The organism is Kitasatospora purpeofusca (assembly GCF_034043715.1).
Taxonomy (GTDB): domain Bacteria; phylum Actinomycetota; class Actinomycetes; order Streptomycetales; family Streptomycetaceae; genus Kitasatospora; species Kitasatospora purpeofusca_A.
The window spans coordinates 55,937-112,232 of the sequence record NZ_JAXCLC010000016.1; the positions used below are offsets into that span (position 1 = coordinate 55,937).

52 protein-coding genes, 1 tRNA gene and 2 pseudogenes (1 of these 55 only partly in view) are annotated in these 56,296 nt (G+C 73.2%); 35 read left to right on the top strand and 20 right to left on the bottom strand.

Going from position 1 to position 56,296, the window contains the following annotated elements; all coding sequences use genetic code 11:
- Positions 1–357: 357 nt before the first annotated feature.
- Positions 358–1,041: a phosphate signaling complex protein PhoU gene (gene phoU / locus SM793_RS11295; protein WP_320437971.1), complete on the bottom strand. Its 684-nt coding sequence runs from the start codon at positions 1,039–1,041 to the stop codon at positions 358–360.
- Between the two features lie 307 nt (positions 1,042–1,348).
- On the opposite strand from phoU, the gene SM793_RS11300 reads away from it, so the two are divergent.
- Both SM793_RS11300 and SM793_RS11305 read left to right on the top strand, forming a co-directional pair.
- The gene (locus SM793_RS11300; protein ID WP_320437972.1) at positions 1,349–2,620 is read left to right on the top strand and encodes a sensor histidine kinase; all 1,272 of its coding nucleotides are present in this window, start codon (positions 1,349–1,351) and stop codon (positions 2,618–2,620) included.
- A 2-nt stretch (positions 2,621–2,622) separates the two neighbouring features.
- A complete protein-coding gene (locus SM793_RS11305; RefSeq protein WP_030305055.1) occupies positions 2,623–3,315 on the top strand; it encodes a response regulator transcription factor in 693 nt (230 codons plus the stop codon).
- A 143-nt stretch (positions 3,316–3,458) separates the two neighbouring features.
- Here SM793_RS11305 and SM793_RS11310 read toward each other — a convergent pair whose 3' ends face one another.
- Positions 3,459–4,073 (bottom strand): DUF461 domain-containing protein, encoded by a 615-nt coding sequence (locus SM793_RS11310; protein WP_320437973.1) that lies wholly within the window; start codon positions 4,071–4,073, stop codon positions 3,459–3,461.
- Between the two features lie 413 nt (positions 4,074–4,486).
- Between SM793_RS11310 and SM793_RS11315 the strand changes: the two genes are divergently transcribed.
- The 7 genes from SM793_RS11315 to SM793_RS11345 all read left to right on the top strand — a co-directional run bounded on the left by SM793_RS11315 (position 4,487) and on the right by SM793_RS11345 (position 11,775).
- A complete protein-coding gene (locus SM793_RS11315; protein ID WP_030244332.1) occupies positions 4,487–4,969 on the top strand; it encodes a CarD family transcriptional regulator in 483 nt (160 codons plus the stop codon).
- A 258-nt stretch (positions 4,970–5,227) separates the two neighbouring features.
- Complete coding sequence (gene ispD, locus SM793_RS11320; protein ID WP_234325942.1) at positions 5,228–5,986, top strand: 2-C-methyl-D-erythritol 4-phosphate cytidylyltransferase; 759 nt, start codon at positions 5,228–5,230, stop codon at positions 5,984–5,986.
- Positions 5,976–6,476 (top strand): 2-C-methyl-D-erythritol 2,4-cyclodiphosphate synthase, encoded by a 501-nt coding sequence (gene ispF / locus SM793_RS11325; RefSeq protein ID WP_320437974.1) that lies wholly within the window; start codon positions 5,976–5,978, stop codon positions 6,474–6,476. Before ispD ends, ispF begins: the two co-directional genes overlap by 11 nt.
- 198 nt (positions 6,477–6,674) lie before the next feature.
- A complete protein-coding gene (locus tag SM793_RS11330; RefSeq protein ID WP_320437975.1) occupies positions 6,675–7,070 on the top strand; it encodes a PPOX class F420-dependent oxidoreductase in 396 nt (131 codons plus the stop codon).
- A gap of 198 nt (positions 7,071–7,268) precedes the next feature.
- Positions 7,269–8,663 carry a cysteine--tRNA ligase gene (cysS, locus tag SM793_RS11335; RefSeq protein WP_320437976.1) on the top strand — a complete coding sequence of 465 codons (1,395 nt, stop codon included), beginning with the start codon at positions 7,269–7,271 and terminating at the stop codon, positions 8,661–8,663.
- 140 nt (positions 8,664–8,803) lie between these two features.
- Complete coding sequence (gene rlmB, locus SM793_RS11340; protein WP_320437977.1) at positions 8,804–9,799, top strand: 23S rRNA (guanosine(2251)-2'-O)-methyltransferase RlmB; 996 nt, start codon at positions 8,804–8,806, stop codon at positions 9,797–9,799.
- A 203-nt stretch (positions 9,800–10,002) separates the two neighbouring features.
- Positions 10,003–11,775, top strand: a complete 1,773-nt coding sequence (locus SM793_RS11345) for a DoxX family membrane protein (RefSeq protein ID WP_320437978.1) — start codon at positions 10,003–10,005, stop codon at positions 11,773–11,775.
- Between the two features lie 201 nt (positions 11,776–11,976).
- On the opposite strand, the gene SM793_RS11350 is transcribed toward SM793_RS11345, so the two are convergent.
- From SM793_RS11350 to SM793_RS11360, 3 genes are all read right to left on the bottom strand, one after another.
- Entirely contained in the window at positions 11,977–12,756 is a 780-nt protein-coding gene (locus SM793_RS11350) for a nucleotidyltransferase family protein (RefSeq protein ID WP_320437979.1), read from the bottom strand.
- Positions 12,757–12,897: 141 nt separating this feature from the next.
- Positions 12,898–13,341: a hypothetical protein gene (locus SM793_RS11355; RefSeq protein ID WP_320437980.1), complete on the bottom strand. Its 444-nt coding sequence runs from the start codon at positions 13,339–13,341 to the stop codon at positions 12,898–12,900.
- A 199-nt stretch (positions 13,342–13,540) separates the two neighbouring features.
- Positions 13,541–14,632 (bottom strand): sn-glycerol-3-phosphate ABC transporter ATP-binding protein UgpC, encoded by a 1,092-nt coding sequence (locus tag SM793_RS11360; protein WP_320437981.1) that lies wholly within the window; start codon positions 14,630–14,632, stop codon positions 13,541–13,543.
- A 320-nt stretch (positions 14,633–14,952) separates the two neighbouring features.
- Between SM793_RS11360 and SM793_RS11365 the strand changes: the two genes are divergently transcribed.
- Positions 14,953–15,026, top strand: a tRNA-Thr gene (locus SM793_RS11365).
- Positions 15,027–15,111: 85 nt separating this feature from the next.
- Here the strand turns inward: SM793_RS11365 and SM793_RS11370 are convergent.
- Entirely contained in the window at positions 15,112–15,909 is a 798-nt protein-coding gene (locus SM793_RS11370) for a hypothetical protein (protein ID WP_320437982.1), read from the bottom strand.
- A 205-nt stretch (positions 15,910–16,114) separates the two neighbouring features.
- Between SM793_RS11370 and SM793_RS11375 the strand changes: the two genes are divergently transcribed.
- The 3 genes from SM793_RS11375 to SM793_RS11385 all read left to right on the top strand — a co-directional run bounded on the left by SM793_RS11375 (position 16,115) and on the right by SM793_RS11385 (position 18,453).
- Positions 16,115–17,482, top strand: coding sequence for an MFS transporter (locus SM793_RS11375; RefSeq protein WP_320437983.1), 1,368 nt, complete (start codon positions 16,115–16,117; stop codon positions 17,480–17,482).
- Between the two features lie 51 nt (positions 17,483–17,533).
- On the top strand, positions 17,534–17,770 hold the full coding sequence (locus tag SM793_RS11380) for a hypothetical protein (RefSeq protein ID WP_320437984.1): 237 nt from the start codon (positions 17,534–17,536) through the stop codon (positions 17,768–17,770).
- Positions 17,771–17,901: 131 nt separating this feature from the next.
- On the top strand, positions 17,902–18,453 hold the full coding sequence (locus tag SM793_RS11385) for a methylated-DNA--[protein]-cysteine S-methyltransferase (protein ID WP_320437985.1): 552 nt from the start codon (positions 17,902–17,904) through the stop codon (positions 18,451–18,453).
- A 19-nt stretch (positions 18,454–18,472) separates the two neighbouring features.
- Here SM793_RS11385 and SM793_RS11390 read toward each other — a convergent pair whose 3' ends face one another.
- Positions 18,473–19,558 carry an ATP-grasp domain-containing protein gene (locus tag SM793_RS11390; RefSeq protein WP_320437986.1) on the bottom strand — a complete coding sequence of 362 codons (1,086 nt, stop codon included), beginning with the start codon at positions 19,556–19,558 and terminating at the stop codon, positions 18,473–18,475.
- Between the two features lie 380 nt (positions 19,559–19,938).
- On the opposite strand from SM793_RS11390, the gene SM793_RS11395 reads away from it, so the two are divergent.
- From SM793_RS11395 to SM793_RS11450, 12 genes are all read left to right on the top strand, one after another.
- Positions 19,939–21,366: a family 2B encapsulin nanocompartment shell protein gene (locus SM793_RS11395; RefSeq protein WP_320437987.1), complete on the top strand. Its 1,428-nt coding sequence runs from the start codon at positions 19,939–19,941 to the stop codon at positions 21,364–21,366.
- 93 nt (positions 21,367–21,459) lie between these two features.
- Positions 21,460–22,128: a hypothetical protein gene (locus SM793_RS11400; protein ID WP_413815927.1), complete on the top strand. Its 669-nt coding sequence runs from the start codon at positions 21,460–21,462 to the stop codon at positions 22,126–22,128.
- The gene (locus SM793_RS11405) at positions 22,128–22,970 is read left to right on the top strand and encodes a carbon-nitrogen hydrolase family protein (RefSeq protein ID WP_320437989.1); all 843 of its coding nucleotides are present in this window, start codon (positions 22,128–22,130) and stop codon (positions 22,968–22,970) included. The genes SM793_RS11400 and SM793_RS11405 overlap by 1 nt, the downstream gene beginning before the upstream one ends.
- Positions 22,967–23,905 (top strand): TIGR03621 family F420-dependent LLM class oxidoreductase, encoded by a 939-nt coding sequence (locus SM793_RS11410; RefSeq protein WP_320437990.1) that lies wholly within the window; start codon positions 22,967–22,969, stop codon positions 23,903–23,905. The genes SM793_RS11405 and SM793_RS11410 overlap by 4 nt, the downstream gene beginning before the upstream one ends.
- 32 nt (positions 23,906–23,937) lie before the next feature.
- On the top strand, positions 23,938–25,587 hold the full coding sequence (locus SM793_RS11415) for a carbamoyltransferase (protein WP_320437991.1): 1,650 nt from the start codon (positions 23,938–23,940) through the stop codon (positions 25,585–25,587).
- Positions 25,584–26,648, top strand: a complete 1,065-nt coding sequence (locus SM793_RS11420) for a nicotinate-nucleotide--dimethylbenzimidazole phosphoribosyltransferase (protein ID WP_320437992.1) — start codon at positions 25,584–25,586, stop codon at positions 26,646–26,648. The genes SM793_RS11415 and SM793_RS11420 overlap by 4 nt, the downstream gene beginning before the upstream one ends.
- A complete protein-coding gene (locus SM793_RS11425) occupies positions 26,645–27,310 on the top strand; it encodes an HAD family hydrolase (RefSeq protein WP_320437993.1) in 666 nt (221 codons plus the stop codon). Before SM793_RS11420 ends, SM793_RS11425 begins: the two co-directional genes overlap by 4 nt.
- A 9-nt stretch (positions 27,311–27,319) precedes the next feature.
- The gene (locus tag SM793_RS11430; RefSeq protein ID WP_320437994.1) at positions 27,320–28,339 is read left to right on the top strand and encodes an isopenicillin N synthase family dioxygenase; all 1,020 of its coding nucleotides are present in this window, start codon (positions 27,320–27,322) and stop codon (positions 28,337–28,339) included.
- On the top strand, positions 28,336–29,271 hold the full coding sequence (locus SM793_RS11435; RefSeq protein ID WP_320437995.1) for an NAD-dependent epimerase/dehydratase family protein: 936 nt from the start codon (positions 28,336–28,338) through the stop codon (positions 29,269–29,271). Before SM793_RS11430 ends, SM793_RS11435 begins: the two co-directional genes overlap by 4 nt.
- Positions 29,268–30,488 carry a cytochrome P450 gene (locus SM793_RS11440; protein ID WP_320437996.1) on the top strand — a complete coding sequence of 407 codons (1,221 nt, stop codon included), beginning with the start codon at positions 29,268–29,270 and terminating at the stop codon, positions 30,486–30,488. The genes SM793_RS11435 and SM793_RS11440 overlap by 4 nt, the downstream gene beginning before the upstream one ends.
- 59 nt (positions 30,489–30,547) lie before the next feature.
- Complete coding sequence (locus SM793_RS11445) at positions 30,548–32,155, top strand: condensation domain-containing protein (RefSeq protein ID WP_320437997.1); 1,608 nt, start codon at positions 30,548–30,550, stop codon at positions 32,153–32,155.
- Entirely contained in the window at positions 32,145–33,110 is a 966-nt protein-coding gene (locus SM793_RS11450) for a hypothetical protein (protein ID WP_320437998.1), read from the top strand. The genes SM793_RS11445 and SM793_RS11450 overlap by 11 nt, the downstream gene beginning before the upstream one ends.
- Here SM793_RS11450 and SM793_RS11455 read toward each other — a convergent pair.
- The gene (locus tag SM793_RS11455; RefSeq protein ID WP_320437999.1) at positions 33,070–34,152 is read right to left on the bottom strand and encodes a LacI family DNA-binding transcriptional regulator; all 1,083 of its coding nucleotides are present in this window, start codon (positions 34,150–34,152) and stop codon (positions 33,070–33,072) included. The genes SM793_RS11450 and SM793_RS11455 overlap by 41 nt on opposite strands.
- Before the next feature lie 258 nt (positions 34,153–34,410).
- Between SM793_RS11455 and SM793_RS11460 the strand changes: the two genes are divergently transcribed.
- Together SM793_RS11460 and SM793_RS11465 are read left to right on the top strand one after the other, a co-directional pair.
- Complete coding sequence (locus SM793_RS11460) at positions 34,411–34,683, top strand: phosphopantetheine-binding protein (protein WP_320438000.1); 273 nt, start codon at positions 34,411–34,413, stop codon at positions 34,681–34,683.
- A 5-nt stretch (positions 34,684–34,688) separates the two neighbouring features.
- The gene (locus SM793_RS11465) at positions 34,689–36,365 is read left to right on the top strand and encodes an amino acid adenylation domain-containing protein (protein WP_320438001.1); all 1,677 of its coding nucleotides are present in this window, start codon (positions 34,689–34,691) and stop codon (positions 36,363–36,365) included.
- 62 nt (positions 36,366–36,427) lie between these two features.
- Here the strand turns inward: SM793_RS11465 and SM793_RS11470 are convergent, their stop codons facing one another.
- Positions 36,428–36,553 carry a hypothetical protein gene (locus tag SM793_RS11470; RefSeq protein ID WP_320438002.1) on the bottom strand — a complete coding sequence of 42 codons (126 nt, stop codon included), beginning with the start codon at positions 36,551–36,553 and terminating at the stop codon, positions 36,428–36,430.
- Positions 36,554–36,915: 362 nt separating this feature from the next.
- Between SM793_RS11470 and SM793_RS11475 the strand changes: the two genes are divergently transcribed.
- From SM793_RS11475 to SM793_RS11490, 4 genes are read left to right on the top strand one after another with little or no spacing between them, the layout of a single operon-like run.
- The gene (locus tag SM793_RS11475; RefSeq protein WP_320438003.1) at positions 36,916–37,719 is read left to right on the top strand and encodes an SDR family oxidoreductase; all 804 of its coding nucleotides are present in this window, start codon (positions 36,916–36,918) and stop codon (positions 37,717–37,719) included.
- Positions 37,719–38,747, top strand: a complete 1,029-nt coding sequence (locus SM793_RS11480) for a MupA/Atu3671 family FMN-dependent luciferase-like monooxygenase (RefSeq protein ID WP_320438004.1) — start codon at positions 37,719–37,721, stop codon at positions 38,745–38,747. The genes SM793_RS11475 and SM793_RS11480 overlap by 1 nt, the downstream gene beginning before the upstream one ends.
- A gap of 58 nt (positions 38,748–38,805) precedes the next feature.
- The gene (locus tag SM793_RS11485) at positions 38,806–41,433 is read left to right on the top strand and encodes a beta-ketoacyl synthase N-terminal-like domain-containing protein (RefSeq protein ID WP_320438005.1); all 2,628 of its coding nucleotides are present in this window, start codon (positions 38,806–38,808) and stop codon (positions 41,431–41,433) included.
- Positions 41,430–41,972 (top strand): hypothetical protein, encoded by a 543-nt coding sequence (locus SM793_RS11490; RefSeq protein ID WP_320438006.1) that lies wholly within the window; start codon positions 41,430–41,432, stop codon positions 41,970–41,972. Before SM793_RS11485 ends, SM793_RS11490 begins: the two co-directional genes overlap by 4 nt.
- A 1,016-nt stretch (positions 41,973–42,988) precedes the next feature.
- Here the strand turns inward: SM793_RS11490 and SM793_RS11495 are convergent.
- Entirely contained in the window at positions 42,989–43,285 is a 297-nt protein-coding gene (locus tag SM793_RS11495) for a hypothetical protein (protein WP_320438007.1), read from the bottom strand.
- A 63-nt stretch (positions 43,286–43,348) separates the two neighbouring features.
- Between SM793_RS11495 and SM793_RS11500 the strand changes: the two genes are divergently transcribed.
- Positions 43,349–43,861 (top strand): DUF6584 family protein, encoded by a 513-nt coding sequence (locus tag SM793_RS11500; RefSeq protein WP_320438028.1) that lies wholly within the window; start codon positions 43,349–43,351, stop codon positions 43,859–43,861.
- 438 nt (positions 43,862–44,299) lie between these two features.
- A pseudogene (locus tag SM793_RS36390) lies at positions 44,300–44,593 on the top strand (lantibiotic dehydratase); the annotation flags it as partial.
- A gap of 129 nt (positions 44,594–44,722) precedes the next feature.
- Here the strand turns inward: SM793_RS36390 and SM793_RS11510 are convergent.
- Positions 44,723–45,412 (bottom strand): response regulator transcription factor, encoded by a 690-nt coding sequence (locus SM793_RS11510; RefSeq protein WP_320438009.1) that lies wholly within the window; start codon positions 45,410–45,412, stop codon positions 44,723–44,725.
- A complete protein-coding gene (locus SM793_RS11515) occupies positions 45,409–46,536 on the bottom strand; it encodes a sensor histidine kinase (protein WP_320438010.1) in 1,128 nt (375 codons plus the stop codon). The genes SM793_RS11510 and SM793_RS11515 overlap by 4 nt, the downstream gene beginning before the upstream one ends.
- 387 nt (positions 46,537–46,923) lie before the next feature.
- On the opposite strand from SM793_RS11515, the gene SM793_RS11520 reads away from it, so the two are divergent.
- Positions 46,924–47,892, top strand: coding sequence for a lipase (locus SM793_RS11520; RefSeq protein WP_320438011.1), 969 nt, complete (start codon positions 46,924–46,926; stop codon positions 47,890–47,892).
- An 882-nt stretch (positions 47,893–48,774) separates the two neighbouring features.
- Positions 48,775–48,864: pseudogene (locus SM793_RS36395) on the top strand (short-chain dehydrogenase/reductase); the annotation flags it as partial.
- Positions 48,865–49,221: 357 nt separating this feature from the next.
- On the opposite strand, the gene SM793_RS11530 reads toward SM793_RS36395, so the two are convergent.
- From SM793_RS11530 to cas7i, 8 genes are all read right to left on the bottom strand, one after another.
- Positions 49,222–49,770: a PASTA domain-containing protein gene (locus SM793_RS11530; RefSeq protein WP_320438013.1), complete on the bottom strand. Its 549-nt coding sequence runs from the start codon at positions 49,768–49,770 to the stop codon at positions 49,222–49,224.
- 189 nt (positions 49,771–49,959) lie between these two features.
- Entirely contained in the window at positions 49,960–50,472 is a 513-nt protein-coding gene (locus SM793_RS11535; RefSeq protein WP_320438014.1) for a hypothetical protein, read from the bottom strand.
- A 791-nt stretch (positions 50,473–51,263) separates the two neighbouring features.
- Positions 51,264–51,527: a CRISPR-associated endonuclease Cas2 gene (gene cas2 / locus SM793_RS11540; protein ID WP_320438015.1), complete on the bottom strand. Its 264-nt coding sequence runs from the start codon at positions 51,525–51,527 to the stop codon at positions 51,264–51,266.
- Positions 51,528–51,533: 6 nt separating this feature from the next.
- Positions 51,534–52,514, bottom strand: coding sequence for a type I-B CRISPR-associated endonuclease Cas1b (gene cas1b / locus SM793_RS11545; protein ID WP_320438016.1), 981 nt, complete (start codon positions 52,512–52,514; stop codon positions 51,534–51,536).
- Positions 52,514–53,035 carry a CRISPR-associated protein Cas4 gene (locus SM793_RS11550; protein WP_320438017.1) on the bottom strand — a complete coding sequence of 174 codons (522 nt, stop codon included), beginning with the start codon at positions 53,033–53,035 and terminating at the stop codon, positions 52,514–52,516. Before SM793_RS11550 ends, cas1b begins: the two co-directional genes overlap by 1 nt.
- Positions 53,032–55,434 (bottom strand): CRISPR-associated helicase Cas3', encoded by a 2,403-nt coding sequence (cas3, locus tag SM793_RS11555; protein ID WP_320438018.1) that lies wholly within the window; start codon positions 55,432–55,434, stop codon positions 53,032–53,034. The genes SM793_RS11550 and cas3 overlap by 4 nt, the downstream gene beginning before the upstream one ends.
- Positions 55,416–56,135, bottom strand: coding sequence for a CRISPR-associated protein Cas5 (gene cas5, locus SM793_RS11560; protein ID WP_320438019.1), 720 nt, complete (start codon positions 56,133–56,135; stop codon positions 55,416–55,418). Before cas5 ends, cas3 begins: the two co-directional genes overlap by 19 nt.
- A protein-coding gene (cas7i, locus tag SM793_RS11565; protein WP_320438020.1) for a type I-B CRISPR-associated protein Cas7/Cst2/DevR crosses the window boundary here: on the bottom strand, positions 56,132–56,296 show its 3' end. It continues 897 nt past the right edge of the window; only the last 165 of its 1,062 coding nucleotides appear in the window; the start codon falls outside the window, past its right edge; the stop codon is at positions 56,132–56,134. Before cas7i ends, cas5 begins: the two co-directional genes overlap by 4 nt.

The window sequence follows — 56,296 nt, forward strand, 5'->3', positions numbered from 1 at the left end:
CAGCAGCCGCCGTCGACCCCGCCGCACTGGCAGGGCGCGCCGGACTGGCAGCCGCAGCCGCAGCCCGGACCGCAGCCGCACCCGGCGGCGAGGACGGGAAGCAGCCCGGGGGTGGGCGGTTCTACGGTGTCGGGAGCCGATGCCGGGCCGGTCGGGTTTGCCTTCATCGCGCGGACCCCTCCTTCTGACGGGCACGCTTCGGTGCCCACGGGATCGAGTGAAACCGCCGACCGGAGGAGGCGTCAACGGGCGCGCGGTGGTGGGGAGTCCACGCAGGTGTGCTTCCCCACCACCCTCGGTCGGGGTTTAGCCGTTCCCGGGGCCGGGCGCCGACCGCAACGGGCGTCCGCCGGAAGGTCAGTCGAGCTGGGCCGCTGCCTCGGAGGCGGCGACGAACTCGGCCACGTGCTCGCCGGTCACCAGGTACACCACGCGCTTGGCCACCGAGACGGCGTGGTCGGCGAAGCGCTCGTAGTAGCGGCCGACCAGGGTGACGTCCACCGCGGTCTCGATGCCGTGGTGCCAGCGGTCGTCGATGAGGTGCGCGAACAGCTCGCGGTGCAGCGCGTCGATCGCGTCGTCGTCCTGCTCCAGCTCCAGCGCCTTGTCGACGTCCTTGGTGGCGATCACCAGGCCGGCCTTGGCCACCAGCCGCTGGGCGAGCTGGCCCAGCTCCAGGACGGTCGAGTGCAGGTCGGCCGGGACGGCGCACTCGGGGTAGCGCAGCCGCGCGACCTTGGCGACATGGCGGGCGAGGTCACCGCAGCGCTCCAGGTCGGCGCTCATCCGCAGCGAGGTCACGACGATCCGCAGGTCCGTGGCGACCGGCTGCTGGCGGGCGAGCAGGTCGATCGCCCGGTTCTCCAGGTCGTGGTGCAGGTCGTTGACCTTGCCGTCGGCGGCGATCACGCTCTCCGCCAGCGCCAGGTCCGCGTCGAGGAGCGCGGTGGTGGCGCGCCCGAGAGCGGAGCCGACCAGCCGGGCCATCTCGACCAGGCTGTCGCCGATCGAGTCGAGTTCCTCGTGGTACGCGTCGCGCATTGTTCTCTCCTCAGTAGCTGTGTCGGTGGCGGTGCCGACCGGTCCTCGGTACGACCGTCCGAACGGCGCACCAATGACCGCTGCTGGTGGCGCGCATCGTACGCGCGCACCCGGGGTGGCGGACGGCTGTTCGGCCGGGCCACCCGTCCCACACGGGCTCCGCTGCCCACTCTGGGCCGTCCGGGCGACCGCCCACGGCCTGTCCGGTGAATCAGCAGCTACTTGAAGGTGAATTCTCGGCAACGCGCGGTCGATCCCTTGACCCGGCCCTGGGGGAGCGGCCGCATCGTGCGCTTAGGCTGGCGCTATGGACGTGAACGTGGCCGCCGCCGCTGCCTGCGCCATAGCCGGGCTCGGCGTCGGCCTCACGGCCTCGATCGCTTTCCGTTGGAGCGAACGCGAGCAGGCGAAGGGCAGGCGCGGCGGCACCAATCGGAATCAGGGCCTCGGCCCCGTGCAGGAACCCCCGCTCCCGCCGGGCGTCGACACGGTCCTCTCCGTGCTGCGCTCCTGCGCGATCGTGCTCGGCGAGGGCGACGAGGTGGTCAAGGCCAGCTCGGCGGCGTACGCGATGGGCCTGGTCCGCGGTGGCGCGGTCGCCGTGGACCAACTGCTCGCGCTGGCCAGGGGCACCCGCCGGGACGGCGAGATCCGGCAGATCGAGCTGGAGCTGCCCCGCCCGGGCGCGGCACGGGCCGCCGACCCGCTGGCGGTCTCGGTCCGGGTCGCCCCGCTGGGCTCCCGGCTGGTCCTGGTGCTGGTCGAGGACCAGACCGAGCGCCGCCGGGTGGAGGCCGTCCGCCGGGACTTCGTGGCCAATGTCAGCCACGAGCTCAAGACCCCGGTCGGCGCGCTCTCGCTGCTCTCCGAGGCGGTCGCCGACGCGGCCGACGACCCGGAGGCGGTGCAGCGCTTCGCCGGCCGGATGCAGATCGAGGCGACCAGGCTGGCCAGCCTGGTCCAGGAGATCATCGACCTCTCCCGGGTGCAGGACGACCGGCTGATGGTCGACCCGGAACCGGTCGCGGTGGACGAGCTGATCGCCGAGGCGATCGACCGCTGCCGCCAGCAGGCCGCCGCCAAGCAGATCCTGATCGCGGCCGGCGGCATCGCCGGCCTCTACCTGCACGGCAACCGGGGCCAGCTGGCCGCCGCACTCGGCAACCTGGTCGAGAACGCGGTCAACTACAGCCCGCCCCGGACCAGGGTCGCGATCGCCACCCGCAGGATCTCCAGCGCCGCCGCCCTGGGCGAGGCCGACGGCGAACTCATCGAGATCTCCGTGACCGACCAGGGCATCGGCATCTCGGAGAAGGACCGCGAGCGGGTCTTCGAACGGTTCTACCGGGTGGACCCGGCGCGCTCCCGGCAGACCGGCGGCACCGGTCTCGGTCTGTCGATCGTCAAGCACGTGGCCGCCTCCCACGGCGGCACCGTCTCGGTGTGGAGCGTCGAGGGCCAGGGCTCCACCTTCACCGTCCGCCTGCCCGCAGGGCAGGCCCCCGTGGACCGGCCCCTGGTGGGCGGGTTCCCGCAGTCCTTGTCAGAAACAACCCCACAGCTTGCCCCGGAGGCCTGATCGTGACCCGAGTACTGGTGGTCGAGGACGAGGAGTCGTTCAGCGACGCTCTCTCGTACATGCTCCGCAAGGAAGGCTTCGAGGTGGCCATCGCCGCCACCGGCCCCGACGCCCTGGAGCAGTTCGAACGGAACGGCGCCGACCTCGTCCTGCTCGACCTGATGCTGCCGGGGCTGCCCGGCACCGAGGTCTGCCGCCAGCTTCGGGTCCGCTCCAATGTGCCGGTGATCATGGTCACCGCCAAGGACAGCGAGATCGACAAGGTGGTCGGGCTGGAGATAGGCGCGGACGACTATGTCACCAAGCCCTACTCCACCCGTGAGCTGGTCGCCCGGATCCGCGCGGTGCTGCGCCGCCGCGGCGAGAACGAGGGCCCCGGCGACGGCGGCGGCCCCGGCGCCCTGGAGGCGGGGCCGGTCCGGATGGACGTCGACCGGCACGTGGTGACCGTGGACGGCGCCAAGGTCGACCTCCCGCTCAAGGAGTTCGACCTGCTGGAGATGCTGCTGCGCAACGCCGGCCGGGTGCTCACCCGGATGCAGCTGATCGACCGGGTCTGGGGCGCGGACTACGTCGGCGACACCAAGACGCTGGACGTCCACGTCAAGCGCCTGCGGGCGAAGATCGAGCCGGACCCGGGCGCGCCGCGCTACCTGGTCACGGTGCGTGGCCTCGGCTACAAGTTCGAGCCGTAAACCGACCGGTTCGTGCCGTGAGCCGGCAGTGCCGGCCCCGAACCCAGGCGAACGCCCCCTCCGGATCCCTCCGGAGGGGGCGTTCCCCTTGTGCGGCCCTGTGGGTGCGGCTCGCGGTGCGGCCCTGTGGGTGCGGCCGTGACTCAGTGGGCGGCCGGAGCGGTCGTGCCCGCGGCCGGAGCGGCCGGGGTGGTGGCGCCGGTGGCGGGGGCGGTGGCCTTCGGCGGCACGGCCGCCGGGGCGGCGGTCGGGCCGAAGCCCTTGTAGAGGCCCTTGTTCGGGCTGACCTGGGCCTCGGCCTCGAGCTTCTCGTGGTTCCTGAACCCGAACGACGCGGGCACGTAGCCGCCGACGCTCACGGTGGTGGAGGCGATCCTGGCGGTCGGGCCGCCCGGGCCGCCGAGCAGCACCGCGCCGCCGGCCGGGACGACGATGGCGGGCAGGGCGGCGCCCTTGTCGTCGGCGAAGGTGGCGGTCGCCCCGTCGCCGACGGTGACGGACTGCAGCTCGAGCGCCTCGGTCCCGCTGTTGCTGATGTTCACCGTCACGTTGGCGGGACCGGTGTGCTCACCCGAGGACTCGTCCGCGGTGACCACGACGATGTTGTTCAGGCGGATGTCGGTGCCCAGGGTCGCCGACGCGTTGTCGGGCTTGACCTCCAGGGTCTCCGGGGTGTTCCCGGCGGCACAGGAGGACAGCGAGGCGATGGCGAGGGCGGCGATGGCGGCGATGCCGCCGCGTCGAAGGCTGCGGCTCACGGCGGCGGCTTCTCCTAGGTCACGTGTCGATAGGTCAGGTTCAGATTATCGACCACGCTTATGCCGTCCTCACGGGGTGGTCCCTTCGGGTCACGATCCACCCGCCCGGACCTCCGGACGGCGGCATGTCCGCGTGTTCAGGTCAATCAACGACCAAGATCGGATCACGATCGGGAAACGGCCCGATAAACGGTGAAAACCCAAGATCAAATCATGGTTTCGGGAGCGTTGCCAGAGGTTTCGGCAGGCAGTGGAACCGCCTCCGACCTGCGGGAAGCTCTCCTCGAACACCGGTCGCAGCACGTCATGGGGGTCCTTGTCAAGCCCCGAGACCGGCCCTGACCTGCGAAAACGCCCTTCGGGTGCGCCGAAAAGCGTGTTATTCTGGAAAGCCACGGAAGGGGTCCTGTCACATGACGTTCAAGGTTGGCGACACGGTGGTCTACCCCCATCACGGGGCCGCACTGATCGAGGCCATCGAAATTCGCCAGATCAAAGGTGTGGACAAGACCTACCTGGTGCTCAAGGTGCAGCAGGGAGACCTGACGCTCCGCGTGCCCGCCGAGAACGCTGAGTTCGTCGGCGTGCGCGATGTGGTCGGCCAGGAGGGTCTGGACCGGGTCTTCGAGGTGCTTCGCGCACCGTACACCGAAGAGCCGACCAACTGGTCCCGTCGCTACAAGGCTAATCTCGAGAAGCTCGCCTCGGGTGACGTTATCAAGGTCGCCGAGGTTGTGCGCGACCTGTGGCGTCGCGAGCGCGAGCGCGGCCTCTCCGCCGGAGAGAAGCGCATGCTCGCCAAGGCGCGCCAGATCCTCGTCAGCGAGCTCGCGCTGGCGGAGAACACCAACGAGGACAAGGCGGAGACGCTGCTCGACGAGGTGCTCGCCTCGTAGCGGCCGTCCGCTCCACAACGCTCACAGCGCCCGATGCCGGCGCGCCGCCCACCGGACCGACGGTCCGTGGGTGGTGCAGTGGCACTTCGGGCGCTGAGGCGTGTCCGGACGACGCCCCCGCACCCGACGGCCTGGCCGGCCTCGGGTCTGCATGACCGTTTCTGCTGATCTTGCGGGCGGAAGACGGTGGTGCTTCGGAAGGGGTCCGCGCCCGTCGTGCACGCCATGGCCATACCCACTTCGCCGAAGGAGTGAAACCTGAACGCCACAGGAGCAATCGCAGCAGCAGTGGTGCCCGCCGCCGGCCGCGGTGAGCGGCTCGGACCCGGCGCCCCCAAGGCCCTGCGTGACCTGGGCGGCGTGCCGCTCCTGGTGCACGCGGTCCGGGCACTGACCCGCAGCCGGGCGGTCGGCCTGGTCGTGGTCGCGGCGCCCGCCGACGGTGTGGCCGAGGTGGTCGCCCTGCTCGACAGCCACGGTCTCGAGGGCAAGGACATCAGGGTGGTGGCCGGCGGGGACACCCGGCAGGAGTCGGTCCGCCTGGGGCTGGCCGCCATCCCGGCCGAGGTCGGGATCGTGCTGGTGCACGACGCGGCCCGGCCGCTCGTCCCGGTGGAGGTGGTGGACGCGGTCGCGTCCGCCGTCCGGGCCGGGGCCGAGGCGGTGGTGCCGGCGGTGCCGCTGGCCGACACCGTGAAGCGGGTCGAGCCCGTCCGGGGCGGGCCCGAGCCGGTGCTCGACACACCCGACCGGGCCACTCTGCGCGCGGTGCAGACCCCGCAGGGCTTCCGCCGGGACACCCTGGCCGAGGTGCACGCCAAGGCGCTGGCGGAGGAGTCGGCGGGGGCCGAGGGCGGTCTGCCGCCGGTCACCGACGACGCCGGACTGGTGGAGCGCTTCGGCGGCCGGGTGGTCGTGGTGCCCGGTCACGAGGAGGCCTTCAAGGTGACCCGTCCGCTGGACCTCGTCCTCGCCGAGGCCGTGCTCGCCCGCCGGAGGGCCGCCGATGCCTACTGAGCCGCACACCCCCGTACTGCCCCGGGTGGGCGTCGGCACCGATGTGCACGCCTTCGAGTCCGGCCGCCCGCTGTGGGTGGCCGGGCTGGAGTGGCCGGACGCCGAGGTGGGCCTGGCCGGGCACTCGGACGCCGACGTGGCCGCGCACGCGGCCTGCGACGCGCTGTTCTCGGCCGCCGGGATCGGCGACCTGGGCGCCCACTTCGGCACCGACCGCCCGGAGTGGGCCGGCGCGTCCGGGGTGAAGCTGCTCGGCGAGGCGGCCCGGCTGGTGCGCGAGGCCGGGTTCGAGATCGGCAATGTGGCGATCCAGGTGATCGGGATCCGGCCGAAGATCGGCAAGCGCCGGGCGGAGGCGCAGGCCGCGCTCGGTGCCGCGGTCGGCGCTCCGGTCTCGGTCTCCGGCACCACCACCGACGGGCTCGGCCTCACCGGCCGGGCCGAGGGCCTCGCCGCGATCGCCACCGCCCTGGTGTACGAACGGCGTTGACCCGCCCCGTTGCTCGTCGGCGGCGGTGGCCCGGCGCCGGACCGGGGCGCCCGCAGCGGAAATAGACCGGGGGTGACGGGTGTTCAACACCCTTTGCCGGAGCCCGAATCGCTACTCTTCGATGCGGGTTCGACCCGATGCGGGTTCGCCCCAGCAGTCGCCTTTCCACCGCCGCTCGACGAGAAGAACGAGGTCCCGATGGCCGCACACCTCTCCGACCAGGCCAAGGCCCTGGTCGACGACAAGAGCTTCGCCGTGATCACCACCCTCCAGCCGGACGGCAGCCCGCAGTCCTCCGTGGTCTGGGTGAAGCGCGACGGCGAGGACATCCTGTTCTCCACGGTCGAGGGGCGCCGCAAGCACCTCAACCTGTTGAAGGACCCGCGGGTCTCGCTGCTGATCAACCCGCCGGAGAACCCGTACACCTACCTGGAGGTCCGCGGCGAGGTCTCGCTGACCCGGGAGGGCGGCCGGGAGCTGATCGACGAGCTGTCGCTCAAGTACCGCGGCGAGGCGGCGTACGGCTTCGACGGCCCGGAGGACGTGCGGGTGGTCGTGCGGCTCACCCCGCGGAAGGTCGTCGGCTCGATCTGAGCCCACCGCGCCCACCGGGAGCGGAGCGGCGTCCCGGGGAGGCCCCTCGGGACGTCACCCGGGACACTGCCCGGGACACTGCTCGGGACGGCACCCAGGGCGTCACCCGGGACGTCACGCGGCGGAAAAGCATCCGCCGCGGTCTTGACATTTCGGAATGTCGCGAGGCACCCCCCGCTGCCCACTACGCTTGACGCTGTGAGCATTCGCCTGTACGACACCAGCACCCGCCAGGTACGCGACTTCGTCCCGCTTGTACCGGGTTGTGTCTCGATCTACCTGTGCGGCGCTACCGTCCAGTCGGCGCCACACATCGGGCACATCCGGTCCTACCTCAACTTCGACGTGATGCAGCGGTGGTTCGCCTACCGCGGCTACCAGGTCACCTTCGCCCGGAACGTCACCGACATCGATGACAAGATCATCGCCAAGGAGCGCGAGCTCGGCACGCCGTGGTGGCAGATCGCCTACGAGAACGAGCGTGCCTTCAACGACGGTTACGACGCGCTGGGCTGCCTGCGGCCGACCGTCGAGCCCCGGGCCACCGGACACATCCCCGAGATGGTCGCGATGATGCGCGGACTCATCGAGAAGGGCCACGCCTACGCGGCGGAGGGCAACGTCTACTTCGACGTGAAGTCCTACCCCGACTACCTCGCGCTCTCCAACCAGAAGCTGGAGAACCTCCAGCAGCCCAGCGGCGACGGCGAGACCGGCAAGCGCGACCCGCGCGACTTCGCGATGTGGAAGGCGGTCAAGCCGGGTGAGCCCAGCTGGGACACCCCGTGGGGCAGAGGCCGTCCGGGCTGGCACCTGGAGTGCTCGGCGATGGCCCACAAGTACCTGGGCGAGGCCTTCGACATCCACGGCGGCGGTCTCGACCTGATCTTCCCGCACCACGAGAACGAGATCGCCCAGTCCAGGGCCTTCGGTGACGACTTCGCCGGCTTCTGGGTGCACAACGCCTGGGTCACCATGGCCGGCGAGAAGATGAGCAAGTCCCTCGGCAACTCGGTGCTGGTCTCCGAGATGGTCCGCCGCTGGCGGCCGATCGTGCTCCGCTACTACCTGGCCGCCCCGCACTACCGCTCGATGATCGAGTACAGCGAGGAGTCGCTGCGCGAGGCCGAGGCGGGATTCGGCCGGATCGAGGGCTTCATCCAGCGCGCCGTGGAGCGCTGCGGCACGGTCGACGCGGCGCCCGAGGTACCGCCGGCCTTCGCCGAGGCGATGGACGACGATCTGGGCGTGCCGCAGGCACTCGCGGTCGTGCACACCGCCGTCCGCCAGGGCAACAGCGCCCTCACCGCGGACGACAAGGAGAACGCGGTGGCGCGATTGGCCGAGGTCCGTGCGATGCTCGGAGTACTGGGACTCGACCCGCTCGACCCGCAGTGGGCCGGGGCGGAGCGCGGTGAGGACCTGCACGGCGTCGTCGACTCGCTGGTCCACCTGGTGCTGGAGCAGCGCCAGGCGGCGCGGGCCCGCAAGGATTTCGCGACCGCGGACGCCATCCGCGACCAGCTCGGCCTGGCCGGGCTGGCGATCGAGGACACCCCGTCCGGCCCGCGCTGGACGATCAACAGCCAGTAACCCCCGGGTGACCGAGGGGTGAGCGGTGGGCCGTACCGGACCGGTGCGGCCCTCCCGCATGACGGAACGCATGCCGTCGACCGCACCGGCCCGAGCCGGCGCGGTCGGCCATGCCGGACAGACAGACAGGAAGTACAGCCATGGCCGGCAACAGCCAGCGCAGGAACCGCCGCAACCCCGGGTCGAAGAAGGGCGCGAGTGTCGGTACCGGCGGCCACAGCCGGAAGGCACTCCAGGGCAAGGGCCCGACGCCGCCCGGAACGGAGCGCAAGGGTCACCCGAAGCAGCGGGCCGCCAACGCCGCGGTCAAGCGTGAGCGGGACGCCAAGGCCCGCGCCGGCATGCGCCGGGCCGGCGGCGGCGGCCGGGGCGGCCGCGGCGGCGCCGGCTCCGCCGAGCTGGTCTTCGGCCGCAACTCGGTGGTGGAGGCCCTGCAGGGCGGCGTGCCGGCCAACGCGCTCTACGTCCAGCAGTTCGTCGACACCGACGACCGGGTCCGCGACGCCTTCCAGGCCGCCAACGACCGGGGCATCCCGCTGATGGAGGCCCCGCGCCCGCAGCTGGACCAGATGACCGGTGGGATGAACCACCAGGGCCTGGTGCTCCAGGTCCCGCCGTACGAGTACGCCCACCCCGACGACCTGCTGGCCGGGGCCGCGGACTCCGGCGACGACGCGCTGATCGTGGCGCTGGACGGGGTGACCGACTCCCGCAACCTGGGCGCCGTGGTCCGTTCCGCCGCCGCGTTCGGCGCGCACGGCGTGGTGATCCCGGAGCGCCGGGCGGCCGGTATGACCGCCGGTGCCTGGAAGACCTCCTCGGGCGCTGCGGCCCGGCTGCCCGTCGCCCGGGCCACCAACCTGACCCGCGCCCTGGAGGCGTACCAGAAGGCCGGTCTGACCGTGGTCGGCCTGGCCGCCGACGGCGCGGCCGAGATCGGCGACCTGGAGGTGCTGACCGGGCCGGTGGTGATCGTCGCGGGCAGCGAGGGCAAGGGCCTGTCCCGGCTCGTCGCGGAGACCTGCGACGTGCTGGTGCGGATCCCGATGTCCGGGCTCACCGAGTCGCTGAACGCCGGTGTCGCGGCGGGCGTCGTCCTGTACGAGGCGGCCCGGCTGCGCCGCAAGGTCGGCTGACCCTCCGGTCCGGCCGGCGGTAGCCGCACACCGCGGGGGCTCGGCGCAAGGCGTTCTCCGGAACCGCCCACCGTCCGCCCGCAATCAATGGAAAGCGATCGGATCCGCCCGGATCCGATCGCTTTTCTCATGATCACTTCAAGGGGACTCCCGATATCCACTCGGGAGAGTGTCCTATCCGGGTGTCACCCGGTTAGACGGGCGTGGACACCAGAACACCTCGGCGCCCGCTCCTGGGCGGTGGCAGCACCGCGATAGACGCGGGCCCCGGCCTCAACACCGTCAAGGTGCCGTCGGACCCCTCACGGCTCAGCAGCACCCAGGCGAGCTTCCGGCTCCGGCTCGGCACCCCGGTGGCGCCGCTGATCGACGCCCCGGCCGGACTGCTGTCCACCGGCGCCGCGTTCGGCGACCCGTACGGCACCCAGGGCCTGATCCGCCGCCCGTCGGTCACCCCGCAGGTGGTCGTCCCGGCCGGCGACGTCTCGGCGCTCGCCGGGGCGCCGCCGCGCCGCAAGGGCCGGGTCACCCCGGTCACCTGGACCGGCGAGGCGCGGCCGGACGACGTCGCGGCCACCCGGCTGCTGGAGGCCGTCCGGCTGGGCGGCGTCCCGGCCGGGGTCGGCGGACGCGGGGGAGGCCGCTCCGGCGGCTCCCTGGCGGACGCGGACACCCAGCTGGTCCCGACGTACGGCGGGGCCCGGACGGTGCCGCGCCAGCCGCGCGAGGGCGACGGCACCGCCACCGAGGGCGGCGTCGGCCCGGTCGGCGCGCCGCAGGGCTGGACGCCCAGCGGTGAGCTGCCCGAGGTCTCGGCCGCCGGGGCCGAGGGCAAGCAGCCCTGGTACCCCGGCCGCCGGGTGGACCTCGGCCTGGTGCTGCTGCCGCTGCGCGCGGTGCTCGGCTCGCTCTCCGTCTACGCCGGGTTCAGCAAGCTCTGCGACCCGGTGTACTTCGACGGCGGCGAGCGCGGCTCGATGATGCGCTGGCTGTCCTCGCTGCACCCCTGGAAGGTCGCCGAGCCGCTGCTGTCCTTCGCCATGGCGCACCCGGTCGGCTCCGGACTGGTGGTGTCGTTCACCGAGATCGTGGTCGGTGTGCTCACCGTCCTCGGGCTCTGGCAGCGGCTCGCGGCCGGGGCGGCGATGGCGCTGTCCGCCGTACTGCTGTTCACGGTGAGCTGGCGGGCCGTGCCGGTGTACGACACGCCCGACCTGATCTTCCTGGCCGCGTGGAGTCCGCTGCTGATCGCCGGGGCGCCGTTCGCCTCGCTGGACGGGCGGCTCAACCTGGAGGCCTGGCGGCGGTACGGCGCGGGCGCGCCGGCCGCGCTGCGGCGCCGGGTGCTGCGGCGCGGCGCCGTGGTCACCGCGGCGGTGGTCGGTCTGACCCTGCTGCTCGGCTCGATGCTGGGCGGGGCGGTCCGTACCGGCGCCCGGCCGCACCCGGCGCCGTCCCGGCCCGCCACCGACTTCGGCACACCGGTCTGGCCGAGCGGCGGGCCGTCGGTGACCCCCGGTGGCAGGAGCCCGGCCGGTTCGGCGCCCTCGCCCGCGCCGTCCCGGCCGGCCCCGCCGAGCGCCGCGGCCACCACCCCCGCGCCGTCCGGCCCCCCGACCTCGCCGAAGGCGGCCCAGGCCACCCCGAGCGGCAAGGCGAAGCCGTCGGCCAAGCCGGAGACCGGCGCGGCCCCCTCGGCCGCTCCGGCGGCCTCCGCGCCGCCGGCCGCACCGGCCCCGGCCGGGTCGACGCCCGCGCAGCGCGCCACTCCCGCCGCCCCGGCGGCCGGGACCGGGACGGCGCCCAAGCCGGCCCCGAGTACCGGGACCGGGACGGGCGGTACCCCGACCGGGACCGGCGGGGCGTCACCGGGCGGCTCGGGACTGCTGGGCGGGGTGCTGGGCAGCGCGCCGCTGGCCGAGCTGTCCGGCGGCGGCGCCCGCGGTTCCCGTCCGGAGCCGGCCACGGCGACCTGACGGGCGGGCCGGGCGAACCGGTCCGGGAACGGCGACCGGCCGGGTGCTCCGTGGGGGAGCACCCGGCCGGTCGCCGTTGTGCGCGGAGCACGTCGGTGGAGCAGGCCGGTGGAGCAGTCGCGCCGGAGCACCGCGGCGCGGAGCACTCGCATCCGGAGCACCGCGGCGCGGAGCACGTCGGGGCCGCTCCGCCGGGCCGCCCTACTGCGGGGCGCGGCCGGCGCCCCCGGCGAGCTCCTTGGCGGCCTCGGTGAGGTCCTTCGCGGTGTCGATGGCCCGCCAGTAGACGCCCTGCGGCAGCTGGTAGCCGGCCAGCCGCTTGCCGCGGGCCAGCTGCGGGAAGGTGGTCCGCTCGTGGTCGCCGACGTCCGGCAGCAGCTCGGCGAAGTCCGGGCCGAAGACGTAGAGGCCGGCGTTGATGAGGAACGGCGAGGGCGGGGCCTCGATGAAGTCGAGGACATTGCCGAACTGGTCGGTCTCCACCGCGCCCCACGGGATCCGCGGCCGGGCCAGCGCGAGCGTCGCGACGGCGCCCCGCTCGTGGTGGAAGGCGGCCATGTCGCGCAGGCTGAACCTGGTCCAGATGTCGCCGTTGGTGGCATACCAGGGCTCGTCGGGGCGGGGCAGCGCCTTGGCGGCGTACTTGAGGCCGCCGCCACGGCCGAGCGGCTCGGCCTCGACCACCGTGCGGACCCGCAGCGGCAGGTCCGCCTTGTCGAGCCAGTCCTCCAGCACGTCGGCCAGGTGCCCGCAGGAGACGACCGCGTCGGTGACGCCCTCGGCGGCCAGCCAGGCGAGCTGGTGGCCCAGGATCGGGGTGCCCGTGCCCGGGATCTCGACCAGCGGCTTGGGGCGGTCGTCCGTGTAGGGGCGCAGCCGGGAGCCCTGGCCGCCGGCCAGGATGACGGCCTGGGTCACCGGCACCGGGCCGATGGCGGGAGCTGGCGGGGGAGTGGCCGTGGGGCCGGAGTCAGCGGTCATGGCTGAACAATAGGCGCGCCGGGGCCGGACGAGCGGTCGTCCGATGGCCCGGTGGCCGTCGTGGGACGGTCCGCCGACGGGTCCCGGGGCCCGGGTGGCTGTCGGGTTCCCGGGGCGGCTCCCGGGCGGCTCCCGGCTCGGTCAGCCCGCCGCGCCGGCGGCGAACGAGCCGTCGCAGACCGGGCGGGCGAAGGTCCGGGCCCGCTGGACGTCGCCCTGGTACTTGCGCACCGCCGCCTTGCCGAGCTCACCGGCGAGCGAGCTGCAGTAGGGCGTGAGCCCGGGCTGCTCGCGCATCGCGCGCTCCAGCAGGTCGAGCGCGCTGCCGGGGTTGTGGGCCCGCAGCTCGTCCATGAGCGCGACGCGCAGCGCGTCCTGCGGGGGGAGCCCGTCGGACGTCCGGGGGGTGGTGGCGGCCCGGCCGATCCCCGCGCCGTCCCCGCTGGACGCCGCCACGACCTGCTGGTCCAGCGACGTGGGCGGGGCCCACGGGACCCTGGTCACGGCGAGGGTGCCGGTGGTCACGAGGACGACGGGGAGGGTGAGGGCGACGGTCTGGCCGATACGGCGAACTAGCTGCTTCACGCACAGGAGAGTAGCGGTGGGTAGGGCCCGGATCGCCCTCCGTTACACCATCGAGTGACACGGTGTCCTGGTTCGTCCCGTCACCGGGTTGACGCCGTCATCCGTCGGAGTGGCCCGGAACGGCGGGAGCCCCGCCGGACCGTGACGGTCGGACGGGGCTCCGCGCGGCGGGCGGTGGCCCGGCTGGGCTCAGCTGGGCTCAGCTGGAGAGGCGGGCGCCGGTGCTGCTGGAGAACACGTGGGTCTCGTTGGCGACGGGCACGACGTGGATCGTCTCGCCGCGGGCCGGGATCTGGCGGCCGTGCACGCGGACGACCAGGTCCTTGTCCTCGCCGCCGATCTTGGTGGTGCCGTAGACGAAGCCGTCCGAGCCGAGCTCCTCGACCACGTTGACGGTGACCGCGACGCCCTCGATGCCGCCGCCGGGGACGATCTCGAAGTGCTCGGGACGGATGCCGACGGTCACGTTCTTGTCGGTGCCGGCGCCGGCCAGGTCCTCGCGGGAGATGTTGACGACCGAGCCGCCGAACTTCACGCCGCCGTCCACCAGCGGCACCTCGACCAGGTTCATCGCGGGCGAGCCGATGAAGCCGGCCACGAAGAGGTTGGAGGGCCGGTCGTACATGTTGCGCGGGGTGTCGACCTGCTGCAGGACGCCGCCCTTGAGGACCGCGACGCGGTCGCCCATGGTGAGCGCCTCGGTCTGGTCGTGGGTCACGTAGACGGTGGTGATGCCCAGCCGGCGCTGCAGGCCGGCGATCTGGGTGCGGGTCGAGACCCGGAGCTTGGCGTCCAGGTTGGACAGCGGCTCGTCCATCAGGAAGACCTGGGGCTCGCGGACGATCGCGCGGCCCATGGCGACGCGCTGGCGCTGGCCGCCGGAGAGCGCCTTCGGCTTGCGCTCCAGGTAGTCGGTCAGGTCGAGGATCTTGGCGGCCTCTTCGACCTTGGTGCGGATCTCGGACTTGTTGACGCCCGCGATCTTGAGCGCGAAGCCCATGTTCTCCGCGACGGTCATGTGCGGGTACAGCGCGTAGTTCTGGAACACCATCGCGATGTCCCGGTCCTTCGGCGGCAGGTGGGTCACGTCGCGGTCGCCGATGCGGATGGCGCCGCTGTTGACGTCCTCCAGACCGGCCAGCATGCGGAGGCTGGTGGACTTGCCACAGCCGGAGGGGCCGACCAGGACGAGGAACTCGCCGTGCTCGATCTGGAGGTCCAGCGCGTCGACCGAGGGCGCGGTCGCCCCGGGGTAGACACGGGTCGCCTGGTCGAACGTCACAGAAGCCATGGCTGTGCTCTCCTTCACCGGCAGGAACGTGCCGGACGGTCCGAGTAAAGGGTGGGGGATTGCCAGTCGGCCGGTTCCCAGAGTGGTCTGAACCTCTGTACGAACCGGCTCCGGGCGACGCTACCTGCGTGTACGCCGCTTGTCAGCCCCTCGACAGCCGGATTTCGGCATCGGTTCCATCACGCCGGCCTCCTCCGCCGGCCTGCTCCGGCCCGCCACCGCGCCCGCTGCCGCCCGACCCCGGATATCCCCCCACCGCCCGCTCCCCGCCCGGTAGACTGCCCCCGGTGCCGCCGTGATCCGTCGCGGACGGTCACCATGCCTCCTTAGCTCAGCTGGCCAGAGCACCGCTCTTGTAAAGCGAAGGTCGTCGGTTCGAATCCGACAGGGGGCTCCGCAGGCCCTCGACGAGGCCCCCCGGCACGCGGCCGGGGGGCCTTCGTCGTTCCCCGGCGCGCGGTCGTCGGGCCCCTGGGCCGTCAGGGCAGGCGGCGGCGGGCGGGGCGGAGCTGACGGAGGGTGTGGTCCGGGGTGTGGGTGGTGAACAGCTCGGCGGCGCGGCGGTAGGAGAGCCGGGCGCGGTGGGTGTGGGGGCAGCGGTCGGCGGCGGGGGTGGTGGCCGGGGCGCGGCGGTCGGTGAGCAGGAGCGGGCCGGCGGTGCGGCCGGCGAGGTGGAGCGGAAGCAGTCGGGCGGTGCCGGCCTGCCAGGTCAGGGGAGGGGCGGTGGGGTGGGTGCGCCGGTGCGGGAGGTCGAGGTCGTCGACGTCCAGGGCGAGCACGGTCTCGACGGGGGCGCCGCTCTCGTGGAGGAGGCGCCAGAGGAGTTGTTCGCGGAGCGGGACGCGGAGGGCGAACAGGGCGCGCAGCTGCTCGGCGGTGAGCGGGGCTGGGCCGGTCCCGGGAGCGGGGAGCGGGAGGGGGCGCAGGCCGTCGGCGGGGTCGGTGAGGATCCAGCCCCGGGCCCGCCACCAGCTGAGGGCGGCGCGCAGGGTGGACAGTTCGCGGTTGAGGGTGCGCGGGTCCGTCCCGGCGCTGCGGCGGTGGACGGCGGTCCGCAGCCGGTCGGCGGCCGAGGGGTGGTCGAGCAGGGCGAGCGGCAGGACGGGCGGCCGGGCGCGGCGCCGTGCCGGTCCGGCCGGGACGGGGCGGTCGGCGAGCGCCCAGGCCCAGGTGTCCAGGGCGATCCGGTAGACGCGGCGGGAGCCGTCGCCGAGTCCGGCGGCGGCCAGGTAGCGCTCGACGGCGACCGCGTACTCGACCGGGGGCGGGGCGTCCATGCGGATACCTGCCTTCCGCAGTAAATGATGGTGCGGGGTCCTCGGGCGAGCATAGTGGCAAGCGCAGTAAATGGCAGGTGAAAGCTGTTTTCGGCACGGTTTACTGCGGTAGTCGGCTCGCGGTCGGAAATTGATATCTCAAGGCTCAATCTTTTCTCCGGAAAGCCTTGTCGGCCGCTTCCGCGAGTGGGCAGACTGGGCGCCCATGACAGGGGAGACGGACCGAGTCCCGGCCCGCCGTCGACGGCTTCCGGGCCGTCCGGCCGCGCTGGGCGAACGCGACTTCAGGTGGTTCTTCGTCGGCTACGCGACCTCGCTGGTCGGCTCCTCCATGGCGCCCGTGGCGGTGGCCTTCGCCGTGCTCGGCGACGGGGGCGGCGGGACGGAGCTGGGCTGGGTGATGGCCGCCCGGATCCTGCCGATCGTGCTGGTGATGCTGCTCGGCGGGGTGGTCGCCGACCGGCTGGGCAGCCGCCGGGTGATGCTCGCCGCGGACGTGCTGCGCTGTGCGGTGCAGGGCGTCTTCGCGGCGCTGCTGCTCACCGGGCACGCGCGGCTCTGGGCGATGGTGGCGCTGGTCGCCGTCTGGGGCCTGGGCGAGGGGGTGTTCCTGCCCTCGCTGGGCGCGCTGGTGCCCACGCTGGTCCGTCGGGAGGAGCAGCTGTCGGACGCCAACACCTTGTTGGGGCTGGCGCGTTCGGTGTCGACGGTGGCCGGTCCGGCGCTCGCCGGCGTGATCACGGCGGGTTACGGGCCGGGGGCGGTGCTGGTGATCGACGCGGTGACCTACGGGGTCGGCGCGCTCGCGCTGGCCCGGTTGTCCGTCGCCCCGCCGGGCGCGGCGGGTGCGAAGGCGGGCGCGGCGAGGGCGAAGGCAGGTGCGGAGGCCGGGTCCGACGACCGCGAGGGCTCGATGCTGACCGATCTGCGCAACGGCTGGGGCGCGTTCCGCTCCCGGCGCTGGCTCTGGGTGACCACCGTGCAGATGGGGCTGTTCAACCTGCTGGTCTGGGCGCCGTTCCTGGTGCTCGGCCCCCTGACCGCGCAGCGGGAGTTGGGCGGGGCGCGGGCCTGGGGCCTGGTGATGGGCGTGTACGGGGTCGGGGCGGTGCTGGGCGGGCTGCTGATGCTCGGGCGCCGGCCCGGGCGGCCGCTCGCGGTGGCGACGCTGGCGACCCTCGGCTGGGCGCTGCCCTCGGCCTCGCTCGCGGCGGGGCTGCCGCTGGGCTGGACGGTCGCGGCGGCGTTGGCGGCGGGCTCCGGCTCGGCGGTCTGCGGCTCGCTGTACGAGTCCACGCTGCAGCGCTGGGTGCCGGCCGAGGTGCTGGCGCGGGTGACGGCGTTCGGCGGGCTGGGCGCGTTCGTGCTGGGGCCGCTGGGCCTGGCGGCGGCCGGTCCGCTGGCCGACCGGGTGGGGGTACCGGCCGTGCTGGCCTTCGGCGCGGGGTGGCAGCTGCTGGCCGCGGCGGCGGTGCTGGCGGTGCGCGCCGTGCGCTGCCGGGGCTGGGAGGGGGAGCCGGCGGCCGACGCGGGGGTGGCGGGACCGGCCCGGTCCGCGGCGGGTGCCGGGTGAGGCGGGCGGTCGTACCGTGGGGGGTGTGGGGGCGAACGGAGGAGGCAGACCATGCCCGGTTCTCTCACCATCGGCCACCACGAGGCGGCCGCGTCGCTGGACCACACGGACGCCGTGCGGCTCGCGACCGTTCTGGACGAGTTCGCGTACCTGCTGGAGATCCCGGGGCCGAACCGGATCAACGACGCCCAGGTCGCCGCCCTGTGCGAGGGCGGGCCCGCCGACCGGGCCGAACTCGCGCGCTGGTCGCGGACGGTCGCCGCGGAGCTGAGGGGGCGGCGCCCCTGACCGCGGCCGCGCCGGGGCCTGCGCCCGGTCCGCCGTACGATGGCGCGCGGGCCGGGTGGCCGGTGCGTGTCCGGACGGACCCGGGCGGCACCACCGGCGCGGTGGACAGGGTGGACAGCAGGGGGGAAGGCATGGCGGGGAGTACGACGGCGCCGTTGTCCTGGCTGACGGTGGAGACGCCGCTGCCGAGCGGACCGCTGCACATCGCGGTCACCGCGCGGGGCGTGGCGGCGGTCGGCTACCTCGGGCGGGAGGGCGAACTGCCCCGCTGCACCGACGAGTCGAAGATCGCGGCGGTCACCGACCGGGTCGGCGAGTACCTGGCGGGCCGGCGGCGGGAGCTGGAGCTGCCGATCGACTGGAGCCTGAGCACCGGCCCGCACCGGGAGGTGCTGCGGACCCTGTTCCACGAGGTGCCGTACGGGCGGACCATCACCTACGGCGAACTCGCGGCCCGCAGCGGGGTGTTCGCCGGGGTGGAGGAGCCCGGCCTGGCGGCCAGGACGGTCGGGCAGATGATGGCCGCCAACCCCGTCGCCCTGCTGGTGCCCTGCCACCGGGTGGTGGCGGCGGACGGGATCGGCGGCTTCGGCGGCGGCCGGGTCGGGATCGACGTGAAGCGCTGGCTGCTGACCCTGGAAGGGGTGCTGGAGCCGACGCTGGACTGGAACGGGCCGCTGTAGCCGGTCTGGTGACGGTGGGTCAGTGCACCAGCTCGCCCGCCGGCCGGCCGTCCGGGGTGAACGGCGGCAGCCGGTGCGGCAGTACCGCCTGGATGCCGGACACCAGGGTGTACTCGATCCCCGCCGGGTCTCCGGCCCAGTCGGTGTCCGGGCGTTCGCCGAGTGCCAACTGCACCGCGTTCCAAGGGAGGTTGAGCCCGCACAGGCGCAGCTGGTGCAGTCCGCCGGAGGGGCGGGTGTTGACGTCGATGACCACCGGCTCCCCGTGCAGGTGGCGGAACTGCACATTCGAGAGGTAGGCCATGCCGGTGGCCTCGACCAGGCGGCGGGCCGGTTCGAGGTACCGCGGTTCGGTGGTGAAGCTGCGGCGGCGCCGGTGCTTGCTGCGGCCGACGGCGGCCAGCAGGGTGCCGTCCAGGTCGGCGAGGCAGTCCACGGACACCTCGGGGCCGTCGAGGTAGGGCATGACCAGCAGGTCGGCGGGGGTGCCGGGGGTCTCGCGGGCCGCCAGGTCGAGCGCGGCGGCCACCTGGTCGACCTGGACGCGGCTGTCCCAGCCGGCCAGCCGGTGCAGTCCGAAGGGTTCCCGGGTGAGCATCCGGAAGCCCTCCCCGCCGGCGCCGGAGGCGGGCTTGAGGCAGGCGGTGAGGCCGGCCGCCTCGATCAGGTCGACGGCGGCGACCAGTTCCTCGGCGGTGCGCACCAGCCACCAGGGCGGGGTGGGCAGTCCGGCGGCGGCGATCGCCGCGTAGCCGTCGGCCTTGCTGCCGAAGGCGGCGATCGCGGTGGCGGGCGGGCAGGCGAGGGCGGTGCCGACGGCTTCGAACTCGTGGCGGTGCAGGGATATCGCGAGCTGGTGCAGCCGGGGCACGAACACGTCGACGCGGTGGCGGGCGCAGTGGTCGAGGGCGTAGGCGACGTAGGCGTCGGGGGTGAGGTCGGCGGGTTCCAGGCCGGCGGTGTCGGCGGCGGCGAGGACGGGGGAGTCGGGGTCGACGTGGGTCGCGTGGACCCGGACCGCCCGCGGGGCGGCGTGCAGCTGTTCGATGAAGAACACGTTCTCGGCGTACGTGCGGTTGAGCCACACGGTGACGGGGGCGCTCAAGGGGGCTCCCAGGGCAGGGGGTGAACGAGCGGGAGGCGGGAAGGGCTGTGGTTCGGCCGCATTCGTCCTGGCTCCGTGGCCCTTTGAGGTGGCACCTTAGCGGCCTGTCGAACGGGCCCGAACGCGGGGTGGGTCCGGCGTGGGTCCGCGCGCGGGTCCGTCGCGCACCGACCGAGGGGGCGAACCGGACCGTCCCGTTCCGGAACGCACTGGATCACCTGATCGATTCAATATCGATCAGACATTCTATTCGTACTATTTTTTCGGTTATTCCGACCACTCGAAAGAGTGATTGCGGCAGCCCTCCGAATGGGCCCACCATGATTGTGGCAAGTTGCAAGGCGAAACTTCATCGGGTACGGGTACGCGAAGGGCTTCCTATGTCGACCGAAACCAACGCCGGTATTCCTGCACCGGGCGGTGGAGCGCAGACCCGGGACCAGCAGAGTCTCGCGACCGCGGCCGCGCGCAACCTGGCGACGACGACCAAGTCCGCGCCGCAGATGCAGGAGATCAGCCCCCGCTGGCTGCTCAGGACGCTCCCCTGGGTCCAGGTCTCGGGCGGCACCTACCGGGTCAACCGCCGGCTGCGCCACGCCGTCGGCCGCGGTCGGGTGAGCTTCGACCGGACGGGCAGCGAGGCCCGGATCCTGCCCCAGACCCTGCGCGAGGTGCCGGTCCTGCGGGGCTTCCCGGACGACGCGGTGCTGGCGGAGCTGGCCGGGCGCTTCGTCCAACGCGAGTTCTCCGCGGGTGAGGTCCTGGTCGCCGCCGGAGCGCCGATCGACGAGGTCCTCATCATCGCCTACGGGAAGCTCAACCGGTTGGGAACGGGCAAGTACGGCGAGGAGACCGTGGTCGGCACCCTGGCCGACGGCGACCACCTCGGCGACGAGGCGCTCCGGCAGGAGGGCGGCGACTGGCCGTACACCGTGCGGGCGGCCACCGCCGCCACCGTGCTGTCGCTGCGCTGGGCCGACTTCCAGGAGCTCGTCGACCGCTCCGACGCCCTCCAGCTGCAGATCATGGAGTACCTGGAAGGCTTCCAGCAGCCGCAGAACAAGCACGGCGAGGCCGCGATCGGCCTCTCCGCCGGCCACCACGGCGAGTACGAGCTCCCCACCGCCTTCGTGGACTACGAGCTCAGGCCGCGCGAGTACGAGCTCAGCGTCGCCCAGACGGTGCTCAAGGTGCACTCCCGGGTCGCCGACCTCTACAACCAGCCGATGAACCAGACCGAGCACCAGCTCCGGCTGACCGTCGAGGCGCTGCGCGAGCGCCAGGAGCACGAGCTCATCAACAACCCGGAGTTCGGTCTGCTCCGGAACGCCGACCACGAGCAGCGGATCCAGACCCACTCCGGCCCGCCCACCCCGGACGACATGGACGAGCTGCTGAGCCGCCGCCGCGGCACCAAGCTCTTCCTGGCCCACCCGAGGGCCATCGCCGCCATCGGCCGTGAGTGGAACCGGCGCGGCCTGTACCCGGACACCGTCGAGCTGCAGGGCCGCCAGGTCCTCGGCTGGCGGGGAGTGCCGCTCCTCCCGTGCAACAAGATCCCGATCACCGGTGGCGGTACCACCTCGATCCTCGCGATGCGCACCGGCGAGGACAACCAGGGTGTCATCGGTCTGCACCAGACCGGAATTCCGGATGAAGTCGAGCCGAGCCTTTCGGTGCGATTCATGGGAATCGACGAGAAGGCCATCATTTCCTACCTGGTGAGCGCCTACTACTCGGCCGCGATTCTGGTGCCGGACGCCGTCGGCGTGCTGGAGAACGTCGACATCGCCCACCGCCAGGACTGACCGGGTCGGCCGGGGCCGCCGGCGGGGGCGGGCCGCGGGGCCCCCCCCCCGGGGGGGCCCGCGTCCGGGGCGCCCCTCGACCGCCTGGGCGGCCTGGACCGGCTGGAGGCGCGGTTCAGCCGCGGCTACCCCGCCGGCGGGTTCCGCGCGGACCTGGACCAGCCGCTGCTGCGCGACATGGCGGTGCACGCTTTCGACACGAGCCGCAGGCTCACCGGGAGCGACGCGCGCTCCGTCTACTGCGACGCGCCCGCGCGCCCCGGCACCGGCTACCGCGGCCCGGCCGAGGCGACCGCCCTGTTCACCATGCTGGACGGCGCCCGCTTCCTCTACCAGGGCAGTTGGTCCGCCCCGGCGATGCCCACCGCCTGGAGCGGCAGCTGGCGGGCGACGGGCCCGCACGGCACCGCGACCTGGAACGGGGCGGGCACCGTCCGGCTGGCGCTGGTGAGCGGTGCACCGGCGCCCGCCCCGGGAGCGGGAGCTCGCCCCGAGCCCGACCCCGGCGCGGCCGGAACGGTCGTGGCCGAGGCCGACGACCAGGGCTTCGACCGGGACCCGATCCGCCAAGTGACGCCGCCGCTCGACGAGTTCCTCGACGCCCTGGCCACCGGCGCACCGGGCTGGGGCAGCGCCCTCAACAACCTCGCGACGATGGCGATGCTCGACGCCGCGATCGCGTCCGCGCGCTCCGGCACGCCCGTCGCGGTCGCACCGGTCGCAGAGGTCGCGGCGCGGCCCTCCGCCGGACCGGGCCGCTGATGCGCCTCGCCCTGGTGCAGAGCGCCGCCAGCCCCGGTGATCCGCAGGAGAACCTGCGTCGCGGGCTGGCACTGTGCGAGGAGGCCAAGGCCGGCGGCGCCGACCTGGTGGTCTTCCCCGAGCTGTGGCAGACCGGGTACGCCCCCTGCCCGGGCGACGCGGCGGGCGGGCAGCGCTGGCACGACCAGGCCACCTCGGTCGACGGTCCCTGGCTGGGCGCCTTCCGGGCGGCCGCGCGGCGCCTGCGCCTCGCCGTCGTCACCACCTTCGTGGAGGCACACAGCACCGGCCCGGGCAACGCGGCGGCCGTGATCGACGCGGCCGGCCGGGTCACCGACGTCTACCGGAAGGTCCACGTCTGCGACTTCGGCTGGGAACGGGTCTTCACCCCCGGTCCCGGGTTCACCGTCAGCACCGTGCGGACGGCCGCCGGACCGGTCAGGCTCGGGGTCATCATCTGCTTCGACCGCGAGCAGCCGGAGGCCTGCCGGGCGCTCGCACTGGACGGCGCGGAACTCGTCGTCTGCCCCAACGCCTCGCTGCTCTGCGACGACCGGATCGGACAGGTCAGGGCCAGGGCGTTCGAGAACTCGGTCGCGGTCGCGGTCGCCAACTACCCGCTGCCGCGGATGAACGGGCGCTCCTGCCTGTTCGACGGGCGGGCCGTGCACCGAAACCGGCCGCGCGACCACACGGTCGCGCTCGCCGACGGCCGCAGCCGGCTGGTCCTCGCCGACCTGGACCTCGCGGCCCTGCGCGAGTACCGCGCCGGCTCCATCTGGGGCGCCGCGCACCGCCGCCCCACCGCCTACGCCTCACTGACCCGGGAAGTGGCCCGATGACCCAGTCACCCGAGATCCGGCCGTTCCGCTTCGGCGTGCTCGCCGGCCGTGCCGCCGACGTCGCGCAGTGGGAGGAGCTGAGCCGGCGGCGCGAGGAGCAGGGGTACGGCTCCTTCCTCGTCCCCGACCATCTGAACCGCGAATGGGGCCCGCTGGTCGCCCTGACCCTGGCGGCGCGGGCGACCCACTCGATCGCCCTCGGTCCGCTGATGCTCGGGGCTGCGCTGCGGCAGCCGTCGGTGCTCTACAAGGAGCTGGCCACGCTCGACCTCGTCGCCCCCGGGCGCCTGGAGATCGGGGTCGGCGCGGGCTGGCTGGCCTCGGACTTCAGCCGGGCCGGCGTCGAGATGGCGTCCGGCGGCGACCGGGTTCACCAGGCCGTGGAGGCGGTGACGGTGCTGCGCCGGCTCTGGGAGGAGGGCAGCGTCAGCTTCGAGGGGCGCACGCAGCGGGTCCTCGACGCGGTCGGCGAGCCCCGGCCCGGTCCGGCCCGGTGGACGATGGGCGGCGGCGGCCCGCGGATGCTGCGCGCGGCCGCCGAGCTGGCCGACATCGTCTCCTTCTCCGCCCGGCTCTCCTCCGGCAGCAAGGACAACCGGTTCGGCCCGTCCGCCCTGGCGGCCGAGTTCGACCGGCGGGTGCGCTGGGTGCGGCAGGCCCGGCCGGGCGCGGCGGCACCGGAGTTCCAGTGCCTGCTCTTCGCCGCCTCGATCTGCGCCTCCAGTACCCGCTACGCCGAGCGGGTCCTCACCCACATGTTCGGCCTGCCGCCCGCCGAGGCGCTGGACTCTCCGCTGGCCCTGGCGGGCAGCGTGGCGGAGGTCTGCGAGCGCCTGGAGGAGCGGCGGCAGCGGTACGGGATCTCCTACTGGGTGCTCCCCGCCGCCCAGGCGGACGCCTTCGCGCCGGTGGTCGAGCGACTGGCCGGCAAGTGACCCATGCCCGACGAGAACGATCAGGAGGAACGTTGCGTGTCCTAGGACTGGGCGGATCACACCACGACTTCTGCGCCGCCCTGGTGGTGGACGGTCAGGTCGTATCGGCCATCGAGGAGGAACGGCTCACCCGGATCAAGATCGCCTACGGGCTCGGACCGCGGCTGCAGCGGTGCCTCGCGGCCGACTACGTGCTGCAGGAGGCGGGCCTGGGCGCCGACGAGGTCGACCTCGTCATCGCCAACGACTTCGTCAACCCCGTCTACACCCTCCGCCTGCGCGAGCGGGTGCGCTGGATGGGGCACCACCTCGCCCACGCGGCGAGCACCTTCTACACCTCGCCCTTCGAACAGGCCGCCGTGCTGGTCATGGACGGCCGCGGTTCGACCGTGGTCGAGCACGGGCAGCTGCACGGCGAGACGGTGACCTGCTACCAGGCCGGAGCGGGCGGTCTGGAGGTGCTGCGCGCGCAGCACGGCCGGGTCACCCTCACGGACCGGCGCTCCGAGGACCCCTACGAGGACTCGGTCGGCTGGATGTACGAGGCGGTGTCCAAGGCCATCGGCCTGTTCACCACCGGAGGCATGGGCGCGCCGGGCAAGACCATGGGGCTGGCCGCCTACGGGACGCCGCGCTACGTCGCGCGACTGGGCGGGTTCTTCCGGCTCTCCTCCGGCGAGTTCCGCCAGTCCACCGCCGAGCAGATCGCCATGCGCTCCTTCATCGACCGGGAGCTCGCCGAGGCCGGGGGCGCCGCCGAGCTGGCGGCCCGGCGCGCCGACCTGGCCTACGCCGTCCAGCACCAGACCGAGCGGATCGTGATCGAGTTCGCCCGCTGGCTTCACCGGCGCACCGGTCTGACCGACCTCTGCCTGGCGGGCGGGGTGGCCCTCAACAGCGTCGCCAACTTCAAGCTCCTGTCGGAGACGGGCTTCGAGCGGGTGCACGTGGTCCCGGCCGCGGGCGACGGCGGCACGGCGCTCGGCTCGGCCCTGTACGGCTACCACGAACTGGGCGCGAACCCGTGGAAGCCGGCGGCGGGGCCGTTCTCCCCCTACCTGGGGCGCGCCTACGGGGCGGACCGGATCGAGGCAGCGCTCGCCGCCGAGTCCGGACGGCTGCGCATCGTGCGCCCGGACGACCTGTCCGCCCTGGTGGCTCGCGAGATCGCCGACGGCGCGATCGTCGGCTGGTTCCAGGGCCGTTCGGAGGCGGGCCCGCGGGCCCTGGGTAACCGCAGCATCCTCGCGGACCCCCGGGAGCCGGGCATGAAGGACCGGATCAACGCCCGGGTCAAGCACCGCGAGGCCTTCCGGCCGTTCGCCCCGATCGTCCTGGAGTCCCGCCAGGCCGAGTACTTCACCACCGCCGTCCCGGCCCCCTACATGCTGATGGTCCCGGACGTGCGACCGCAGATGCGCGCGGTCATCCCGGCCGTCACCCACGAGGACGGCTCGGCCCGCCTCCAGACGGTGCTGCCGGAGCTCAACCCGCGCCTGGACGCCCTGCTGCGGGCCTTCGACGACCGCACCGGCGTCCCCGTGCTGCTCAACACGTCGTTCAACGACAACGAGGAGCCGATCGTCGAGACGCCCGAGGACGCCGTGCGCTGCTTCCTCAAGACCCAGATCGACGTCCTGGTGCTCGGTGACCTCGTCGCCTACAAGACCGCGGCCCCGTGACCGGCGGGCCGGCCTCGATCGACGCGCTCTGCGCGCTGGTGGGACCGACGGACCCACAGGCGGGCCGGCTCGGGGCGCTGCGGCTGCGGACCCTGGCCCGCCCGCACGGTGCGCTCGGCCGGCTCGACGACCTGGTGCCCAGGATCGCGGCGATCCGCAGCGACCCGGACCCCGGGCCGCTGCCCGCGCTGGTCAGCGTGCTGGCGGCCGACCACGGGGTGGCCGGGCAGGCCGTCTCGGCCCTGCCGCAACCCGCCGGGGGGCGGATGCTCGCCCTCGTGCGGTCCGGGCGGGCACCACTGAACCTGATCGCCGACCGGGTGCCCGCTCGGGTCGTCAGCGCCGACTTCGGCCTCGTCGAGCCGGTCGGCGAGGCAGAGTTCCGGATCGGCCCGGGCACCGGGGACATCTGCCTGCGCAACGCGATGACGCCCGCCGAGGCCGAACGCGCGGTGCTGAACGGCGCCCGGTTCCTGCGCGGCCAGCTGGGTGTGGAGACCGCGGTCGCGGTCGGCGAGATCGGGGTCGGCAACACCACCGCGGCCGCCGCGCTGACCGCACGGCTGCTGGTACTCCCGGCGGCCGAGGTTGTGGGAGCGGGGTCGGGCATCGCCCCGGCCGCCGTGGCCCGCAAACTGACGCTGGTCGAACGGGCGCTGGCCCGCACCGAGGGCGGGCCGGCGGCGGACCCGCTGGCGCAGCTCGCCGCCCTGGGCGGCTACGAGATCGCCGGGAACGTCGGAGTGATCCTCGCCGCCGCGGCGGCCCGCCGGGTGGTCGTCCTCGACGGGTTCATCACCGCCGTCGCCGCCCTGATCGCGGTCCGGCTCTGCCCGCCGGCCGGCCGCTACCTGGTGGCCGCCCACCGGTCGGCGGAGCCGGGCCACCACCCGCTGCTGCAGGCGCTCGGCCTGGACCCGCTGCTGGACCTGGGCCTGCGGCTGGGCGTGGCGAGCGGCGCCGCCCTCGCCCTCGGCCTGGTCAACACCACGCTGGAGCTCGCCCACCGGACGCCGCGCGCCCGTGACGTGGGCCTCGCCCTACCCGCGGAGGACCGATGAACCACCCGGCCGCCGGACCGGCGGGACCGCACGGGGTCGTCTTCGACCTCGACGGCACCCTGCTGGACAGCTGGCAGGTCCACGAGCACTGCCTGCGCGAGGCCGTCCACCAGGTCACCGCGTCGCCGCCGGGCCGTGTCGGCCTCTGGCGGGCCCAGCGGCCGACCGACCTCGAAACCCTCGGCGAACTGGTCGGCACCGACCGGGCCGAGCAGGCACTGTCGGCCTATCACACATTTCTCGTGCGGGAATTGACGACTCGTCACATACTGCCGATGCCCGGGGTCGAGGCGGCGCTGGCCGGGCTGCGGGCTCGCGGGGTCGCGGTCGGCGTCTGCACCGGACGGTCCCGGGAGGACGCGCAGGCCCTGCTGACGGCCGCGCGGCTCGACATCCCGCTGCTCGTCGCCCGCCAGGACGCGCCACCCAAGCCCGCCCCGGACGCCCTGCTGCTCGCCCTTCGACGCCTGGGCCCGGCCCACCACGACGTGCTGTTCGTCGGTGACAGCGAGTGGGACCGGTCGCAGGGGCGGGCCGCGGGCGTCCGCACCCTGATCGTCGGGCGGGCCGGCCTGCCCGACGAGCTGGCCGCCGCGAGCTGGCCCGCAGGCACCCATCCAGCCGCTGCCGCCGCCTCCAGCAGCGCCCCCAATCCCCACTGAGAGTCGGACATGGAGATCAGTACAGGGAACAGCCGGCCGGCCGACGCCCCCGCGGGCGAGGGCCCCATCGCCGTCCTCGACCTGGCGCAGGCGCACGACCCGGCGGGCCGGGCTCGGCTGGCCACCCGGATCCGGGAGGTCTGCGAGGACCTCGGCGCCTTCCTCGTCGTCGGGCACGGCATCCCCGACCAGGTGGTGACCGGGGTCCGCGACGCGGCCGCCGCGCTGTTCAGCGACCCCGAACGGTTCGCCGCCGAGCTCGCGGTCGACCCCGACGACCCCTTGCAGCGCGGCCTGGTGGCCGGCCGGATCGAGCCGCTGCTGGCCTTCACCGTGAACAGCCTCGGCGAGTCGGGCCGGGCCGCCCGCCTGCCGGAGGACGTCTCGGCGGCCCTGACCGCGCCGAACAAGTGGCCGCGGATCCCGGGCTTCGCCGCGGCATACCGCGCCTACCTGGCCGAAGTGCGGCGGCTCGCCGATCAGTTGATGGAACTGTTCGCTCTCTCGCTCGACCTCCCCGAGGACTGGTTCCGGTCCGGCTTCACACCCGACATGTCGGGGCTGAGCGCCAACTGGTACCCGGCCCCCGCACCGGGCGGCACCTCGGGCCTGCTCAAACTCGCGCACCGGGACTGGAGTTCGCTGACCGTGCTACACCGGGACCAGGCCGCCACCGGGCTGCAGGTCCTGGACCGCGACGGGACCTGGCACGAGGTGCCGCTGGTCCCGGGGGCGTTCGTGATCAACGTCGGCGACCTCATGGCGCACTGGACAGGCGGGCGTTGGCACAGCACCGTCCACCGGGTGGCCAGCCCGCCGGCCGACCACCCCACCGGCGACCGCTTCTCGCTCGCCTACTTCCACCAGCCGGGCCCGGCCACGATCGTCACCCCGCTGGCGGGACCGGGCGACCCGGTGGGCGGGCACGCGTACCGCCGGGTCCGGGTCGACGACTACTTCGCGGCCAAGCGCCGCCTCGCGCGCGCCTACGAGCGGCTGGTGGCCTCCTCCGACAGGCGGCGGCCATGAGCGGGGAGCTGCTCCTGGTCACCGGCGGTGCCGGCTTCATCGGCAGCCACCTCGTCGAGGCGCTGCTGCGCGACCGCCCCGAGGCGCTCGTGGTGTCCGTGGACTCGTACGCCACCGGGTCCACGGAGAACCACACCGACGATCCCCGGGCGCGCTACCTGACCGGGGAGACCGGGGAACTCGGCCGCCTCTGGGCCGAGAACGGCCTGCTCTCCCCCGGCACGGTCTTCCACCTGGGCGAGTACTCCCGCGTCGACAGCTCCTTCGACGACCTCGACCTGGTGTGGCGGTCCAACCTGCACGGCACCAAGGAGGTCGTCGACTTCTGCCGCCGGCACGGCGCCCGGCTGGTCTATGCCGGGTCGAGCACGAGGTTCGGCCAACCACCCCACGACGAGCACTCAAGCCCGTACGCGTGGATGAAGGCGAAGAACGTCGAGTACATCCGCAACACCGCCCGCTGGTACGAACTCGACTACGTCATCACGTACTTCTACAATGTGTACGGACCACGGCAGATCCGTCAGGGACCGTATGCGACGGTCATCGGCGTCTTCGAGGAGCAGCGGCGCCGGGGCGTCGACCTGACCGTCGTCGAACCCGGGTCCCAGCTGCGCGACTTCACCCACGTGGACGACATCGTCTCCGGGCTGCTGGTGTGCGCCGCCCGCGGTGCGGGGGACGGCTACCTGCTTGGCCGCGGCGAGGAGCACCGGATCATCGACGTCGCCCGGATGTTCGGCGGCCCGGTGTGCATGATCCCGGCCCGCCGCGGCGACCGCGTGCGCAGCGCGTCGGACTTCTCGAAGGCCCGCGCCCTGGGCTGGACCCCGACGATCCGGCTGCGCGACTACATCTCCAGGCTCGACCACCCGGATCCCCGGCCCGGGCCCGGCACGGCCACAGAACTCGACCGAGGAGCGTGCGAGTGAGCATCACCGAGAGCACCGAAGCACCGGCCACCTGCCCGGTGCGGTTCCCCGCCGCGCGGGAGAACCCCGTCGCCCCGCCCGGCGCCTACCGCCCCGAGGGCCACGACGGCGGACCGATCGAGGTCGACCTGGCCTACGGGGGCCGGGCCTGGCTGGTCACCCGGCACGCCGACGTGCGGGCGCTGTTCGGCAACCACCGGTTGAGCTCGGACGCCACCGTCGAGGGCTACCCGCAGATCCCGCTCGCCTACGGCCGGCAGCGTCCCGGCGTGTTCCTCTCGATGGACCCGCCGGAGCACGAGCGCGTCCGCAACCTGCTGAGCCGGGAGTTCAGCGCCGCCGCGGTGGCCGCCCGCCGGCCGGCCGTCGAGCAGCTGGTGGACCGGCTGCTTGACCGGTTCACCGCGGACGGCCGCCGCTCGGGCGACCTGGTCAAGGAGTTCGCCGACCTGCTGCCCTGCTACGTCTCCGGCTACCTCTACGGCGTCACCGACGACTACGAGGGCTTCGTACGGCAGTGCATCAACGCCCGGGCCACCCACGACGGGTCGCTGGCCAAGCGGCTGGTCGCGGGAGAGCGGATGCGGCGCTTCCTCAGCGAGCTGCTGGACGCACGGGACCGGGAGCCCGGCGACGACCTGCTCTCCCGGCTGCTCGCCAACGCGCGCACCGCCGGCCTCGGCCGGGACGACGTGGTCGGCGTGGCCACCCTGCTGCTCGCGGCCAGCCTGGACGCCACCGCGGCCGTCACCTCGATGACGGTCCTGGCAGTGCTGCGGGAGCCGGCGCTGACGGAACGACTGCGAACGGACCCGCGCCGCTGGGCCGCCGCCGCGGTCGAGGAGAGCCTGCGGTACTGGACGGTGATCCAGCACGGTCCGGTGCGCGCCGTCACCGAGGACATCGAGCTGGCCGGCCGGACGCTGCGCAAGGGCGAGTTCGTCATTCTCCACCTGCACTCGGCGAACTGGGACCGGGCGGTCTTCCGGCACCCCGAGCAGTTCGACATCGACCGCCCCACCAACCCGCACCTGAGCTTCGGCCACGGCATCCACCGCTGCCTGGGCGGGGGCCTCGGCGCCCTGGAGGCGACCATCGCCCTGGAGCGGATCTTCACCGCGCTGCCCGACCTGCGGCTCGACGTCGCCGAGGACGACCTGGCCTACCGTCACGACGACCTCGTCTACGGGGTCCGCGGCCTCCCGGTCGCGTGGTGACCGGGGCCATGGGCCCGCCGGCGGACGGCGCCACCGGCGGAGTCGAGCGGAGCGGGCCAATGACGCTCGGTCAACTCGCCCAGCTGGCCGAGCTCGAAGAGATCGCTGACCGCGCACCCGATCGCACCTGGACCCGGGTCCTCGCGATGCGCTGGCCGCTGCCGGATCGGGTCTCGCCGGAGACGGTGCGCGAGGCGCTGCGGATCCTGGTGCGGCGGCACGAAGTGCTGCGCAGCACCTTCACCCGCGACGCCTCGGGAGCACCCGTTCAGCTGGTGCATCGCCCCGGCCGAGAGCGGATCACCCTGCGGGACCTCCCGCCCGGGGCGGGCGAGGAGTGGTCGGCCGCCCTGGCCGACCGGGCCTGCCACCGGCCGATGAACGTGGCGGCCGAGCCCCCGGTCGAGTTCGAGGTGCTCAGCGACCGCGCGGCCACCCGCGAGGTGCTGGCGGTCCTCCACCACGTGGTCGCCGACCTGCGGACCAGCCAACTGCTGCACCGGCAGCTGGTGGAGCTCGTCGAGGCCCTGCGGGACGGCGCGCCACCGCCCGTGCCGGGCCCGGTGACGCAGCCGATCGAGACCGCCCTCGCCCAGTGGGCCGGCGCCGGCCGGAGTACCGGGCTGGCGCGCTGGCGCGAGGTGCTCCGGGCCGCACCGCCCAGCCAACTGCCCGTGCTGGACGACCGGCGCCGCGGCAGCAGCTACACCGCGACCTTCACGTCCCTGAGCCTGTACGGCTCGGTGAAGGTGCTGGCGGACCGTCACCACCTGCTCCCCGCACAGGTGCTGCTGGGGCTCTACAGCTTCGTCATGGGCCGCTACACCGGCCTGGACACCTGCGTGATCTGCGTGATCAGCTCCAACCGGTTCGCCTACCCGGCGGCCGTGCACTGCTGCGCGCTGCGCTACCCGTGTGCCGTGGCGGTACCGCGCGAAGCCGAGGAGGCCGCCCTGATGGCGGCGGCTCGCGCGGCCACCGGCGGGCTGCTGCGCAACTGCGACCACGACGTCCGGGAGCTGCGGGCCCTGTTGGAGGAGCACCAGCGCAGCACGGGCGGCAACACCCGGTTCCGGCTGGAGTACAACTACATGGTGCTGGAGCCGTTCCCCGGTGCGCCGGCCCGGGATCGGACGGAGCCGGCGCAGCGGCCTGTGGAGCGGTTCCGCAGCGACCCCACCGACCCGGCCGACCCGGCGCTCAGCTACCTGCTCGCCGTCCCGGACGCCGCCGCGGGCCTGATGATCCTGGAGCTGGAGTCGAACGAGGCCGTCATCCCGCTGCCCGCTGCCCGGGACCTGCTGGCCGGTCTGGAGTCCCTCGCCCGGGAGCTGGCCGAGGGCGTCCCGCACGGCTGGTCCGACCAGGTGGCGAACGCCCGGCGCCGAGGACCGGTCGGCACCGACCTGGTGCGGTACCGCAACGGCGTGGTCGACGCGTCGCGTGTCGCGCGGGCGGTGGCGGCCGAGCTGGGCCTTCCGGACGGCGTCCGGGTGCTGGTCAGGGGGCGCGGGTCGGACCGGGAACGCCTGGTGGCGCTGCTCCCGGTCGAGCTGCGCCCCACCGAACTCGACGCGCTGGTCGACCGGTTGCACCACCGGACCCGCAGCGACCCGGCACTGGTCGTACCCGTCGAGTTCGTTCGGGAGGCGAACCGTGCACCCTGACACCCGTCCGGCCGTCGCGGTCGAGCGGGCCCGCCTGGTCCCGGACCGGTACCGGACCTTCATCGCCGAGGCCTCCCACGACGCCCCGGTGTTCGGCCTCCAGGACGCACTGCTCCAGGAGCTCCTCGACCTCGGGCTCCCGCACGAACGGCGCGACGGGCGGCTGTTCCTCGACCCGATGGACCTGGAGAACACCACCAACCTGCTCGGCCTGCCCTCGCCGTACCGCAGTGCCCTGGAGCTCTGGGCCAGGTCGATGCGCGCCCCCACCGCGCTGACCGGGAGCCGCTACGAGGTCACCCTGCGCTGGACCTGCCCGGCCCCCGGGCACGCCGCCCGCTGCCGCTTCGTCCCGGCCACGCCGGCCCTGGCCGGGGCGGTCCCCGGAGACGGTTCGCTCACCGTGCGGGTGGACACCCCGGACAGCTGGCACGACTTCGGCGCGGCTATCGAACCGCTGGTGGCCGCGGCCGCGGAGCTGACCTTCCACAAGGTCCGCTGGCCGCTCGCCGGCGACCCCGGTTTCGTCCGGGAGACCGGGCTGGCCGAGTGCCGGCTGGCCACCCGGTGCCTGCTGCGGGTGGCCGAGGAGGCGGGCATCGCGACCCGCCCGGCCTGCGGCTTCTTCCTGGGTCTGCCGTTCCCGGCCCCGCACTCCTGGCTGGAGGTCCGCACCGGGGACGGCTGGCCCGCCGCGGACCCGTTCTTCCTGGCCACACTGCACGGGTGGGGCGTGCTGGACCCGCAGGACTGGCCGGTCCGCGGTTCGCCGCGCCAACTCCTGTGGCGGACCGGAGCGGAGTTCTGCTCGCACGTCCCGCTGCTCACCCACGACGGGCGGCCCGCCGCGGTGCGGGTGACGGCGCGGCGCACCGGGCGGCTGCACCGGCCGGGTCCGGCGGGCCGGGGCGGGGTCAGTCCGGGACCGTCGCCGTGCCTGCCGTCGATGCCCTGACCACGAGTTCGGGACGGACCACGGACACCCTCGGCTCGCGATCGGACGGCCCGAACTCGGCCGCGACCAGCCGGACCGCCTCGGCGCCGAGGCTCCGCTTGTCCACGTACAGGGTGGTCAGCGCGGGCTCCACGAGTTCGGCCAGCCCCAGGCCGTCGAAACCGGCGACGGCGCAGTCGTCCGGCACCGACCGGCCGAGCGCACGCAGCCCGCGCATCGCACCGACCGCGACGATGTCGTTGTAGGCCAGCACCGCCGTGACGCCCGGCCGCTCCTCGGCCAACCGGGCGACGGCGCGCTCCCCACCGGGGACCGAGTTGGCTGCGCGCTGCAGGCACTCGGGGTCCGCGGCGAGTCCGGCCTCCCGAAGCAGGTCGAGCATGATCTGCCCGCGCGGGCTGACAGTGCCGCCCGGCTCGGCCGGCCGGCCGGCGTCCAGTATCCCGATCTCGCGGTGGCCGAGCCCGACCAGGTGACGGATCGCCGCGGCCAGACCGCTGCCGAGGTCGATATCCACCCGGTTGACCGCGGCCGCCGCGCTGCCCGAGCCTTCATAGCCGAACAGGGCGAACGGAATCCCGATCTCCGTCGCCCGGCGCACCGACTCGTCGAACTCCAGATAGCCCACGAACGCGTCGGCCTGACCGGCGAACAGGTCCAGACCCACCTGCTCGCCCTCGGGCGTGGCACCGGTCTGCTGGATGACGACGTGCCAGCCCCGCTCCGCGGCGGACTCCAGAATGCCGTTCGCCACCTCGGGGAAGAACGGATTGGTGATGTTGGGCAGCAGCAGGCCGAGGGTGACGGTCTCCTGCCGCACCATGGCGCGCGCGAAGCGGTTCGGGCGGTAGCCGAGCGACCTGGCGACGTCGAGCACCCGCTGCCGCGTGGCCGGGTCGATCTCGCCCTTGTCGTTGGTCGCACGGGAGACCGTCTGCCGGGACACTCCGGCCGCCCGCGCCACGTCCTCGATGGTGACGCGCCGAGCGGTCGGCTCGAAAACTCCCGCACGCGAAGTCTTCAACTGGGGCGAACTCTCCAACTGGAACTCCTGGCGAGCGGCCGGACACCGCCCCTCTGGCACTGGCTGCGACGTCGTCGACGCAGCACCAGCATACGCGGCCGGCCATTCCCTCCGTGGCCGCCCTCGAATCCCGAACTACGCCCACGAACGGACTGACTGACAGTTGTTGACAACCTTTCAGGGCATCGGTGAGACTCTGGTTCACGTGAACGCTCACGTGAACGCTCTCAAATTCCTGTCCTGCTCGGCTGCACCGCTCAGAGACGAGGTATCGCAGTGACGTTGGAAGCGGACACCACCCCGCCGTGGGACCCGGCGTTCGAGGAGCTACTCCGGACCACCCTGGTGGACCTGCCGACCGGGCCCGCGCTGCACGCCGACCTCGACCTCCCGGCGGCCGGCCTCGACTCGATGCGCATGGTGGTGCTGCTGAGCCGGATCGAGGAGCGGTACGGGCTGGTCCTCCCCGACGAGTACCTGGCCATGGAGACCTTCGCGAGCCCCGGGGCGCTCTGGCAGGCGCTGGTGGCCGCCGGCGGGCAGGGCTGAGGCCGGTGCGGCCCGAACTCCCCGACGCCCCCCGGCCGCCGGCCCGTGCCCTGGCCCGGCTGCCGCTGCACCCGGGCACCCTCGACGCGGCCCGGGCGAGGGCGCTGCGCTCACCGCTCCCCCGGACCGACCCCTCGACCGGCGTCTGGGCCCACGTGCGGGAGTGGGCGGAGCGGGACCCGGACCGGGTGGCCGCCGTGTCGGACGCCGGGACCACCACGTACCGGCAACTCGCGCACCGGGTCGATCAGTTGCGGGCGGCCCTGACGGCCGGGTCCTGCACCCCCGGGAGCCGGGTCGCCGTGGCCGGTCCCCGCAGCACCGACACCATCGCGGCGTTCCTCGCCATCGAGAGCCTGGGCGCGGCCTACCTCCCGCTCGCCCCCGACTGGCCGCAGGCCCGGGCCGAGGCGGTGCTCCGCACCGCCGGGCCGCACTGCGTGCTGGTGCCCGACACGGCCGACGCCACGTCGGTGACCGCCGCCCGTGCGGCGGCCGGCGCCGCCGTCCCCCTGCTGGTGTTCCCGCCGCCCGCCGCCGCGCAGCCGGGCGAGCGACTCGCACCGGCGCGGGTGGCCGCGGGCGACGAGCCCCGCTACGTCATCCACACCTCCGGGAGCACAGGCGGCCCGAAGGGCGTGATCGTCGACCAGCTCGGGATGCTGAACAACCTGTGGTTCCTGGTCGGCCGGTTGCAGCTGACCGGCGCGGACCGGGTGGCCTTCACCGCCCCGCCGGCCTTCGTGATCTCGGTGTGGCAGATGCTCGCGCCGCTGCTGGTCGGCGCCACGGTCGTGATCGTCACGGACGCCGACCAGCGGTTCGCCCGGCGCCTGGCGTCGACGGTCGAGCGCACCGGGGTCACTGTCCTGGAGCTGGTGCCGACCGCGATCGACTGGACCGTGCAGGAGGCCGCGCGGCGCGGTGCAGGCCGGGAGTTCGCACGGCTGCGCTGCCTCGTCTCGACCGGCGAGCGGCTCGACCCCGGGATCGCCGGCGCCGCCCTGCGGCTGCTCCCGCACGTCGAGCTCTTCAACGCCTACGGGGCGACGGAGTGTTCGGACGACGTGGTGCTCCACCGGATCACCGCCGACGACCTGGCCGCACCGCTGCTGCCGGTGGGGCGACCGGCTCCCGGCGTCGTCCTCTACCTCCTGGTCCACGAGGACGGCGCGTGGCGCGCCGCGGAACCCGGCGAGGCGGGCGAGCTCTGGGTCGGCGGCGACGCCGTCAGCGCGGGCTACCTGCACGATCCGGAGCGCACCGCGGCGGCCTTCTACGCAGACGGGTTCGACCTGGCCTCGCGCACCGGGCGGCTCTACCGCACCGGCGACCTCGCGCGGTTCGCCGACGGGATCGCCCACTGCCTCGGCCGGACCGACCGGCAGGTCAAGATCGGCGGGGTCCGGATCGAACTGGACGAGGTCGAGGCGGCCCTCTCGGCCCTCCCCGGCGTGCTCGGGTGCGCCGTCCTGGCGGAGGTCCAGGACGGTACGGCGGGGCTCGTCGCGTTCTTCGTCGCGGCACCGGGGGTTTCGCGCGATACGGCGTCCGACGCCCTGCGCGCCGCCCTGCCCGCGGCATTCGTTCCGCGCCGCTGGGTACGGCTGGATTCCCTTCCGGCCAATGGCAGCGGAAAGGTCGACCGGCTCGCACTACGCAGCCTGGCCGGAGCCCCGTGAACTCCTTGGCCTCGCCAATTCCGAGGCCTCGCCGATGTCGATGACAGGCGCGCCGGTCACCACTACGGCTTCCCCATGGTGAACTTGCGGTCGTCGGCCTGCTCCAGCTCGGTGATCCAAGCCTCGAAGTCCGCGGTCTCCTCGACGGTCAGCGCCGTCCGGGTCTCCTCGACGAGTGCGACAGACATTTCTTCCACCCCCCTTCTCCTCGAAGTTAGGATCGAGATAAGCAGTTCGTTCCTGAATTGCAAGGATTGATTCGGGGCCGCCGGCCGAGCCGCTTCAGGTATTTCGGGCCAATGACCCGCGGCATGTCACGCGATGCGGGCCATCGACAGGACGACCCCGATCATCTATCGTGACTTCCGGCCCCGGGCGAGCCGCGCGAAGGGGAATTTCCGGAATGCCGCAACTACGGGACAATCGGAATTTCCGTGCCGGATTCCCGGATTCCCGTGGTCGAATCGCATCCCGCAGCACGCGCCGCCGAGGCAGGCGGACCGCCGGCCTCCGGGGTGCGCCGCACGGGTGACTCGGAAGGGTGGAGAAGGTGACGGGTGCGAAGGACGTCGAGGAGACCGGGGTCGGCCGGCCGGGGGCACAGCGCCCGGCGCCGGCGCCGCTGACCGGCAAGTCCGCCCTGGTGACCGGTGGTTCGCGCGGTGTCGGCCGCGGGATCGTCGAGCGCCTGGTCCGTGACGGCGCGGTGGTGGTGGTCGGCTTCCGCCAGGACGCGGACGCGGCCGCGGCGTTGGCGGCCCGCCTGGCAGCAGCGGGCGGCCTGGTCCACCCCGTCCGGGCCGACCTGACCCGGCCCGGCGCGGTGGCGCGCCTCTTCGCCGAGGCCGAGGACCTCACCGGCGGGATCAACATCCTGGTGAACAACGCCGGCACCATGCTCCGGGGCAAGTTCGCCGACACCACGGAGGAGGACTTCGACCGGATCATGGCACTCAACGTCAAGGCTCCGTTCCTGGCCATACAGCAGGCCGCCCACCGGCTCCGGGACGGCGGGCGCATCGTCAACATCTCCTCCACCGCCACCGCGCTGGCACACCCTTCGCAAGCCGCCTACTCGGCGAGCAAGGCGGCACTCGACCAGTTGACCAGGGTCGCGGCGAAGGAGTTCGCCCGGCGCGGCATCACCGTCAACACCGTGTCGCCCGGCGGCGTGGAGACCGCGGAGGTGACGGCCGGCGTTCGCCCCGAGGTGCTGCAGCAGTGGCGCCGGGCGAGCGCCTTCGGCCGGCTCGGGCTGCCGCAGGACATCGCCGACGTGGTCGGCTTCCTGGTCGGCCCCGACGCGCGGTGGCTGTCCGGCCAGAACCTGCAGGCCGCGGGCGGGGCGGTCTGATGGCGGCGGACCGGGGCGAGCGCTCGCTGGGACTGTACTTCTTCTCCGCCCTGCAGGACGACGCCGCCGACGACGCCGCGGGCTACCGGCTGCTGCTCGACGCGGCACGGGCCGCCGACGACGCGGGGCTCGACTTCCTCTGGCTCCCCGAGCGCCACTTCACGCCGTTCGGCGGTGCCCACCCGAACCCGTCCGTGGTGGCGGCCGCGGTGGCGGTGGCCACCCGGCGGATCCGGATCCGCGCGGGCAGCGTGGTGCTCCCGCTGCACGATCCGCTCCGAGTGGCGGAGGAGTGGGCGGTGGTGGACAACCTGTCGGGCGGGCGGGTGGAGATCGCCTCGGCCGCCGGCTGGAACCCGCGGGACTTCGTGCTGTCGCCGCAGGCCTACCAGGACCGAGCCGCGCTGGCCGACGAGAACCTGCGGACCGTGCGCGAGCTGTGGGCCGGCGGTGAGGTGCTCCGCACCGGCCCGCTCGGCGAACGGTACGCCGTGCGCTCCTACCCGCGACCGGTCCAGGCCGTGCTGCCCCACTGGGTCACCGCCGCCGGCAGCCCCGAGACCTTCGAGTACGCCGGCCGGATCGGCGCCGGAGTCCTAACCGGTTACGGCGCGTTCACCACCGCCCAGCTCACGGAGCGGATAGCGCGCTACCGTGCCGCCTTCGCGGAGCACCACGGCGGGACGGGCCGGGTGTCGGTGATGGCGCACGCCGCCATCGGGACCTCGGGGCAGCAGATCCGCAGCGAGGCCGAGCAGCCGCTCCGCCGCTACCTGGCCAGCTACGCGAGCCAGCAGGAGGCCCGCAGCGACCAGCGGACGGTCGACAAGGGCCTGGACTTCGCGGTGCAGCGCTACCTGCGGGGCCGGTCGCTGATCGGCGACCGGGAGGAGGCGCTCGCGGTCCTGCACAGCGCCTTCGCCGCCGGCGCCGACGAGGTGGCCTGCCTGGTCGACTTCGGCGTGCCGCGGCGGACCGTGCTCGACACCGTCGACGAACTCGCCGCGATCCGGGCCACCCTGCGCTGACCCGAGCCCCGCACCGTGTCCGGCAGGGCCGTGACCGTGCCGAGAGGAAAGGACCACCATGCCCCGCGAATCCCGAGCCGCCAACCCGGTCGAACCCGGGCAGCCGCTGCCGCTCCCGTCGGTGCGGTCGTACGTGCGAGAGGTCGTGGCGGCCGTAGTCGGCGGCGCGGCGGCGGACCTGACCGGCCCCGACGCACTGCGGGAGCTGGACATGGACTCGCTCACCCGGCTGAACATCACCCTTCGGTTCGACCAGGACCTCGGCGACATCCCGACCACCCTCATGTTCGAACACCAGACCGTCGACGACCTGGCCCGCTACCTCCTCGCCGAGCGCGCCGACGGCCTGCGCCGAGTGCTCCCGCCGCCGCCCGGACCGAGCCGAACGCCGGACCGCCCGCGCCCGGAGCCGGCCGTTGCCGTGGACACCCCGGCGACCGGGTCCGCCAGGTCCACCGGGTCCGCCGGGTCCGCCGACGACATCGCGGTGATCGCGGTGACCGGGCGCTACCCGGGCGCGCCCGACCTGGAGACGCTCTGGCGGAACCTGCGGGACGGCGTGTCCAGTATCGGCGAGGTGCCAGCGGACCGCTGGGACTGGCGCGAGTTCGCCGACCCGCCCCCCGGACAGCCCGGCCCGAGCCGCGGCCGCTGGGGCGCCTTCATCGACGGGGTGACCGAGTTCGACGCCGAGTTCTTCAACATCCTGCCGGTCGACGCGGTGAACACGGACCCCCAGGAGCGGCTCTTCCTCCAGACCTGCTTCCACCTCCTGGAGCAGGCCGGCCAGTTGGGCCCGACCACGCACGAACCCTCGACCGGTGTCTTCGTCGGGACGATGAACGCCACCTACGGCCGGATCGGTGCCACCGCCTGGCCGTCCGGCCGACTGACCGGGGCCAACTCCGCGCCGTGGTCGATCGCCAACCGGGTCTCCTACTTCTTCGACCTGCACGGCCCGAGTTTCGCGGTCGACTCGGCCTGCTCCTCCTCGCTCACCGCCGTCCACCTCGCGGTGCAGAGCCTGCGCAGCGGGGAGTGCCGCACAGCGATCGTCGGCGGGGTGAACCTGATCCTCCACCCCGCGCACCTGGCCGGCCTCTCCGCGGCGGGCATGCTCTCCTCCGACGAGGCCTGCAAGGTCTTCGACGCGGCCGCCGACGGATACGTGCCGGGTGAGGGGGTCGGAGCCGCGCTGCTCAAGCCCCTCGCCGCGGCGGTGGCGGACGGCGACCGCATCTGGGGCGTGATCAAGGGCACCGCGCTCAACGCGGCCGGCCGGACCTCGGGCTACGCGGTGCCCAACCCGGCCCGGCAGGCGGAGGTGGTGGCCGCCGCGCTGCAGGCCGCCGGGGTCACGCCGGGATCCGTCTCCTACGTCGAAGCCCACGGCACCGGAACCGAGTTGGGCGACCCGCTGGAGGCGGCCGGGCTGGTCCGGGCGCTCACCCCGGACCGGGCACCGCAGGCCCCGTGCGCCGTCGGCTCGATCAAGGCCAACATCGGGCACCTCGAGGGAGCCGCCGGCATCGCCGGCCTGACGAAGGTCCTGCTACAGCTGAAGCATCGCCAGATTGCCCCGAACGCACAGGTGGCGACCCTCAACCCGAAGATCGTCGAGTCCTCGGTGCTGCGCTTCCCGCGCGCCCTGGAGGACTGGCCGGCCGACGGCCCGCGGCGGGCCGGGGTGAGCTCCTTCGGCGCAGGTGGCGCCAACGTCCATCTGGTCGTGGAGGAGTACCTGTCCGTACCCCCGGATCCGACGGGCGAGCCGGCCGAGCCCGCCGAGTCGGCTCACCTGGTACTGCTCTCCGCCCGCACAGAACCCCAACTACGGCATCTGGCAGCCGCGTTAGCCCGGCAGTTGGCGGATTCCGGCCAGCCGGACGACCTTGCGGCGCTGGCGCACAGCACCCAGACCGGACGCCGGGAGCTCCCGGTGCGACTGGCCGTGACCGCCGCCGACACGGCCTCGGTCCGAGCAGCCCTGACCGCCTTCGCCGACGGTGACCGGACCCCTTCGGTCCGCACCGGCCGTCTGCACCCGGACCGCGCCCCCGGCGAGCTGCTGGACGACGAGGACGGGCAGACGTACGTCGACTCCCTGCTGGCGAAGCGCCGGCTCGGCAGGCTCGCGGACCTGTGGGTGGACGGCACCCCGATCGACTGGCCCCGGCTCTGGGCCGGCCGGCCGCCCGCCCGGGTCGAGCTGCCTCCCTACCCGTTCGAGCCGGTGCACTACTGGGTCCAGGCCGCCCGGGAGCCCGCGCGGACCACCGATCTCCAGGCCGCCGCCCCGGCGGCGGTGCCGACCGCCCGCACCGCGCCGAGCGGGCCGGGCGGGACCGACGGCCGGGCCGGAACCGAGGGCCGCCGTGCGCTGGTCGAGAGCGACCTGCGGCTCGCGGCCTGCGGCTTCCTGCTGATCGACCCCGCCGACGTCGACCTGTCGGCCGACCTGATGGAGCTGGGCTTCGACTCCGTTTCCCTGGTCCAGCTGACCGGCCGGATCGGTGACACGTACGGCGTGGAGGTGGAACCGGTGGTGGTGTTCGACCACCCGACGCTGGCCGACCTCGGCCGCCTCCTGCTGACGGGCTTCGCCGACGCGGTCGACGCTCGCCACCGGAAGCTGACCGACGGGACGGCGGACGCCGCGCCGGCCGACGGGGACGAGCAGCCGTGACGGTCCAGGCAACCGCCCAGGTGGTGGAGCGAACCCGGTGGATCCCGGACCGGTACCGGGACTTCGAGGTCCCGTCCGACATGGTGCTGACGGTCTACCAGGTCCCCCGGCCGCTGCTGGACGAACTGCTGGAACTCGGCTTCCCGCACCGCCACCGGGACGGGGAGCGCTGGTTCGACGTCTTCGACCTGGAGAACCTGACCGACGCGCTGGAGTTCAACGCGCCCACCTGGCTGCTGATGCGGGCGCTGGGCCACACCTACGACCGGGACCTCGGCCGGTTCGACGACGCGTACCACCTCCAAGTGACGGGTCCGTTGCCCGGATCCGGGCCACCCCGGCGACTGCGAGTCCGGCCCCGGCCGGCTACTCCTCCCCGCGCCTGCGGAGGCGGACGGCCTCCACCGGACGTCACCGGGGCCGTCGTGCGGCGAGACACGCTGCCGCCGACGAGTACCACTTCGACGACTCGCTGCTCCCGCTCGCGCGCAGCGCGGGCCACTTGCCCGTCAGCGCGTTCGACGTCGATGGCGGTCTGAACGTCGACGAGCATCTCCAACGCCAGGGTGAGGCGCTGGTCGACCGTGTCCGGGTGGTCGATGAGCCGGCCGGGGGTGGAGATGTCCGCGTAGTCGGTGATCAGGCCGGGCAAGGCGGCCCGGAGCGAGTCGGGCCGGGCGTTGATGTCGGTGCTGGTCGCGGCGGCTCTTCCTCTCACTGAGGCAGGACGGGATCCGGCGGGTACGGGCCGGTCCGGTCAGGCGGCACTGCGCGCGCCCGCTGGGTACGGCTGGCGCGCGGTGCGCAGGGGGACGACGTGGGCCGTGGGCGACGGCGAGGGCCGCGCAGTGGCTGTCGCGGGGCCGGCGGGTACGGGCGGTTTCGGCGAGAGCCTGCTCGTCCTCGACCACCGGGTGGTGGGCGTGCTCGGGTTCGCGCAGCCGGTTGTAGTGTCGGGTCAGGGCTGGCTCGCGCTGGGCTGCGGCTTCGTCGAGCACGGCTTGGCGGGCGAGGGCCTGCTCGCGCCTCTGGCGGCGCAGTTCCTGGTAGGCGGTGTGGTCGCGGACCGGCGCAGTCGCTGTGGGGCGGGGCGCGGTCCGATCGTCGACGTCGTGGTCGAGCTGCGGCGCGGGCGCGGGGCCGCCCCGGACGTCGATAGCGGTCACGGTGCCGGGGCGCAGCCGGTCAAGCTGGGTGAGGGTGCGGCGGGTCCGGTAGCGGAGCTGGGCGGCCCAGGCCGGGAAGTCTGCGGTCACGCGCAGGCGGCAGATGGTGGGGTCGTAGCCGGAGAGGTGCCAGTGGTCGGCGGCGTCGGGACGATCGTGGGCCAGCGGTCCCGCAGGCCCACGCCGGCGGTGCCGAGGGTCCAGCCGTGGGCGGCGACCAGCGCGAGGAACACTTCTGCGCGGAGCTCCGGCTCGCGCGGACCCCGGCGGGCGGCCGTGGCCGGTCGGGCCGCGAGGGCGTTCCGCCGGGCCGGGGTGGCGTGGGGGCGGGCGGGTCTGGCGGGCGGCGCGCAGCGCGGTGCGGGCGAGATCGGCGCCGTCGGCCTGGGTCATCGGGCGTTCACCGCCTCGCGGACTGGGGCCGCGGCCGCCGCCGAGCGGAGCTGGTTGGCACGCTCGCGCAGCGCCCGTACGGTTTCCAGAGGCTCGAGGAGCAGGTACCGGGCGATGGTGGCGCGGGCGTGTTCGGCGGCCTGGTCGGCGTCGGTGTGGGCGGTGAGGCGGTGCCCGGCCGTGCGGAGTGCGGTGTCGTGGGCTAGTTCGGATTCGGCGTCGGCCAGCGGTGTGCGGGCCAGCCGGACGAGGGCATCTGCCCGATGGGCGTCGACGGCGTCCCGGACGGTCACAGGTTGTCCGAGCGGACTGGTAAGTCCTTTGACCAGCTGTTCTTCGTTCGTCACCATGATCCTGTGACAGTTGAGACCACCCTAGTCAAAGTTGACGCGGACCTTCGTGCCGGCCGGATACCCGTCGCTCGTCAACGTCTGCGCGGCCTGGTTGCCTCGTACCCGGCGGACCTCACGGCCAGGCAGCGGCTGGCCGAGGTCTACCGGTTGTACGGCGAGTCGGCCGAGGCAGGCCGTTGGGCCTACCTCGACGCGGACCGGGATCCGGGCGAGACGGCGGCTTTCGAGGCCCGTCACCCCGATCCGCTCGACCGGATGATGGCCGTCGCCTGGCGTGGTCCCGAGGAGTCGGCGCCGACGGAGACCGCCCGTACCCGGCTGGCCGGACTGCGTGAGGCGGCCTCCGTGCAGGCAGGCCGCCCGGTCCACTGGCACCACGTGCGTGACCGCGCCGAGCACACCGACGGGGACGGCTCGGACGGGGAGCTGTTTTGTGCCGGACTTGCTCTCGGAGGTCTGGTGCTCCTGGGTTTCGCGGCCGTTGGCGTCGTCACTCTCGTTCGCTGGTGGCTCTGACCCTTCGCCGCCACCGTGGTCCGCGGGCGGCTTTCACGGAACCCGTTCCCGTGCCGCCGAGATCCTTCCGGCCGGACGTTCCGGGTCCCTGCTGGCAGACAGCTGATCTCCCTGTCCGCTGTGACACGTGGTCGCTTGTTCGCGCGAATGTTCGGCCGGTGTGTGGGCCGTGGTCACCTGTCTCGGACAACGCGGTCGCGATAGTGCTGGAACGAGTGCCAACCGCTCGGGTCGTCCGGGGCGAGGAAGTCACCTTCGGAGATGTCGATGACTCGGCAGCCGACTGCTCGGGCGATCGCGAACACGGCGTTGAGGACGTCGTCGCCGACACCACGGACATGGAGCATGATCGAGTCGACAGGGGCCCGGGACCGAGGTTCAGCTCGATGGACCAGGCCGGGCCAGTGAGGCGCCCCCAGGATCGACGGACGCGATGAACTGTTCGCCGCCCTCGCCCAACGCGCGGCGCTCGACGGCGAGCGCGAGGTGCTCCTGGCCGGCGCCCTGCTCGAGTCGCTCGACCTTGCCGGGGACGAGCCGCGGCTGCGCCCGCATCTGGAGATCATCGCCCGCATCCACGCCCCGACCCGGGAGGACCTCGACCGTGGCGCCGACCGCCTGGAGGCCGTCACCGCTTCCCGTGTGGCCGGCGTCTCGGTCGGCCGCTTCCTCCACCTCCTCGAACCCGCGCACCGGGCCGCGTGCACCGGCCTGATGACGAACCTGCCGACGATGGGCGAGGACGCCGTCACCGCGCAGCTCTCGTACCCGCCGCTGGACGGGGCGAGCGGTATCGGCCACCTGGCCCGCAACAACGCCAGGTCCACCGTCCCAGCCGGTGAGGCGTCAGCCTGTGAGGCGTCAGCCTGTGGACGGGAGGTTCCCACCCGCGGTGACCACGCCTGTCTCATAGGAGATGACGACCATCTGGGCCCGGTCATGGGCGTGGAGCTTGGCCAGCAGCCGCCGGACATGTGTCTTGACGGTCGCGATGCTCAGCCCCAGATGCTCGGCGATCACCAGGTTGGGCAGTCCCCGGGCCACCAATCGGAGAACTTCCCTTTCCCGTGGGGTCACGCCCGCCAGCTCCCGGGCGAGTCGAGGGCGCGGCTCGTGGCGTCCGGCGAACTCGCGGATCAGACGGCGGGTGACCGTGGGCGCGAGCAGGGCGTCGCCGGAGGCGACCACCCGCAAGGCTGTCAGCAGGTCGGCGGGGAGGATGTCCTTCAGGAGGAATCCGCTGGCCCCGCCGCGGAGTGCCGCGTACACGTACTCGTCCAGGTCGAACGTGGTGAGGACCAGCACACGGGTGCCGGCGGCGTCCGGGTCCGCGCAGATGCGCCGGGTGGCCTCCAGACCGTCCGTGCCCGGCATCCGGATGTCCATCAGGACGACGTCGGGCCGCAGCCGCAGGGCGAGTTCGACGGCCTGCTCGCCGCTGTCGGCCTCGCCTGCGACGGTGAGGTCCGGCACGCTGTCGATGAGCAGGCGGAAGCCCGCCCGCAACAGCGCCTGGTCATCGGCGATGAGAACCCGGACCGGCCGGTTCACCGTGCTGTCTCCGATCCGCAGGGCAGCCGCGCATGCACCCGGAATCCGCCCGTCGCCAGCGGGCCGGCGGAGAGGGTCCCGCCGCACATGGCCGCCCGCTCCCGCATCCCGATGAGTCCGTGCCCACCGCCAGGACGCCGGGACGGGAGCCGGGACGGCGCGTCGTTGACGACCTCGATCTCGACCGCCTCGGGACCCGTCCGGGACAGGTTCACCCAGCAGTCCGCCGATCCCGCGTGCCTGACGACATTGGTGAGGGCTTCCTGAACGATCCGGTAGACCGCCAGTTCCACACCCGGGGAGAGTGGTGGATCCGGGTCGACGGACAGCTCCACGCGCGGGCCCGCGCCGTCCGCGAGCGCGGGCAGGTCCGCCAGACCGGGGACGGCCCCCCACTCGGCTCCGTCGCCGGGTGATCGCAGAACGCCGAGCATGCGGCGCATCTCGGTGAGCGCCGTCCGGCCCGCTGTCCCGACCAGTTCGAGGGTCCGCTCGGCCTCCCGCGGGTTGGTGGAGGCCACCGCACGGGCCACCTCGGCCCGTACCGCGATGACAGTCAGGTGATGGGCCACCACGTCGTGGAGCTCGCGGGCGATCCGCAGGCGCTCGTCCGTCACGGCCTGCCGGGCGGCGAGTCCTGCGTACGACCGCTGCTCTTTCAGCGCGGTGCCCACCACCCAGGGCAGCGTCATCATCAAAGACGCGAAGACGACGCCCCCCGCGACCCCGGAGGCCGGGACCGGCCGCGGTACGAGGGCCATGGCCGCCGCGACGGCGCCCAGCGAGCAGCCGAGCGCCGTCGCGGACCGGCGCCGCGGTTCCCGCGCCGCCACCGTGTACAGGGCGACCCCGACGGGGACCCAGGACTCCTCCCATCCGGTGAACGCCATAGCGAACACCGCTCCGGCCAGGACCGTGTACAGAACCCGGACGGGCCACCTGCGCCGTACCGCGACCGGCAACCAGACCAGTGCCGCCACGGCTCCCGCGCCCCAGCCACCGCTCCGCGCCTCGCTCACGCCGAACACCAGGGCGAGGAGCACGGCCGCGACCGTGTCCACGCCCTGCCACTGCCCGTCCCGCAGACGTCTGGCCACCAGCGGCCTTGACTCCCCGTCGCCCATGCCGGCCACGCTATCCACACGGGGGCCCGGGGCCTGTCAGCCCGGAGGACGTCATCTCGCGGGCTGAGTCATCCGCGCGGCTGATGCCCGTCCTACCCTCCTGGGCTGACACCGGGTTCCTCCCCGGGGGCGAAGCCGCCCAGCCCGTCGGACGGAACAGTGGAGCCATGAATCGGAGAACACTACTGTCCTCGTGCGCCGGACTGGCCGCCGCCATGATCCCGGGTCCGCTCGCGTCGGTGGCCCTCGCGCGACCGCGGCAGGAGGAACCCGTGCGGTTCCGGCTGCCCGCCCCGAACGGACTACCCGCTGGGTACGATCGCGCTGCACCTGACCGACACCGCACGGCCGGACCCCTGGGTACCCTCCCGCCCCTTCCGTGAGCTGATGATCAGCATCTGGTACCCCGCCCGCAGCTGCGCGGCCCGCCCCGCTCTTCCCTGGATGCCTCCGGCGGCCGCCGACCGGTACCTGAGCCTCCTCGGCCTGCCTCCCGGCCGGGTACAGCTGGGAGGCACCCACGGCCACGAGGGCGCTCCCGTCGGCGGCCCACCCGGCCCCATGCCCGTCGTGCTCTACTCTCCCGGCGCCGACGCGTCACGGTCGTTCGGCACCGGCATCGTGGAGGACCTCGCCAGTCACGGCTTTGTGGTGGTCACCGTCGACCACACCTACGACGCGACGGCAGTCGCCTTCCCCGGTGGACGCGTCGAGACGAATCCGCTGGGCGGAATCAGCGACTACGCCAAGGCCCTCGCGGTCCGTACCGCCGACATCCGCTTCGTCCTGGACCGGCTCGCCGTCCTCCGCTCGGGCGGCCACCCCGGCGTCTGCCGCACCCCGCTGCCCACAGGCATTCGCGGGGCGCTCGACCTGCGGCGCGTCGGGATGCTCGGCCACTCCCTCGGCGGCGCCACCACCGCCGCGACGATGCTCACCGACGGGCGGATCATGGCGGGAGCGAGCCTGGATGGGGGCGCGGCGGGCCCGGTGGTGGACGCCGGGCTCGACCGTCCGTTCCTGGTCGTTGACACCCCAGGCAAGGGCAGCATGGAGAGCAACCCCGCCCTGCGCGCGTTCTGGTCCCGTCTGCGCGGCTGGCGCCTGCATCTGACCGTACGGGGAGCCGCGCACCAGTCGTTCGGCGACGATGTGCTGATCCTGCCGCTGATCGCCCCTCTCCTGTGCATGTCACCGTCCGATGTGGAGGACGAGGTCGGGACGATTGCCGGGCACCGGGCACAGGCGTTCCAACGCGCCTACCCGCGAGCCTTCTTTGACCTCCACCTCCGCGACCAGGGGCGGCTGCTCGACGGTCCCTCCCCCGGCTTCCCCGAGGTCGACTACGCCCGGTGAACGCCTTGGCGCCGGTCCTGCCCCTCTGGGCTCCGAGATACGACGCCGGGGGCGTTCACCGGGCGGGGTCCAGCGACGGAGGCCCGTCGGTGTCCTCGGCCTCGCAGGGAGGATGACGACCCGGGGAATCCTGCGGGGCGGCGCCTCCACCAGCCCGATAGGGCAACGATGCGAACCAATTCCCCCGACCCCTGACGGCCCGTCGCGCAAAAGGGCGCTGACCTGGATTTTCTCCCGACCCAACGGCCCTCGGACATCACTTTCGGGACGACAGGATTCGAACGTGCGACCCCTTGACCCCCAGTCGCCCGGCCATAGCCATCGCCGCACGTCAGACGGTAGAAAGCCCGCGCTGTTCGTTCACCGAAAGGCACCTCAGAGACGGTGGCGAACGACGGGTGGTCCCCGGCAAGTCCCCACCGATACCGTTTGCCCGCTGTGACCCCTCAGCCGCGCTTGGTGGGGAACCGCATGCGGACGAGTAGAACTCGGGATACTCAATCCGCAGTCGTACTCGCCGATCTCGCTGTCACGGTGCCGCACGGGGATGGATGCGGAGCGACGGCCGAGGTCGCAGAGTAGAGTGGCCGCCGGCCACGGGACGGCCGCCTCGGGCGGGATCCTGATCCCGAGCGCCGCGTCCATCCGCGTGGGGTCGCGCGGACCGCCACGATCAGGCCGGCGGCCGTCCCCAAACAGGCCGGTGAACTCCAGCGCGTCCCGGCAGAGCCTCCCGTGGCTCGGGCCGTCGTCGGGCCCGAGGTGGACGACGCGGTCACGGCGCTCTCGACGTCAACGTCTTCGGAGTGCTGAACACCCCGCGGGCCACTGTGCAAGACGCTGCGGGCCCAGCGCTCCGGGCACGTCCTCGACATCGGCTCGGTGGCCGGCTTCGCCACCGCACCGGGCACCGGCCTGTACGGGGCGTCGAAGTTCGCCGTCGAGGGCATCACCGAGGCGCTGCACGGCGAGCTGGCCCCGCTCGGCGTGCGGGTGACGGTCGTGGAGCCGGGCGGGTTCCGGAGCGACTTCCCGAACGCGTCGAGCGTGCGGTCGAGCTGGCCTCCATCCCGGACTACCTCGCCGGTGCGGGCCCGGTCCGCGAGGCGCTCGCCGAGTTCGACGGCCAGCAGCCGGGCGGTTCGGCGAAGGCGGCCAAGGCCATCGTCGACGTCATCGAGGCCGCCGACCCGCCGCTACGCCTGCAGCTCGGCGCGGACGCCGTCGACCAGGTGGAGGCCGAGCTCGCCCTGGTCCAGGGCGAGTTCGACACCTGGCAGCACGTCTCCCTCTCCACGGCCGTATGAGCGGCCGGGGCGGGCGGGCTTCCTACTTGAACCAGTACTGGACGCCGTCGTGCTTCGAGCACGTCCCACTCGGGGTCTTGGAGGTCGACGGGGTTCCGTCCTTGCACACCGCCATCTGGTCGGGGACCGTCGGTGTCTGGCCGTGGTCCCAGCCGCAGAGGCCGACGGTGTGGTGGGCGCAGGTCCCGCCGGGGGCCGGGGCCGCCGCCGCGGGCTCGGAGCTGGGCGCGGCAGTCGGCGCGGGGGCCGCCTTCGTGGGCGTCGGCACCGGCGGGGCGGACGGGGCGGGCGCGGCCGCCGGGGGCGTCGTCGGGCTCGGCGCCGCCGTGGTCGGGGCGGCAGCACCCGGGCAGGGTTCGGCGTCCTTGACGACCCCGAGGGTGACCTTCGTGGTCACCGGCGCGGCGGTGCCCGAGGCCGGGGTCTGCTGGCAGACCTTCCAGTTCGCTTCGACGATCTGGGTCCGCTTGTGGTCTCCCCCGGCGACGTCGGTCGACTCGACGCTCTTGAACCCGGCCTGCTTCGCCGCCGTCTTGGCCTTGTCGAGCTGGAGCCCCACCAGCTCCGGCACCGACGTCCCGCTCGGCGCCGCCGCCGCGACCGAATTCGCCCCCGCGGACGGCGCGGACGTCGACGCCGGCTCACACGCCGCCACGAACAACGCCAGCGCGGCCAGTCCCGCGTACCCGATCGCCGCCGGCCGGAACGCCCATCGCGCGGCTGTTACGGCTATCCCACTACCCACGTTCCCATACCGCCTTCAAACTCGACGAAGAAGGCATGAAGCTATGCCCCGGGATCTCCACACAGCAAGCGGTTCCGGCAAACTCGTGCCGACGGTTCCACGACCGCCGAGCGGACCGCGCAGTCGGAACCGCCAGCTCAACAGCGTCGGCCCCTCAGGCAGCCTCGTCGGATCGACGGACACCGCGCGGTAGGCGTTTCGACCGATCTGGATGACGCGGGCCGCCGGGAAGGTGGTCAAGGTGGTCCGCTTCGAGGTGACGATCAGCTGGAAGCCCTGGTCGGCAAGTCCCGAGAGTGTGTCGAACACCGCGCGTTCCGTAGTGGGATGCAGGAGTACGAAGGGCTCCTCGATCAAGACGATCCGGTTCGGCGCACTGTCCGACTCGGCCAGGGAGCACAGATTCGCCTGCCAGTTCTCGAGCCCGAAGGCTCGGCTGTCAAGCACCTGGATGTCTCGGTGGCTGAGGTAGTCCCGGCTCGCCAAGCTCGGCTGACCGATGGGGCGAGCGGAGTGCAACGAGTTCATGACAGGCCCGCTGTTCCCCATACACGTTGCAAGCCCTCCAGGGCTGATCACGAAACCGATGGCCTGGGTGCCGTCCGCGTACAGGACGTAGTTGCGAGCCCTCCTAGGGTGTTCACGCCTCCTGTGGGAGCGGCAGGACGTCACCATCCTGATGACCTTGTGAGCCCTCCGGGGCTGATCAGGACGCCGGCGTCCAACCGCTACTCTTCGCGCAGGCCGCGTTGCGAGCCCTCCAGGGCTGACCACAACCGGGAAGAAGGACGAGCTAACCCGTTGCCGGATCTCGTTACGAGCCCTCCAGAGCTGATCACGACGAGGGGGCGGTGGTCGGTGTGGCCGATGAGGTGGCGTTGCGAGCCCTCCAGAGCAGATCACGACCCCGGCTCGCGGTCGACGGCCGCGCGTGCTGGCGGCCGTTGCAAGCCCTCCACAGCTGATCACGACTCCCGTCGAGCTGGGTCATGGACCAATAGGTGTCCTGTTGCAAGCCCTCCAGGGCTGATCACGACCTACGAGGTCGAGGGCCTCGTCATGCGGGTCAGCACATTGCAAGCCCTCAGGGCTGATCACGGCCCGGTCGTCCCCGGCCGCGTGGCTGCGCGTGGGAGCGTTGCAAGCCCCCCAGGGCTGATCACGGCGCTGGTCGTACCCCGAGACGATCACCCCGGCGAACTGTTGCAAGCCCCCCAGGGCTGATCACGGCCCGAGGATAAAACCCCTGCTCAGAACCATGCCGGTGCGATTGTAGATCTTTGGGGTGCGGCGTTTGGCTGGTGGTGCAGTGGTGCTGGTCAGAGGATGTCGCCGGGGCCGCCGAGAGTGGCTCCGATGGTGGTGGTTTCGATCATGTCCGGGGAGCGGGTGGTGTAGGTGACGATGCTGTCGTAGGTGGGGTCGATCTCGTTGTTGAGGGCGCTGGTGAGGGCGCGGTACTGGGCGGTGGTGAGTTCGCCCTGGAAGACGCTGCGTTGGGTCCAGTGGAGGTATTTGCGGCACGTTCTGAGGACTCTCGGGTTGCGTTCGGCGGCGGTGTCGTAGACGAGGATGACGAACACGGGTGGTTACCACCAGGGTCGGAAGGGCTTGTAGGGGGTGCCCTCGAGGCAGAGGCGGACGAGTTTGAGGGCTTCGAGGTGGATGAGTTCTCCGTAGCTGACCTGCCGTTTGAGGGTGCGGTGGTAGACGGTGGTGGCGAGTTCGTCGCGGACGAGGGCGGCGATCTTCTTGCGGCCGTCGGTGCTGAGGGAGGCGCGGCCGACGTCCGTCTCGAAGTCGCCGGGTTTGAGGCTTTTCTGGCTGGCGGCTCGTCGTAGGAGGCGTTCGGCGAAGAGGGGTTTGAAGGGTTCGGCGAGGTCGAGGGCGAGGGTGTTGCGGCGGCGGTCGGTGTCGGCGTGGAGGAAGCCGATGGCGGGGTGGAGGGGGGTGGAGCGCAGGGCGGTGAGGACGTGGGCGTAGACGAGGGCGTTGAGGTAGCTGATGAAGGCGTTGCCAGCGTTGGTGGGGGGTCGGCGGGTGCGTCCGTTGAGGCGGAGCCAGGTGGGCAGATGGGTGTCGAGGGCGGCCCAGGCGGTGCGGCGGAAGTTGCCTTCCTGGCCCATGAGGGTGTCGGTGTCGTGGCAGTCGGGGAGGTTGGTGCGCAGGGTTTCGAGGGCGGGGTCGAGGAGGTCGGTGTCCAGGGCCCAGCGCAGGTTCTCGGCGGTGGCGAGGAGGAGGGCGCGGGCGATGGGGAGGCGTTGGTGGGGGTCGGCGGTGATCTCGACCTGTCGGCGCACGACGGTGGCGGAGGACATGGCTTCGGCGGGTGCGAAGTGTCCGGCGTGGTTGCCGTAGTGGTCGAGGATGTGGACGGTGACGCCGTGGCGGGACAGGAGGGACATCGCGGAGGTGTTGAGGTCGACGTGGTCGAAGGTGACGAGGTCGCGGATGTCGGTGATGGGGATGCGGACGAGGCTGCCGTCGGGGCGTTCGATGCGGATGCTGTTGTCTTCGCGGCGGATGCGGCAGGGTTCGGTGAGCCAGTAGGTGCGGCCGGCGGCGGGCATCAGGTTCCCCAGCAGTAGTCGAGGTAGGAGCAGCCGCGGCAGGCGGCACGGGTCTGGCGGTCGGGGGGTACGGGCAAGGCGATGACGACGCGGGCTTCGTCCTCGGCGGTTTCGGCGGCTTCGCGTGCTTGGTCGTTCCAGAGGATGTCGGTGGTGCGGCGGATGAGGGGGTAGTGGACGATGCCGCCGCGGACGTTGACGCCTCGGCGTTCCAGGAGGAGGCAGTAGTGGCGGACCTGGGCGTCGTGGGCGGGTGAGGGGGCGCGGGAGGATTTGGTTTCGTGGACGACGGCGCCGGTGGTGACCCAGTCGATGCGGGCTTCGCCGAGGTCGATGTCGCGGCGGCGGGTGAAGGTGGTGTCGTTGACGACTTCGCCGAAGGCGACGAGGTCGCTGCCGGCTTCGGGCCGGTAGCCGCGCATGTAGAGCCAGAGTTGGCGTGGGCAGTGGCGCAGGTACTTGATGTGGACGCCGCCGAGGCCGTGGTCGTCGTCGACGGGTTGGGTGGGGACGGGTTTCACAGGATGGTCTCCGGCTCGGCGGGTGGGCGAAGGCCGAGGACGGGGTCGTACTGGCCGTCGATGAGGTGGATGCCGAGGGCTCGGTCGAAGGTGGCGTTGTAGGTCTTCAGTTGCCGCCAGCGCAGGGGGATGAGGAGGCCTGCGGCGAGGAGGGGGTCGGCGTTCTTGCCGACGGCGAGGCTCCGGTATTCGTCCTTGTCGTCGCGGTGGAGGACTTCGACGGTGTCGAAGCGTTCGCCGAGGGTCTTGGCGTGTTCGGTGCGGTCGTGGAAGGGGTCGGTGAAGGTGAGGAATTCGGTGGTGAAGCCGTCGCGGGCGTGCCGGGCCCGCTTCTCCCAGTCTTGGCCCCAGTCGGTGTCGTAGGCCAGGGCGAGGAGGCGGTCGATGTCGTCCTCGCTGAGGGTCGTGGCGCCTTCTGCGGCCAGGGTGGTGAGGGCCGACCAGGCGGCGTCGACGGCTCCGGGGTCGTAGGGGCGGTGGCCGTCGGTGCGGTGCACGCGGAACTCGACCGGGCCGTCGGGGTGCAGGCCTCGGCGGTTGACGCGGCCGGCGCGCTGGGCGACGGCCTCGACGGGGGCGTTGTCGATCGCGCCGCGGTCGAAGTCGAGTTGCAGGGAGACCTCGACGGTCTGGGTGGCGACGACGAGGCCGCCCCGGTGTGGCGGCTCGTCGGGTCGGCGTTCGGGGTGGCGGGCCAGGAGGCGGGCTTCGATGGCGTCTCGGTCCCGGTTCTTGAAGCGGGAGTGGAGCAGCAGTGCCGCCTCGGGGTCGTCGGGTCGGGTGTGGCGGGCGTGGTCGGCGAGGGCGGTGAAGAGGTTCTGGGCGGTGGTGACGGTGTTGGTGACGACCAGGACGCTGTGGCCTTCGCCGAGCCAGGTTCCGAGGCGTTCGAGGCTGTGCGGGTCGGTGAGGGGCAGGTCGTCGACGACGAGGTGGTGGCGGACGGGGGCAGTGCCGGGTGGGGCGCGGTGGCAGGTGACGGGATGGTGGAGGCTCTCGTCGACGAGGGCGAGCAGGGGTGGGGCGAGGGTGGCGGACAGGACGGCTATCCTGCTGCCGAGTTGTTCCCACAGGCGCATGGCGGCGCACAGGCGGCCAAAGGTCTCGGGGTCGTAGGCGTGGAGTTCGTCGAGGACGAAGAGGGAGGTGGCCTGTTCGAGGAGGACGGAGGAGTGGGTGGGGCCGGCGATGGCGGCGGCGAGGAGTTGGTGGGGGGTGGCGACGCGCAGGCGTTGGGTGAACAAGCGCATGGCGTTGGCGCGGGCGCGGGCCTTGCGGGCGTCGTCCTTGGTCGGGGTGCAGCAGTCGTCCTCGAGGGCCTCGGCGAGGAGGATGCGGGCGAGGGCTCCGTGGAGGAGTCCGATGTCGGGACGTTGCTGGCCGGTGGCGGGTTGGAGGGTGCGTTCGAAGCGGTGTCGGGCGGCGTTGAGGGAGGCCCGGTAGGGCAGGGTCCACACGAGGCGGGGCAGTCCGGGCATGGTGGCCAGTTGGTGGGCGGCCCAGGCGAGTCCGGCTTCGGTCTTGCCGCTTCCGGTGGGGGCGATGAGGACCAGGTGGCCGGTGGTTTCGCCAGCCTGCTGCTGGTGGTGGTGCGAGGTGTGCGGGAGGCGGGCGAGGTAGTCCAGGGGCAGGGGCAGGTGGGTCTGGAGGTCGATGTGGGCGGAGCCGGCGTGGTCGGCGAGGGTGAGGGCGCCCTGGGCGAGGACGGCGATCAGTCCGGTGTGGGCCTTGACGGGTTCTCTCCAGGCGGTGAGGACCTCGTCGAGGAGGAGGCGGGCCCGGTCGGCCACCGTCGGGTCGCCGGGCTCGGGCGGCGCTGGCTCGGTGCGGAGGAAGCCGGCCAGCCAGGCGAGGAATTCCTGGTGCAGTCCGCGCGGCACCTGTCGCCCGCCGCCCGGGCTGGGCACCTGGTCGAAGGCCTGGTCCCAGCGGGTGCTCGCGTTGTAGAGGCGGGCCAGGGCCGGTTTGCCGCCGCCGAGGGAGTTCGCGGCGTGCAGTGGCCGGTGGTGGGCGGCGACGAGGGTGGCGATCAGCAGCCGCTCGCCTGCGGTCCATGCTGCGGCCGGGGCCAGGAGGTCGACGTAGGCGAGGGAGAGGACTTCGTGGCGCTCGCCCCAGGGTTCGGCGCCGGGTTCGAGCTGTCGTTGGAAGCTCTCCGCGATCTTTCCCGCGTCGTGCAGGAGGGCCGCGGCACGGACCTGGGTCCAGAACCGGGGCTCGGTCGCGATGACGCCGGTGGTGGCGATGCGGGCTTCGAGCTGGGCGACGGCGTCGTGGACGGTGCGCAGGTGGGCGGTGAGGCGTTCGGGGTCCTCGCGGGGCAGGGACTTGGCGCGCAGGTCGGTGAGGGCCCGCCGTCGCGGCAGGGTCGGACGTGGGGTCAGGGGGTCAGGAGCCATACGGCTTGGGTGTCCTCGTGCAGGGCGGGGTCGGTGGGGGCCTCGCGGTAGGCGTGGCGGACCGGGGCCGGGGTGGTGGTGGGCTCGTCGCACCACAGGTAGTCGGACCAGGTGGTGGTGAGGCGGTCGGTGGAGACGGTGTCGGCGAGTCGGTGGGTGTGGGCGGAGGGCAGGTCGTGTCCGTCGGGCGGGGCGAGCGCGTGGCCGACGAGGGCCCGCTCGGTGGGTTCGAGAACCACTTGCGCGATCCTCGTGAGGTGGACGAGGTCCTGGGAGCGGCCCAGGCGCAGTCCGTGGCGCGGGCGGCGTAGCGCCCGGGTGAGGCGGGTGGCGTCCGGTGCGGGGATCCACAGGGTCAGGTGGACGCCGGCGAGGAAGGACCGGTCCTTGGCGGTCGTTCCTCCTTTCCCGGCCCGGACCCGGCCGCCGGCGGCGGGGTTGCTGCCGTCGGCGGCGACGGGGTGGTAGGTCTCGGTGTCGATGCCGTGGCCGTCCGCCCACGCGGCCATACCCAGGGTCAGTGGTTCGGTGGGTGCTCCGGTGGCGGCGGCGAGCATGCCGCGGACGGTGGAGGGCGGCGGTACCGGCAGGATGCGGGTGATCCCGGGGAACAGCGGGTCCCGGAACGAGGCGACGGGTGCGTAGAGGGTGGCCTTCAGGGCCTCGATCGGCCCTCCGGCGGCCGGCGGGGTCGCGGTCATGCGTGGGCCGGGTCGTCGAACCAGCCGTCCAGCCGTCCCTCGCGCAGGTCGGCCGCCAACTGGAGCAGGATCGTGCGGGGGTGGTCGATGACGATGGTGCCGTCCGCCAGCTCGCGCGCGCATTGCTTCTCGAAGTCCTCGCGGGCCTGGTCGCGGAAGCC

What these genes read in the sequence shown, in the direction of transcription:
- phoU (WP_320437971.1), bottom strand. Translation starts at nt 1,041, where the DNA reads ATGCGCGACGCGTACCACGAGGAACTCGACTCGATCGGCGACAGCCTG.
- SM793_RS11300 (WP_320437972.1), top strand. Translation starts at nt 1,349, where the DNA reads ATGGACGTGAACGTGGCCGCCGCCGCTGCCTGCGCCATAGCCGGGCTC.
- SM793_RS11315 (WP_030244332.1), top strand. Translation starts at nt 4,487, where the DNA reads ATGACGTTCAAGGTTGGCGACACGGTGGTCTACCCCCATCACGGGGCC.
- ispF (WP_320437974.1), top strand. Translation starts at nt 5,976, where the DNA reads ATGCCTACTGAGCCGCACACCCCCGTACTGCCCCGGGTGGGCGTCGGC.
- SM793_RS11330 (WP_320437975.1), top strand. Translation starts at nt 6,675, where the DNA reads ATGGCCGCACACCTCTCCGACCAGGCCAAGGCCCTGGTCGACGACAAG.
- rlmB (WP_320437977.1), top strand. Translation starts at nt 8,804, where the DNA reads ATGGCCGGCAACAGCCAGCGCAGGAACCGCCGCAACCCCGGGTCGAAG.
- SM793_RS11350 (WP_320437979.1), bottom strand. Translation starts at nt 12,756, where the DNA reads ATGACCGCTGACTCCGGCCCCACGGCCACTCCCCCGCCAGCTCCCGCC.
- SM793_RS11360 (WP_320437981.1), bottom strand. Translation starts at nt 14,632, where the DNA reads ATGGCTTCTGTGACGTTCGACCAGGCGACCCGTGTCTACCCCGGGGCG.
- SM793_RS11370 (WP_320437982.1), bottom strand. Translation starts at nt 15,909, where the DNA reads ATGGACGCCCCGCCCCCGGTCGAGTACGCGGTCGCCGTCGAGCGCTAC.
- SM793_RS11375 (WP_320437983.1), top strand. Translation starts at nt 16,115, where the DNA reads ATGACAGGGGAGACGGACCGAGTCCCGGCCCGCCGTCGACGGCTTCCG.
- SM793_RS11380 (WP_320437984.1), top strand. Translation starts at nt 17,534, where the DNA reads ATGCCCGGTTCTCTCACCATCGGCCACCACGAGGCGGCCGCGTCGCTG.
- SM793_RS11385 (WP_320437985.1), top strand. Translation starts at nt 17,902, where the DNA reads ATGGCGGGGAGTACGACGGCGCCGTTGTCCTGGCTGACGGTGGAGACG.
- SM793_RS11395 (WP_320437987.1), top strand. Translation starts at nt 19,939, where the DNA reads ATGTCGACCGAAACCAACGCCGGTATTCCTGCACCGGGCGGTGGAGCG.
- SM793_RS11405 (WP_320437989.1), top strand. Translation starts at nt 22,128, where the DNA reads ATGCGCCTCGCCCTGGTGCAGAGCGCCGCCAGCCCCGGTGATCCGCAG.
- SM793_RS11410 (WP_320437990.1), top strand. Translation starts at nt 22,967, where the DNA reads ATGACCCAGTCACCCGAGATCCGGCCGTTCCGCTTCGGCGTGCTCGCC.
- SM793_RS11425 (WP_320437993.1), top strand. Translation starts at nt 26,645, where the DNA reads ATGAACCACCCGGCCGCCGGACCGGCGGGACCGCACGGGGTCGTCTTC.
- SM793_RS11430 (WP_320437994.1), top strand. Translation starts at nt 27,320, where the DNA reads ATGGAGATCAGTACAGGGAACAGCCGGCCGGCCGACGCCCCCGCGGGC.
- SM793_RS11435 (WP_320437995.1), top strand. Translation starts at nt 28,336, where the DNA reads ATGAGCGGGGAGCTGCTCCTGGTCACCGGCGGTGCCGGCTTCATCGGC.
- SM793_RS11445 (WP_320437997.1), top strand. Translation starts at nt 30,548, where the DNA reads ATGACGCTCGGTCAACTCGCCCAGCTGGCCGAGCTCGAAGAGATCGCT.
- SM793_RS11470 (WP_320438002.1), bottom strand. Translation starts at nt 36,553, where the DNA reads ATGTCTGTCGCACTCGTCGAGGAGACCCGGACGGCGCTGACCGTCGAG.
- SM793_RS11480 (WP_320438004.1), top strand. Translation starts at nt 37,719, where the DNA reads ATGGCGGCGGACCGGGGCGAGCGCTCGCTGGGACTGTACTTCTTCTCC.
- SM793_RS11485 (WP_320438005.1), top strand. Translation starts at nt 38,806, where the DNA reads ATGCCCCGCGAATCCCGAGCCGCCAACCCGGTCGAACCCGGGCAGCCG.
- SM793_RS11515 (WP_320438010.1), bottom strand. Translation starts at nt 46,536, where the DNA reads ATGGGCGACGGGGAGTCAAGGCCGCTGGTGGCCAGACGTCTGCGGGAC.
- SM793_RS11520 (WP_320438011.1), top strand. Translation starts at nt 46,924, where the DNA reads ATGATCAGCATCTGGTACCCCGCCCGCAGCTGCGCGGCCCGCCCCGCT.
- SM793_RS11535 (WP_320438014.1), bottom strand. Translation starts at nt 50,472, where the DNA reads ATGAACTCGTTGCACTCCGCTCGCCCCATCGGTCAGCCGAGCTTGGCG.
- cas1b (WP_320438016.1), bottom strand. Translation starts at nt 52,514, where the DNA reads ATGCCCGCCGCCGGCCGCACCTACTGGCTCACCGAACCCTGCCGCATC.
- cas3 (WP_320438018.1), bottom strand. Translation starts at nt 55,434, where the DNA reads ATGGCTCCTGACCCCCTGACCCCACGTCCGACCCTGCCGCGACGGCGG.
- cas5 (WP_320438019.1), bottom strand. Translation starts at nt 56,135, where the DNA reads ATGACCGCGACCCCGCCGGCCGCCGGAGGGCCGATCGAGGCCCTGAAG.